General features: G+C 73.7%; 49 protein-coding genes and 1 pseudogene (1 of these 50 cut by a window edge). 14 read left to right on the top strand and 36 right to left on the bottom strand.

Translation table 11 applies throughout. The features are described from left to right. On the top strand, window positions 1–699 hold the 3' portion of the coding sequence (locus ACFV9J_RS37830) for an FAD-dependent monooxygenase (RefSeq protein ID WP_385362354.1). 561 nt of this gene lie to the left of the window's left edge; only the last 699 of its 1260 coding nucleotides appear in the window; its start codon lies beyond the left edge, outside the window; it ends in the stop codon at window positions 697–699. A gap of 12 nt (window positions 700–711) precedes the next feature. Continuing rightward, complete coding sequence (locus ACFV9J_RS37825; RefSeq protein ID WP_385362352.1) at window positions 712–1695, top strand: aldo/keto reductase; 984 nt, start codon at window positions 712–714, stop codon at window positions 1693–1695. 27 nt (window positions 1696–1722) lie between these two features. On the opposite strand, the gene ACFV9J_RS37820 is transcribed toward ACFV9J_RS37825, so the two are convergent. Next, window positions 1723–2070: a hypothetical protein gene (locus ACFV9J_RS37820; protein WP_385362350.1), complete on the bottom strand. Its 348-nt coding sequence runs from the start codon at window positions 2068–2070 to the stop codon at window positions 1723–1725. A 154-nt stretch (window positions 2071–2224) separates the two neighbouring features. Between ACFV9J_RS37820 and ACFV9J_RS37815 the strand changes: the two genes are divergently transcribed. Next, complete coding sequence (locus tag ACFV9J_RS37815) at window positions 2225–2728, top strand: DUF6328 family protein (protein WP_109028916.1); 504 nt, start codon at window positions 2225–2227, stop codon at window positions 2726–2728. 68 nt (window positions 2729–2796) lie between these two features. Here the strand turns inward: ACFV9J_RS37815 and ACFV9J_RS37810 are convergent, their stop codons facing one another. The 10 genes from ACFV9J_RS37810 to ACFV9J_RS37765 all read right to left on the bottom strand — a co-directional run bounded on the left by ACFV9J_RS37810 (window position 2797) and on the right by ACFV9J_RS37765 (window position 15723). Continuing rightward, complete coding sequence (locus tag ACFV9J_RS37810) at window positions 2797–3225, bottom strand: SsgA family sporulation/cell division regulator (protein ID WP_385362348.1); 429 nt, start codon at window positions 3223–3225, stop codon at window positions 2797–2799. A gap of 93 nt (window positions 3226–3318) precedes the next feature. Further along, complete coding sequence (locus ACFV9J_RS37805; protein WP_385362346.1) at window positions 3319–4296, bottom strand: LLM class F420-dependent oxidoreductase; 978 nt, start codon at window positions 4294–4296, stop codon at window positions 3319–3321. A 57-nt stretch (window positions 4297–4353) separates the two neighbouring features. Continuing rightward, entirely contained in the window at window positions 4354–5976 is a 1623-nt protein-coding gene (locus tag ACFV9J_RS37800) for a serine/threonine-protein kinase (RefSeq protein WP_385362344.1), read from the bottom strand. A gap of 154 nt (window positions 5977–6130) precedes the next feature. Next, window positions 6131–7090, bottom strand: a complete 960-nt coding sequence (locus ACFV9J_RS37795) for a threonine/serine dehydratase (RefSeq protein ID WP_385362342.1) — start codon at window positions 7088–7090, stop codon at window positions 6131–6133. Between the two features lie 27 nt (window positions 7091–7117). Next, entirely contained in the window at window positions 7118–7795 is a 678-nt protein-coding gene (locus ACFV9J_RS37790; protein ID WP_385362340.1) for an AIM24 family protein, read from the bottom strand. 11 nt (window positions 7796–7806) lie between these two features. Next, window positions 7807–9099: a CAP domain-containing protein gene (locus tag ACFV9J_RS37785; RefSeq protein WP_385362338.1), complete on the bottom strand. Its 1293-nt coding sequence runs from the start codon at window positions 9097–9099 to the stop codon at window positions 7807–7809. A 91-nt stretch (window positions 9100–9190) separates the two neighbouring features. Further along, on the bottom strand, window positions 9191–12157 hold the full coding sequence (locus ACFV9J_RS37780; protein WP_385362337.1) for an AAA family ATPase: 2967 nt from the start codon (window positions 12155–12157) through the stop codon (window positions 9191–9193). Window positions 12158–12224: 67 nt separating this feature from the next. Continuing rightward, on the bottom strand, window positions 12225–12578 hold the full coding sequence (locus tag ACFV9J_RS37775) for a UBP-type zinc finger domain-containing protein (RefSeq protein WP_385362335.1): 354 nt from the start codon (window positions 12576–12578) through the stop codon (window positions 12225–12227). Then, window positions 12575–14050 (bottom strand): ATP-binding protein, encoded by a 1476-nt coding sequence (locus tag ACFV9J_RS37770; protein ID WP_385362333.1) that lies wholly within the window; start codon window positions 14048–14050, stop codon window positions 12575–12577. Before ACFV9J_RS37770 ends, ACFV9J_RS37775 begins: the two co-directional genes overlap by 4 nt. After that, window positions 14047–15723: an FAD-dependent oxidoreductase gene (locus tag ACFV9J_RS37765; protein ID WP_385362331.1), complete on the bottom strand. Its 1677-nt coding sequence runs from the start codon at window positions 15721–15723 to the stop codon at window positions 14047–14049. Before ACFV9J_RS37765 ends, ACFV9J_RS37770 begins: the two co-directional genes overlap by 4 nt. Window positions 15724–15933: 210 nt before the next feature. Here ACFV9J_RS37765 and ACFV9J_RS37760 point away from each other — a divergent pair, with 210 nt between their 5' ends. Then, window positions 15934–16806 carry a universal stress protein gene (locus tag ACFV9J_RS37760; RefSeq protein ID WP_385362329.1) on the top strand — a complete coding sequence of 291 codons (873 nt, stop codon included), beginning with the start codon at window positions 15934–15936 and terminating at the stop codon, window positions 16804–16806. A 16-nt stretch (window positions 16807–16822) separates the two neighbouring features. On the opposite strand, the gene ACFV9J_RS37755 is transcribed toward ACFV9J_RS37760, so the two are convergent. From ACFV9J_RS37755 to ACFV9J_RS37745, 3 genes are all read right to left on the bottom strand, one after another. Further along, window positions 16823–18055 carry a DUF4032 domain-containing protein gene (locus tag ACFV9J_RS37755; RefSeq protein WP_385362327.1) on the bottom strand — a complete coding sequence of 411 codons (1233 nt, stop codon included), beginning with the start codon at window positions 18053–18055 and terminating at the stop codon, window positions 16823–16825. Between the two features lie 9 nt (window positions 18056–18064). Beyond that, window positions 18065–18811, bottom strand: coding sequence for an MBL fold metallo-hydrolase (locus tag ACFV9J_RS37750; RefSeq protein ID WP_385362325.1), 747 nt, complete (start codon window positions 18809–18811; stop codon window positions 18065–18067). A 78-nt stretch (window positions 18812–18889) separates the two neighbouring features. Beyond that, a complete protein-coding gene (locus ACFV9J_RS37745; protein WP_093457609.1) occupies window positions 18890–19522 on the bottom strand; it encodes an alpha-ketoglutarate-dependent dioxygenase AlkB in 633 nt (210 codons plus the stop codon). 128 nt (window positions 19523–19650) lie between these two features. Between ACFV9J_RS37745 and ACFV9J_RS37740 the strand changes: the two genes are divergently transcribed. Together ACFV9J_RS37740 and ACFV9J_RS37735 are read left to right on the top strand one after the other, a co-directional pair. Continuing rightward, window positions 19651–20274, top strand: coding sequence for a TetR/AcrR family transcriptional regulator (locus ACFV9J_RS37740; RefSeq protein ID WP_385362323.1), 624 nt, complete (start codon window positions 19651–19653; stop codon window positions 20272–20274). Window positions 20275–20312: 38 nt separating this feature from the next. Further along, window positions 20313–21986, top strand: coding sequence for an FAD-binding dehydrogenase (locus ACFV9J_RS37735; RefSeq protein ID WP_385362321.1), 1674 nt, complete (start codon window positions 20313–20315; stop codon window positions 21984–21986). A 33-nt stretch (window positions 21987–22019) separates the two neighbouring features. Here the strand turns inward: ACFV9J_RS37735 and ACFV9J_RS37730 are convergent. The 3 genes and pseudogenes from ACFV9J_RS37730 to ACFV9J_RS37720 all read right to left on the bottom strand — a co-directional run. Next, window positions 22020–22211 (bottom strand): annotated as a pseudogene (locus tag ACFV9J_RS37730) (DUF488 family protein); the annotation flags it as partial. Between the two features lie 55 nt (window positions 22212–22266). Next, window positions 22267–22518 (bottom strand): WhiB family transcriptional regulator, encoded by a 252-nt coding sequence (locus ACFV9J_RS37725; protein WP_003971835.1) that lies wholly within the window; start codon window positions 22516–22518, stop codon window positions 22267–22269. Window positions 22519–22643: 125 nt separating this feature from the next. After that, window positions 22644–23546, bottom strand: coding sequence for a LysR family transcriptional regulator ArgP (locus ACFV9J_RS37720; RefSeq protein ID WP_385362319.1), 903 nt, complete (start codon window positions 23544–23546; stop codon window positions 22644–22646). Between the two features lie 77 nt (window positions 23547–23623). Between ACFV9J_RS37720 and ACFV9J_RS37715 the strand changes: the two genes are divergently transcribed. Then, window positions 23624–24238: a LysE/ArgO family amino acid transporter gene (locus tag ACFV9J_RS37715; RefSeq protein ID WP_385362317.1), complete on the top strand. Its 615-nt coding sequence runs from the start codon at window positions 23624–23626 to the stop codon at window positions 24236–24238. 73 nt (window positions 24239–24311) lie between these two features. Next, window positions 24312–25658, top strand: coding sequence for an MFS transporter (locus ACFV9J_RS37710; RefSeq protein WP_385362315.1), 1347 nt, complete (start codon window positions 24312–24314; stop codon window positions 25656–25658). A gap of 7 nt (window positions 25659–25665) precedes the next feature. Here ACFV9J_RS37710 and ACFV9J_RS37705 read toward each other — a convergent pair whose 3' ends face one another. The 3 genes from ACFV9J_RS37705 to ACFV9J_RS37695 all read right to left on the bottom strand — a co-directional run bounded on the left by ACFV9J_RS37705 (window position 25666) and on the right by ACFV9J_RS37695 (window position 28157). Beyond that, on the bottom strand, window positions 25666–26121 hold the full coding sequence (locus ACFV9J_RS37705; protein WP_385362313.1) for a cyclic nucleotide-binding domain-containing protein: 456 nt from the start codon (window positions 26119–26121) through the stop codon (window positions 25666–25668). A 294-nt stretch (window positions 26122–26415) separates the two neighbouring features. After that, the gene (locus tag ACFV9J_RS37700) at window positions 26416–27894 is read right to left on the bottom strand and encodes an aminotransferase class I/II-fold pyridoxal phosphate-dependent enzyme (protein ID WP_385362311.1); all 1479 of its coding nucleotides are present in this window, start codon (window positions 27892–27894) and stop codon (window positions 26416–26418) included. Window positions 27895–27923: 29 nt separating this feature from the next. Next, window positions 27924–28157 (bottom strand): hypothetical protein, encoded by a 234-nt coding sequence (locus tag ACFV9J_RS37695; protein WP_109028938.1) that lies wholly within the window; start codon window positions 28155–28157, stop codon window positions 27924–27926. 160 nt (window positions 28158–28317) lie between these two features. Between ACFV9J_RS37695 and ACFV9J_RS37690 the strand changes: the two genes are divergently transcribed. The 5 genes from ACFV9J_RS37690 (at window position 28318) to ACFV9J_RS37670 (ending at window position 31505) form a co-directional block, all read left to right on the top strand. Then, window positions 28318–28764, top strand: a complete 447-nt coding sequence (locus ACFV9J_RS37690) for an ATP-binding protein (RefSeq protein ID WP_385362309.1) — start codon at window positions 28318–28320, stop codon at window positions 28762–28764. Window positions 28765–28948: 184 nt separating this feature from the next. After that, window positions 28949–29821: a SigB/SigF/SigG family RNA polymerase sigma factor gene (locus ACFV9J_RS37685; protein WP_385362307.1), complete on the top strand. Its 873-nt coding sequence runs from the start codon at window positions 28949–28951 to the stop codon at window positions 29819–29821. A 74-nt stretch (window positions 29822–29895) separates the two neighbouring features. Continuing rightward, the gene (locus ACFV9J_RS37680; protein ID WP_385362305.1) at window positions 29896–30138 is read left to right on the top strand and encodes a DUF5133 domain-containing protein; all 243 of its coding nucleotides are present in this window, start codon (window positions 29896–29898) and stop codon (window positions 30136–30138) included. 61 nt (window positions 30139–30199) lie between these two features. Then, window positions 30200–31042 (top strand): DUF1206 domain-containing protein, encoded by an 843-nt coding sequence (locus ACFV9J_RS37675; protein WP_385362303.1) that lies wholly within the window; start codon window positions 30200–30202, stop codon window positions 31040–31042. A gap of 28 nt (window positions 31043–31070) precedes the next feature. Further along, the gene (locus tag ACFV9J_RS37670) at window positions 31071–31505 is read left to right on the top strand and encodes a hypothetical protein (RefSeq protein ID WP_385362301.1); all 435 of its coding nucleotides are present in this window, start codon (window positions 31071–31073) and stop codon (window positions 31503–31505) included. A gap of 23 nt (window positions 31506–31528) precedes the next feature. Here the strand turns inward: ACFV9J_RS37670 and ACFV9J_RS37665 are convergent, their stop codons facing one another. The 12 genes from ACFV9J_RS37665 to ACFV9J_RS37610 all read right to left on the bottom strand — a co-directional run bounded on the left by ACFV9J_RS37665 (window position 31529) and on the right by ACFV9J_RS37610 (window position 49921). Beyond that, a complete protein-coding gene (locus ACFV9J_RS37665; RefSeq protein ID WP_385362299.1) occupies window positions 31529–33778 on the bottom strand; it encodes an FUSC family protein in 2250 nt (749 codons plus the stop codon). A 134-nt stretch (window positions 33779–33912) separates the two neighbouring features. Then, window positions 33913–35289 carry an NAD(P)/FAD-dependent oxidoreductase gene (locus ACFV9J_RS37660; protein WP_385362297.1) on the bottom strand — a complete coding sequence of 459 codons (1377 nt, stop codon included), beginning with the start codon at window positions 35287–35289 and terminating at the stop codon, window positions 33913–33915. A 218-nt stretch (window positions 35290–35507) separates the two neighbouring features. Beyond that, on the bottom strand, window positions 35508–37253 hold the full coding sequence (locus tag ACFV9J_RS37655; RefSeq protein ID WP_385362295.1) for a PP2C family protein-serine/threonine phosphatase: 1746 nt from the start codon (window positions 37251–37253) through the stop codon (window positions 35508–35510). Beyond that, the gene (locus tag ACFV9J_RS37650) at window positions 37250–38314 is read right to left on the bottom strand and encodes an ATP-binding SpoIIE family protein phosphatase (RefSeq protein ID WP_385362293.1); all 1065 of its coding nucleotides are present in this window, start codon (window positions 38312–38314) and stop codon (window positions 37250–37252) included. The genes ACFV9J_RS37655 and ACFV9J_RS37650 overlap by 4 nt, the downstream gene beginning before the upstream one ends. After that, a complete protein-coding gene (locus ACFV9J_RS37645; RefSeq protein ID WP_385362291.1) occupies window positions 38314–38754 on the bottom strand; it encodes an anti-sigma regulatory factor in 441 nt (146 codons plus the stop codon). The genes ACFV9J_RS37650 and ACFV9J_RS37645 overlap by 1 nt, the downstream gene beginning before the upstream one ends. Continuing rightward, window positions 38754–39185 (bottom strand): STAS domain-containing protein, encoded by a 432-nt coding sequence (locus tag ACFV9J_RS37640; RefSeq protein WP_385362289.1) that lies wholly within the window; start codon window positions 39183–39185, stop codon window positions 38754–38756. The genes ACFV9J_RS37645 and ACFV9J_RS37640 overlap by 1 nt, the downstream gene beginning before the upstream one ends. Next, window positions 39182–40081 (bottom strand): STAS domain-containing protein, encoded by a 900-nt coding sequence (locus tag ACFV9J_RS37635; RefSeq protein ID WP_385362287.1) that lies wholly within the window; start codon window positions 40079–40081, stop codon window positions 39182–39184. Before ACFV9J_RS37635 ends, ACFV9J_RS37640 begins: the two co-directional genes overlap by 4 nt. A 159-nt stretch (window positions 40082–40240) precedes the next feature. Beyond that, window positions 40241–40633 (bottom strand): STAS domain-containing protein, encoded by a 393-nt coding sequence (locus tag ACFV9J_RS37630; RefSeq protein ID WP_385362285.1) that lies wholly within the window; start codon window positions 40631–40633, stop codon window positions 40241–40243. A gap of 117 nt (window positions 40634–40750) precedes the next feature. Further along, window positions 40751–43261: a SpoIIE family protein phosphatase gene (locus ACFV9J_RS37625; protein WP_385362284.1), complete on the bottom strand. Its 2511-nt coding sequence runs from the start codon at window positions 43259–43261 to the stop codon at window positions 40751–40753. Then, on the bottom strand, window positions 43258–47253 hold the full coding sequence (locus ACFV9J_RS37620) for a HAMP domain-containing protein (protein ID WP_385362283.1): 3996 nt from the start codon (window positions 47251–47253) through the stop codon (window positions 43258–43260). The genes ACFV9J_RS37625 and ACFV9J_RS37620 overlap by 4 nt, the downstream gene beginning before the upstream one ends. Window positions 47254–47442: 189 nt before the next feature. Then, the gene (locus ACFV9J_RS37615) at window positions 47443–47877 is read right to left on the bottom strand and encodes an ATP-binding protein (RefSeq protein WP_385362281.1); all 435 of its coding nucleotides are present in this window, start codon (window positions 47875–47877) and stop codon (window positions 47443–47445) included. A gap of 130 nt (window positions 47878–48007) precedes the next feature. Continuing rightward, window positions 48008–49921 (bottom strand): AMP-dependent synthetase/ligase, encoded by a 1914-nt coding sequence (locus tag ACFV9J_RS37610; protein WP_385362279.1) that lies wholly within the window; start codon window positions 49919–49921, stop codon window positions 48008–48010. Window positions 49922–50075: 154 nt separating this feature from the next. On the opposite strand from ACFV9J_RS37610, the gene ACFV9J_RS37605 reads away from it, so the two are divergent. After that, window positions 50076–50312, top strand: a complete 237-nt coding sequence (locus ACFV9J_RS37605) for a DUF6480 family protein (protein WP_356719009.1) — start codon at window positions 50076–50078, stop codon at window positions 50310–50312. A 25-nt stretch (window positions 50313–50337) separates the two neighbouring features. On the opposite strand, the gene ACFV9J_RS37600 is transcribed toward ACFV9J_RS37605, so the two are convergent. From ACFV9J_RS37600 to treS, 4 genes are all read right to left on the bottom strand, one after another. Beyond that, window positions 50338–51429, bottom strand: coding sequence for a glutamate--cysteine ligase (locus ACFV9J_RS37600; protein ID WP_385362277.1), 1092 nt, complete (start codon window positions 51427–51429; stop codon window positions 50338–50340). Between the two features lie 72 nt (window positions 51430–51501). Further along, entirely contained in the window at window positions 51502–53727 is a 2226-nt protein-coding gene (gene glgB / locus ACFV9J_RS37595) for a 1,4-alpha-glucan branching enzyme (protein WP_385362275.1), read from the bottom strand. Window positions 53728–53730: 3 nt separating this feature from the next. Further along, window positions 53731–55092 (bottom strand): maltokinase, encoded by a 1362-nt coding sequence (locus tag ACFV9J_RS37590; protein WP_385362274.1) that lies wholly within the window; start codon window positions 55090–55092, stop codon window positions 53731–53733. Window positions 55093–55120: 28 nt separating this feature from the next. Next, on the bottom strand, window positions 55121–56521 hold a 1401-nt coding region (gene treS / locus ACFV9J_RS37585; protein ID WP_385362272.1), incomplete at its 5' end, for a maltose alpha-D-glucosyltransferase.

Below are 56521 nucleotides of genomic sequence, written 5' to 3'. Positions count from 1 at the left end.
GGCTACGGCTTCGGCCCCGAGGGCAGCACCTGCGTCGTCGAGTGCGCGCCCGGGACCTGGACCGGTCTGGGCCTGGACCGCGCCGACGAGGCGGAGGGGCTCGTCCTGCTGGAGAAGCTCTTCGCCGACGTCCTGGACGGACACCCGCTCACCGCGCGGTCCGCCGGCCGGGCCGGTGCCGCCTGGCCCGTCTTCCGCACCCTCACCAACCGCACCTGGTCCCGGGACAACCTCGTCCTGCTCGGCGACGCCGCCCACACCACGCACTACTCCATCGGCGCCGGCACCACGCTCGCCCTGGAGGACGCCATGGCCCTGGCCACCGCCCTGCGCGAGCGGGACACCCTCCCGGACGCCCTTGCCCACTACGAACGCGAACGCCGGGCAGCCCTGCTGCCGGTGCAGAGCGCGGCCCGGCTCAGCGCCCAGTGGTACGAGAACCTGCCCCGCTACATCCACCTGCCGCCGGAGCAGATGTTCGCCCTGCTCGGCCAGCGCCACTCGCCGCTGCTGCCGCACCTGCCGCCCCGGCTGTACTACCGGGTCGACCGGGCGGCCGGCCGGCTGGAGACCCTGCGCAGGGTCAAGCGCCGGCTGGGGCCCGTGATCGCGCGCACCGTCCAGGCCCGCAGACTCGCCGCAGGCGACGGACGGGCCCGCTCCGGGCGTCCCGACGCGGTGCCCGCGCACCGCGGATGACAGACTGACGCCATGGACGAGCGCACTTTCGGCAGGTCGGACCAGCACGCGTCGGTGGTCGGCCTCGGCACCTGGCAACTGGGCGCCGACTGGGGAGACGTCGACGACAAGGAAGCCCTCGCGGTGCTGGAGGCGGCGGCCGAGTCGGGGGTGACCTTCCTCGACACGGCGGACGTCTACGGCGACGGCCGCAGCGAGCAGACCATCGCGACCTTCCTGGCGAGCAGGCCCGACCTGCACGTCATGGTCGCCACCAAGATGGGCCGCCGGGCCGACCAGATCCCGCAGAACTACGTCCTGGACAACTTCCGGGAGTGGAACGACCGTTCCCGCCGCAACCTCGGCGTCGACCGCCTCGACCTGGTGCAGCTGCACTGCCCGCCGACACCCGTCTACTCCAGCGACGAGGTGTTCGACGCCCTGGACACCCTCGTCGAGGAGGAGCGCGTCGCCGCGTACGGCGTGAGCGTCGAGACCTGCGCGGAGGCACTGACCGCGATCGCCCGGCCGAACGTGGCGAGCGTCCAGATCATCCTCAACCCGTTCCGCATGAAGCCCCTGCGCGAGGTCCTGCCCGCGGCCCGCGAGGCCGGCGTCGGCATCATCGCCCGGGTGCCGCTGGCCTCCGGCCTGCTGACCGGCAAGTACACCAAGGACACCGTCTTCGCGGCCAACGACCACCGCAACTACAACCGGCACGGCGAGGCCTTCGACCAGGGCGAGACCTTCTCCGGCGTGGACTACGCCACAGGGGTGGAGGCCGCCGCCGAGTTCGCCGCGCTCGCGCCCGAGGGATACACCCCGGCCCAGCTGGCGCTGCGCTGGATCGTCCAGCAGCCCGGCGTGACGAGCGTGATCCCGGGCGCCCGTTCGCCCGAGCAGGCCCGCGCCAACACGGACGCCGCCCGGCTGCCGGAGCTGTCCGAGGACACCCTGGCCGCGATCGGCGACCTCTACGACCGGCGCGTCAAGGACCAGGTCGAGGGCCGCTGGTAGGCGGCCGACGGATGAGCGGTCCCGGCCTCACGGCACCAGGAGCAACTGCCGCTCCCGCTCCTGGTCGCCCGAGGCCGCTCCCTCGTTCCGCGCGGTGAAGGCGTGGGACAGCGTCTCGCTCGCCGCCTCCACGGCCTGCGGCGTGCCCTGAACGGTGACCGTCACCGGTGCGGACAGCGCGCCGCCCGTCGTGCGCGCCGCCGAGGAAGCGTCCGGGGCGTGCGGGGCGTCGAAGGTCGCGGTGTGCACGGTCGCCCCCTCGTCCGCGGGCCGGCCGTCGGGAGCGCCGAAGACGCCCTCCAGTGCGCGGACGATCGCCCGCGCGTCGTCGATGCCGCCGCCGTCGAGTGTCACGGTGAGCCGAGTGTCGGACATCCTGCGCCTTCCTTGTCGCGCCTGGGTCGGTCCCGGCCCGTGTAACCGTCCCCCGATCCCCCAAACCGGGCGTCACCGCCCCGGCCCGGCGCCTGAGTACCGGGATCCCGGGAACAGGGAAGAGGACGCAGGCGACGGTCATCGGGAGGACGACGTGAGGGACGCGGAAGCGGCTGAGGGCTCGGGCCGGCGCAGGGGCCGCAACGAGACCGAGGAAGAGCGGGCCGACCGGATGTGGACCGAGCTGATCCAGGAGGTCCGCGTCGCGCAGATGGGCGTGCAGATCCTGTTCGGCTTCCTGCTCACGGTCGTGTTCCAGCCGAAGTACGAGACCCTCTCGGACACCGATCAGATGATCTACCTGATCACGGTGGTCCTCGGCGCCGTGACGACCGGCGCCCTGATCGGCCCGGTGTCCCTGCACCGGCTGGTCTCCGGACGCCGGGTGAAACCCCAGGCGGTGCGGTGGGCGTCCCGGCTGACCGTGCTCGGCCTCGTGCTGCTGCTCGCCACGACCGCCTGCTCGCTCCTGCTGATCCTGCGGGTCGCGACCCACGACGGCTTCGTGCCCTACCTCGTCACTGGCGTGGTGCTCTGGTACCTGCTGTGCTGGTTCGGGATCCCGCTGTGGACCCGGCACCGTCACACGGCACGCTGAGGCGCCCGGACCCCTGGACGTCCGGATCCCAGGGCGCCCGGGCCCCCGGCCCCGCGGACCCGGGCGGTTCAGCCCTCGGCGGTCAGCTCGGCGAGGAAGTCGTCGACACGCACCTGTTCCCGCCCCGGCCGGACCACCGCGTGGGTCTCGCGCAGGAAGGCCTCGACGGCCGCGGCCCACACGAACACCACCGCGCGGTGGCGCTCCCCGTCGGCCCGGTCGTCGCCCAGCAGCTCGATGCGCAGCTCGTCCCACATGCCGCGCGACTCCGGGCGCAGCCGCACGTCGCCCACGCCCACCGGCCGGGTGAGCCCCTCGGCGACCATCTCCCGGTCCAGCGTCCAGCGGGCGAGCACCCGGCCGTCGTGGCTGAAGACCGCCGTGAGGGCGAACGGGTCCGCCGCGTCGTACGCGAGGTGCGCGAGCACCGGGAACCGGTCGGCGGTGGCGCCCGCCTGGAGCTGCACGACCAGGGTCTTGTGCACGACGGTGTTCACGGGGGCCTCCAGGAGGACGGACGTAGAGCCCTCTAGTACCCCGCCCACCGGCAAGATGCTCAGTCATCCGGGTGATTCGCCCGTCCCCGGGTTTCAGTCGCGCCCGAACGCCTCCCGCAGGGCGGGCAGCATGGTCTTCTCCGACCAGTCCAGGAAGGCGGGTTGCGACTCGCCGCCGATCTGCACCAGGGCGACCTCGGTGAACCCGGCCTCGACGTAAGGGCGTACGGCCGCCACGAAGGCGTCCGGGTCGTCGCCGCAGGGGATGGACTCGGCGACGTCGTCCGGCGTCACGAACTGGGTGGCCGCCTCGAAGGCGTCCGGGTGCGGCAGTTCGGAGTTGACCTTCCAGCCGCTGCCGAACCAGCGGAACTGGGCGTGGGCCCGCTCGATCGCGGTGTCCCGGTCGGGGTCGTAGGAGACGGGAAGCTGGCCCACCCGCGGCTTGCCCCCGCCGCCGTGCCGGTCGAAGGCCTCCAGCAGTCCCGGCTTCGGCTCGGTGGCGATCACCAGGTCGGCGAACTCGCCCGCCAGCTCGCAGGAACGCTCGCCGGAGACGGCGACGCCGATGGGCGGCGCGTCGTCCGGCAGGTCCCACATCCGGGCCGACTCCACGTCGAAGTGCGCGCCGCGGTGGTTCACATGACCGCCCTCGAACAGCGCCCGGATGATCTCCACGGCCTCCCGGAGCATCTCGTGCCGCACGTCGACGGACGGCCAGCCGCCGCCCACCACGTGTTCGTTGAGGTTCTCGCCCGAGCCGAGACCCAGCCGGAACCGGCCCTGGGACAGCAACTGCAGCGTCGCCGCCTTCTGCGCCACCACCGCCGGGTGGTAGCGGAACGTCGGACAGGTCACGTACGTCATCAGCGGGATGCGCGAGGTCGCCTGCGCCGCGGCGCCCAGCACGCTCCAGGCGTAGGGCGAGTGGCCCTGCGCGCGCAGCCAGGGGAAGTAGTGGTCCGAGGTCACCGAGAAGTCGAACCCCACCTCCTCGGCCCGCACCAGATGGCCGACGAGTTCACGCGGGCCGGCCTGCTCGGTCATCATCGTGTATCCGATGTGTGCCATGGCGGCCGGGTCCCCGCCCGGCCCGAGGGAAAACAGGTGTGAACGGGGTGGAAGGGGTCAGGCCGCATCGTCCCGGAAGGTGCCCAGGAACGCGGTGAGCGCCCGCTCGTTGGCGCCGGCGTCCCAGTCGCCGGCCGGCGTCGTCCAGCGCAGCGAGAAGCTGCGCCCGCCGCCGAGCAGGAAGCCGCGGCCGAAGGTGCGGACCCGGGTGCCGTCGTCCCGGACCAGCCACTCCATGTCGGCCGCCGCGCGCCCTCGGTAGGTGGTCGCGCGGATCTCGCCGATCCGCCGGTAGCCGTCCGAGCGCGCGAGGCCCGGCTCGACGTCGTCGCGCCAGACGGCCACCGGGTCCGCGCCCGCGCGCCTGCTGTAGGTGACGGCGAGCGTCCGGGGGTCGCCGGTCGCGCCGAAGACCACCCGGTACGCGCCACCCGGCGCGCTCGCGGTGTCCAGGCGCCGCCAGCCCTCGGGAAGGGCGACGGAGAAGCCCTCCGGCGCGTCGTAGCGGCGGAACCCGGCCGGAGCGGGGACGCCCGGCTCCGACGGCGAGGCGCTCGCGCTCGGCCGGCCGGTGGGGGAGGAGGGGGACGCGGGGGAGGCCGCGGCGGGCGCGGAGCCGGTGGGCGGGGCGGCGGTCGCCGAGGGGCGCTGCCGGGCGCCCGTGGCGGCGCCGTCGCCCCTGCCGGGCAGTCCGTCGGTGACGGCGAAGACCGCGAGGACGGCGGCCGCGACCGTCACCAGGGCCAGAGCGGCCCCGGCGGCCACGGTCCGCCGCGAACGGTCGCGGCCCGCCTTCCGGGCGGCCGCGTACACGCCGCGCAGCCCGGGCCTGGTGGTCACCTCGGCCACGGCGGTACCGGGGTCCTCGGCCAGCGCCCGGGCGAGGGCCGCGCGCACCACCGGGCGGGTCAGCCGCTCCCGGGAGTTCTTGCGCAGCAGTCCCGTCACGGCCTGGAGGAGCGGACCGGCGCGCACCGGGGTGCGCAGCGGCAGCCGGTCCACCCCTTTCAGTGTCGCCTCGGGCCGGCCACGGTCACGGAACGGCGGACGGCCCTCGACCATCGTGTAGAGGATCGCGCCCAGCGTCCACAGGTCGGCCGCGGGACCGATCCGCTCGTCGCGGGCCTGCTCGGGCGAGGCGTACGCGGGGGCGGTCAGCCGCGGGGCGAGGGTGGCGCCGGCCAGTCCGAAGCCGGTGACGAGGACCGACCCCTCCTCGCGCACGAACACCTGCCCCGGGCTCAGCTCGCCGTGCGTCACGCCGTGGGTGTGCGCCGCCTCCAGCACCGCGAGCAGTTCCAGACCGACGCGCGCGGCCCGGGCGTAGCTGAACGCGCCCCGACGGTCGAGGAGGTCACCGAGCGGTACACCGGCGACCCATTCGGTGACCGTCCACAGCATGCCGTCCGCGACCACCGCGTCCAGTACCCGGGCGATCCGCCCGGGGCACAGCGACGCCATGGTCTCGCCGGTGCGGATCACCCGGCCCGGGGCCCTGCGGGCGGCCTCGCCCGCCCGGCCCTTGGGCAGCTCGATCCGCGTCACCAGGCACGGGTGGCCGGTCGTGGCGTCCTCCCCGGACCAGCAGACCCGGTTCGTCTCGCGCTGGACGACCTCGAACAGGCGGTAGCGTCCGGCGACCAGCTCGTGTGTGGAGACGTGCGCCCTGCCCATGGCCATCCCTCGCTCGCACCGCCGGTTCTTCGCTCGACCAGAGGTACGTCCGGGGCACCGGAGTGTGTTCAGCGACCGCGCGTCCCGGCCCCGTTTCTGACCCTTCTTCAAGAACCGGGGCCCGCAGTTCCGGCCCGCCGGTTCCGGGCCCGGCCCGACGTCAGCGCAGGCCGAAACGGTCCGCCCACACCGCCATGTCGCCCACCGTGGCGTTGCCCCCGCACACCACGAGCCCGACCCGGGCTTCGTCCCCCACCCGTTCCACCACCCGCCGGGCCGCCGGGAGCAGACAGCCGGCGGCCGGCTCGGTCCACACCTTGGCGTGCTCGGCGAGCGCGAGGCAGCCCCGCACGGCCTCCCGGTCCGGCACCACGAGCACCTCGGTGACCAGCTCCGAGACATGGTCGTACGTCAGCTGCGAGACGGACGGCGCGCTGAGCGTGGTGACGACCGACGACAGGGGCACCGTGAGCGGCCCGCCCGCCGCGAGCGCCCGCGACATGGCCTCGGCGCCCTCGGTCTCCACGCCCCAGACCCGCACCCCGGGCCGCAGCGCCCGCAGTGCCGCCGCCACGCCCGCGACGAGCCCCCCGCCCCCGATGCTGACCAGCACGTCGGTGAGGTCTGAGGCGTCCTCGGCGAACTCCAGCCCCACGGTGCCCTGCCCCGCGACGACCACGGGGTCGTCGAAGGGGTGGACCAGGGTCAGCCCCTCCTCCCGGAGCCGGGTGACCAGCGCGAAGGCACTGTCCATGCCGTCGGTGAGGCGTACCAGCGCGCCCGCCTCCTCGGCGATCTCCACGGAACGGGCCGGCGCCGTACGCGGCATGACCACCGTGGCCTTCACGTCCAGGGCGGCGGCCATCACCGCCACCGCGATGCCGTGGTTGCCGCCGCTGACCGCGACGACGCCCGCGGCCCGCTCGGCCTCGGTCAGGGACAGCAGTTTCGCCGCGGCCCCGCGCGCCTTGAACGAACCGGTGCGCTGGAGCAGCTCCAGCTTCGCGGTGACCGGGACGCCGAGCAGCGCGGACAGACCCGGGCTCGGCACGGTCGGTGTGCGTACGAGATGTCCGGCGATCCGCTCGGCGGCGGCTTCGATCTCCGTGATCGCGATCAAGGCAGTCTTCCTTCCGGGGGGGCGGGCTCAGTGCTGCTGCGGCTTCTGCGGGGTCGCCTCGCTCGGCCGTACCACGACGAAGCCCTCGCCCTCGAGCACCAGTTGTACGGCCTCGCCCGAACCGCCGCGCAGCATCGAGCCGATCGACTGCGAACGGTGCAGGGAGGTCGAGAGCCCCGCGGACCATCCGACGATCGCGTCCGTGTCGACGTGGACCGGGTACTGGTGCGAGACCGGGATGACCAGCGGATTGCCCTCGCACACCAGGCCCAGCCTGCCGTGTCCGGTGAAGACGCTGTTGAACAGTCCGCCCCCGGCGATCCCCGAGCCCTTCACGGTGGAGATGCGGTACGACAACGACGCGTCGAAGCACAGGACGTTGCGGCCGTTGACCGTGAACTCGTCGCCCGGCTCCACCTCGACGACGAAGCAGTTCTGGGCCTCGTGCGCGAACCAGGCCTCGCCCTGTCCGCGCACCGCCATCAGCGGCAGTCCCTCCCCGGTGACCGCGCGCTTGAGCATGCCGCCCACGCCCTGGCCCTTGCGCTCGAACTGCAGACTGCCGCGGTAGGCGATCATCGCGCCCTGCCGGGCGAGCATCTCGCCGTTCACGGCGTAACGGATGCACTTGGAGTTCTCGACGGTCATGCCCGGCGCCGTGGCGGGCCGCACCATGTGCTCGCTGGAAAAGAGGTCACCCTTCATGGGGTCATCCTTCAGCCACCGAAGAGTTGCGTCCAGTACGTGCCCGCCCGGCCCCCGCCGGCCAGACCGACGCCGATGTGGGTGAAGCCGGCCTTGAGGATGTTGGCACGGTGTCCGGGGCTGTTCATCCAGCCCTCCACCACCTCGGCGGGGGAGCGCTGACCGCAGGCGATGTTCTCGCCGACCGTGCGCCGACGGGCACCCGCGGCGGCGGCCCGGTCCCACGGCTCGCCGCCGTCCGGATCGGTGTGGGAGTAGAAGTCGCGGGTCACCATGTCCGCGCTGTGCGCCTGTGCCGCCGCGGTCAGCCGGGCGTCGACGGCCAGGGCGGGCAGCCCGGCCCCGGCCCGCTCGCGGTTGGTGAGGCCGACGACCTCCGCCGTCGTGCGGGCCAGGCCGTCCGGGGTGAGCGGCACGGCCCACAGCGCCGTCCAGTACGTGTCGCCCGAGGGCCCGCCGGTGACGGAGGCCCACCCGGCGTGCGTGAAGGCGGTGTCGTGCAGCGTGCGCCGGCTGCGCTCGGCGCCGAGGCAGTACGCGACGAACTCGGCGGGGGTGCGCGGGCCCGACACCAGGTGCTCGCCGACCGTGAGGTACGCGAACCCGGCCGAGACGACGCGCTGGTGGACCGAGACGCCGTCCCGGGTCTCGACGCTCAGCGTGCCCGCGGCGGCCATGGCGGCGGCGTGCGCGCGGGCCGCCGAGCGGAGCCGGGGATCGGTCCGTACGGCGGGCGAACCGGCCGCGGCACGGGCGGAGTTGACCAGGTCGAGGAACCCGTCGGAGCCGGCACCGGGCGCGGGCGGTGCCGTGGCCGGCGGCGCGTCGTCGGTCACCTCCACGCCGAAGTCCCGGGCCAGACCGGCGAGTCCGTCCGCGTACCCCTGACCCAGGGCGCGCACCTTCCAGCCCTCGCCGCGCCGGTAGAACTCCACGAGCAGCAGCACGGTCTCCCGCCCGGGGCGCGCGGGGGTGAACCGGGCGACGGCCCGGCCGCGGGCGTCGGTGACGCGGACCGTGGGGGAGGGGAGCGCGCCGAGCGGGGTGCCGGGCTCCGACGGGCCGACCGCCACCGTCACGCGGGCGGCGCCCGGCCGCAGCCGCGCCGGATCGACGGTGAGCGTGTCGTCCCGCAGCCTCGCGCCGGGTGCCTCCGGCTGGTTGTAGAAGACGAAGTCCGCGTCGCCGCCGACCTTGCCGCCGTCGTCCGTGACGAGCGCCGACACGTCGAAGCCGCCGGGCACCCGTACGCTCACGGGGCCGCCCGGCAGGGGGACGTTGCCCCCGGGGACCAAGTCGCTCATCGTGCCGTCCTGTGTCGTGGTGCGCGCTTCGGGCGTGGATGCCGGTGCCGGGTCAACGTCCGCCGGGCGGTCCGGGTTCCCCGGGCCCGCCTCAGTGCGACGACGTGGGCTCCGGGGCGATCAGGCCCTGCCGGTGGGCGACCGCGACCGCCTCCGTACGGCTGGCCGCGTTCAGCTTGGCGAGGATGTTGGACACGTGGACGCTGGCCGTCTTGGCGCTGATGAACAGCTCCTCCCCGATCCGGCGGTTGCTGTGCCCCAGCGCGAGCAGCCGCAGGACGTCCTGCTCGCGGGCGGTCAGCACCGCGGCGCCCGCCCCGGCCCGGGCCGTGCCCGCGAGCCGCCCGCGGCGGACCAGGTCGTCGACCCGCTCGCGCAGCACCGTCGCGCCGAGCCGGTCGGCCTCCCGGCGAACGCTGCCCGCCTCGTCGGCCGCCTCCTCGCGGCGGTCGGCCGCCAGCAGGGCGTCGGCCAGCCGCAGCCTGCACCGCGCCCGTTCGTAGGCGTCGCCGTACGTGAAGGCGGCCACCGCCCTCTCCCAGGCCGCCGGGTCCGGCGCCGGTCCGGCGACCCGGGACCACTCGGCCTCCGCGCGCGCCAGCCAGGCCTGCCCCTCCGGGCCCTGCGGCGTGTCGTCGTAGCCGTGCCCGGCGGACCAGCGGGCGTCGGCCAGCAGCTCGGCCGCCGTGTCCGACCAGCGGGCCACCCCGGCGTCGTCCCCGCCCCGGCGCAACTCGGTCACCGTGTCGGCGACGGCGGACAGCGCGAGGGTGGCCAGCCGCAGGGTCACGGTGGGCCGGGTGCCCGCCTCGGTGAGCGTCTCGACGCTGGAGCGCATCCACCGCACGGCGTCCTCCGCGTCCCCGCGCAGCGCCGCCGCGTCGGTCAGCACGACGCCCGCGACCATGCGCGCCATCCAGTCGAACGGCCCGTTCAGCAGGGCCCGCGCCCGGTCGGCCACCCCCGAGTCGCCGCGTGCCAGCGCCACGTACAGCCCCGGCCCGAGGGCGTGACCGTCCACGGCCGCGCGCTCCCCGGCGTGCTCGGCGGACTCGCGCAGCACCTCGTCCCAGTGGCCCAGCGTGTACTGCACGAGCAGCCGCAGATACCGCATCTCCCGCGGGTACGGCGAGGACAGCAGCCCGGAACGGCGGGCCCGGTCCAGTCCCTCGGACGCCCAGGGCAGGCAGTCCTCCAGGTCGCCGGACTCGAAGCAGCCGATGGCGAGGTTGAACAGCGCCCGCAGCTCCACGGGAGCGTTGCCCGCCCGCCGCGCCAGCTCGCGTGCCTCCAGGAGCCGCTCCCGGCCCGCCGAGGTGGAGCGGTTGCCGCCCTCCAGGCTCGTGAGTGAGATCAGCAGATCGGCGCGGGCGTCGGTGACCGCCAGCTCCTCGGCGGCCCGCAGCGCCCGGCGGGCCACCCGCAGCGCCGTCTCGTTCTCCCCGACCTGGCGGGCCGCCGTCACATGTGTGGCCGCCGCCCACACCCACGTCGACGAGGGTGGTTCGGCGGGGATCAGGCCCAGCGCCTCGCTGCTGTAGGCGTACGCGGACTCCAGGTTGTCGACGCTCAGCAGATTGCCGGCCAGGGTGTAGCGGACGCGGGCGGCCAGCTCCAGGTCCGCGTCCTGGCCGAGGCCGGCCAGCGCGGAGCGGGTGAGGGAGACCGCGCGGTGCAGCTCACCGGCGTGCACGGCGGCCGCGGAGGCGCGCAGCGTGAGCGTCACCGCGTCGGGTCCGGCGGGCCGCGCGGTGGTGTCGACCGCCGTCCACAGGTCGAGCGCCGTCTCGACGTGCCGCAGCTCCTCGGCGGGCGCGCCGACCCGCTGGGCGTGGTCGGCGGCCTCCAGGGAGGCGGCGAGCGCCTCGGGCAGGTCGTGGCTCTCGCGGTAGTGGTGCGCACGCTCGGCCGCGCCGGCGGACCGGCGGTCGGGACCGGCCAGCAGCCGGGCGAACGCGCCGTGCAGCCGGGCCCGTTCACCGGGCAGCAGGTCCGCGTAGACCGCCTCCCGGGCGAGGGCGTGCCGGAAGGAGTAGGTGTCCCCGTCGCCGGAGACCAGCAACTGCCGCTCCACCGCCTCGCGCAGCGCCGACTCCAGCTCCTCCTCGGGCAGCCCGACGGCGTCCCGCAGCAGGTCGTGGCCCACCCGGCGGCCCGCCACGGCGGCGGTGCGCAGCACCTGCTGAGCGGTCTCGGACAGCTGCTCGAACCGGATGAGCAGGACGTCGGCCAGCCCGCTGGGGACGCCCCCGGCCGGCGCGTCCGTGGCGGCGACCAGTTCCTCGGCGTAGAAGGCGTTGCCCTCGGCCCGCTCCACGATCCGGCGCACGGTGCTGTCCGGCAGCCGCCGCCGGCGCAGCGCGCGCACCAGCCGGGCCACGTCGGCGTCCGGCAGCGGCCGCAGCTCCAGCCGCTCCACGCCGGGCAGGCGCACCAGCTCGGCCAGCAGCGGGCGCAGCGGATGGCGGCGGTGCAGGTCGTCCGCCCGGTACGAGGCGAACAGCGCGAGCCGGTGTCCCGGAGCCCCGCCCGCCGGGCGCTGGAGAACCCCCCGGCCGAGCAGGAACCTCAGCAGGTCCCGGGAGGACTGGTCGGCCCAGTGCAGGTCCTCCAGGACCAGCAGCAGCGGTGCGACGTCCGCCAGGTCCCTCAGGAGGGCGGCCACGCCCTCGAAGAGCCTGAGGCGCGAGGGCGCGGCGTCGGCCGCGTCGTCCGGCCCGCCGCCGAGCAGCCGGTCGGCCACCGGATGCCCGGCCAGCACGGCGGCGAACCGCTCGTCGGCGGCGAGCAGGCCCAGGATCTCGGTGAACGGCAGATACGGCAGGCCCACGTCGCCCAGGTCCACGCAGTGACCGGTGAGCACGGTCGTCCCGGCCGCGGCGGCCCGCCCGGCGGCCTCGTCCAGGGTCCTGGTCTTGCCGACCCCGGCGTCCCCCGCGACGAGGACCGCGCGGGCCTCACCGGCGCGGGCGCGTTCCAGTACGCCGGTGAGACGCGCGAGTTCGTCCTCGCGGCCGACGAGCGGGCTGGTGAGTGAGGTCTGCGGCACGCCGCCCATCCTGACACGCGGGTCCGACAGCGGGCTTCCCGATTCCGGGGGCCCGGCCGCCGGCCCGCCGCCGGCGTCAGCGGTGCAGCGTGCTCGCCCAGTCGGCCGGGACCCGGCCCGCCGGGCCCGGGGACGGCTGGTCGGCCGGGTGGCTGCCGGGCGGGGCGAGGTCCGGGCCCGACTCGCGCACCTCGCTGCTCGCGTAGTCCCAGTACCACTCCTCGCCCGGCTCGAAGCTCTGCACCACCGGGTGCCCGGTGGACCGGTAGTGGCCGGTCGCGTGCTGTCCCGGCGAGCTGTCGCAGCAGCCGACGTGGCCGCAGCTCGCACAGCGCCGCAGGTGGAACCACCAGCCGCCGGCCGCGTCGCACTCGGCGCACCCGGTGCCGCTCGGCGGGATGGTGGGATCGATTCCGGTGTCGCTGGTCATACCGGCTCCTCGCTCGGTTCGGCTGTGTCCGTCTGATCGGTCTCCGCGGCGGTGAGCGGCAGCAGCACCTGGAAGCGGGTGTCCCCCGGCACGGACTCGACCTGGAGGCTGCCGTGGTGCTTGTCGACCACGATCCGCCAGGAGATGTCCAGCCCGAGCCCGGTGCCCTCGCCCACCGGCTTGGTGGTGAAGAACGGGTCGAAGATGCGCTCCCGGATCTCCGGGTCGATCCCGGTGCCGGTGTCGCGGAACTCCACCAGCAGCCGGTCGTGGTGCAGCGCCGTCCGCACGGTCAGCGTCCCCTCGCCGCCCGCGTCGTTCACCGCGGCGACGGCGTTGTCGATCAGGTTGGTCCACACCTGGTTCAGCTCCGCCGGATAGGCCGGGACCCGCGGCACCGTGCGTTCGTACTCCTTGACGACCTCGATCCGCGGGCCGATCTTCCCGGAGAGCATCAGCAGGGTGCTGTCGAGGAGTTCGTGGACGTCGACCGTCCGGTAGGGCGCCCGGTCCAGCTGCGCGTACTGCTTGGCCGCGTCCACCAGGTGGGAGATGCGGGCGGTGGAGTCCGCGATCTCGTTCATCAGCAGCTCGGTCTCGACCGTGTAGTTGAGCCAGCCGACCGCTCCCGGCAGGATCTCCTCGTCCACGGCCGCCGCGACCTGCTCCAGCCACTCGGTGTCCAGACCGGCCTGCACGAAGGTCGGCGCGAGCTGCCAGCCGTGCTCGATGCCGTGGTCCGCCAGCCAGTCGCCGAGGTCGTCCTCCCGGTCGGCGGCCTCCAGCGGGCTGAGCGAGGGCGCCTTGGCCACCCGCTCCGCCGTGCGCTCCTGGATCTCGATGAGCCCCGCGAGCGCCTCGCGGGAGAACGGGCCCTCGGCGATCACGGCGAGCTTGTGCCGCATCTTCGCCACCCGCTCCCGCAGTGTCGAGGTGGCCCGCACCGCGGCCGCCGCCGGGTTGTTCAGCTCGTGCGTGAGACCGGCGGACAGCGACCCCAGCGCCAGCAGCCGTTCGCGCTGGCCGATGGCGCGCTGGGTGTTCTTGGACCCGAAGAACAGCCCCTCCAGCAGGTGCACGGCCATGGGGAACCACTCCCGCATGACGGCCGCGAAGGTGTCCGCCGGGAGCACGAAGAACCGCGTCGGCTCGGTGACCCGCATCGAGTTGTTGTAGACCTGCGGCACCCGGTCGCCGACGTACGCCTGCATCGCGCCCGCGTACACCCCGGGCTGTGAGGTGCGGTTGGTTTCCACGTCGTCCGCGCCGACCCGGCGGGACAGCACGACCGTCCCCGCCAGCATCACGTAGAAGCAGGTGGCGTCCTCGCCCTCCGCGTACACCGGGCCCGGGTCGAACAGCTCCACCCGGCCCTCGGCGCACAGCCGGCCCAGCTGCTCGGGCGTCAGCTTCTCGAAGAGGAACAGCTTTCCGATCTCCTCGGGGCTGCACGGCATCGGCCGCCCGCTCACGACTGCTCCAGGTACCGGTGGACGAGCATCACGGCCATGGCTCCCTCTCCTACGGCGGACGCGACCCGCTTGGCGGACTCCGCGCGGGCGTCGCCCGCCACGAAGACGCCCGGGACGCTGGTCTCCAGGTGGTACGGCGGCCGGTCCAGCTCCCAGTCGCCCGGCGGCCGCCCGTCGGGGGTCAGATCGGGCCCGGCGAGGATGAAGCCCCGCTCGTCCCGCAGCACCGTGCCGTCCAGCCAGTCGGTCAGCGGGGCCGCGCCGATGAACACGAACAGCCACTGCGCGTCGACGAGTTCGGTGGCGCCGCTGACCGCGTCGCGCAGCGTCAGCCGCTCCAGGTGACCGTCGCCGTGCGCGCCCTCGACGAGGGTGGAGCAGCGCACCCGGATGTTGGGCGTCTCCTCGATCTGCTGGATCAGGTAGTACGACATCGACGCCTCCAGGGAGCCGCCGCGCACCAGCAGGGTCACCGACTTGGCGCCCCGGGCCAGGTACATCGCCGCCTGTCCGGCCGAGTTGGCGCCGCCCACGATGTACACGTCGTGGCCCTGGCAGGAGGCCGCCTCGGTCAGCGCCGAGCCGTAGAACACCCCGCAGCCGGCCAGGTCCTCGGTGCCCGGCGCGGTCAGCTGCCGGTAGGACACGCCGGTCGCCAGGATGACGCTGTGCGCGGCGATCGCCGAGCCGTCCGAGAACCGGACGACGCGCGCCGCGCCGTTCGCCTCCAGGCCGGTCACCTCGCGCGCGGTGAGGATCTCGGCGCCGAACCTCGCCGCCTGCCGCCGGGCCCGGTCGGTCAGCTGCCCGCCGGACACGCCGTCGGGGAAGCCCAGGTAGTTCTCGATGCGGGAGCTCTGCCCGGCCTGCCCGCCGGTCGCCGACCGTTCCACCAGCACCGTGCGCAGCCCCTCCGAGGCCCCGTACACGGCCGCGCCGAGCCCGGCCGGGCCGCCGCCGATCACCACCAGGTCGTAGAAGTCGGCCGTCGGCGTGGTCGCCAGGCCCACCCGGGCCGCCAGCTCGGGCGCCTCCGGCTCCACCAGCGGGGTCCCGTCCGGCGTGATCACCACCGGCAGCCGCTGCCCGTCCTGCCCGGCCGCCGACAGCAGCCGCCGCCCCTCCGGCTCGTCGGCGGAGTACCAGCGGTAGGGCACCTGGTTGCGGGCCAGGAACTCCCGTACCTCCGAGGACCCCGCCGACCAGCGGTGCCCGACGACCTTGGTGCTGGGCACCGGACGGTGGTCGCCGGCGCGCCAGGCCTGGAGCAGGTCGTCCAGGACCGGGTAGAGCTTCTCCTCGGGCGGGTCCCACGGTTTGAGCAGGTAGTGGTCCAGGTCCACGACGTTGATCGCGTCGATCGCCGCGTTGGTGTCCGCGTACGCCGTCAGCAGCACCCGCCGGGCGCCCGGGTAGACGTCCAGGGCCTGTTCGAGGAACTCGATGCCGTTCATCTGCGGCATCCGGTAGTCGGCGAGGATCACGGCCACCAGGTCGCCGCGGAGTTTCAGTTCCCGCAGCGCGTCGAGGGCCGACTCGCCGGACTCCGCGCGCACGATCCGGTACGTGGCGCCGTAGCGCCGCCGCAGGTCGCGGGCGACGGCGCGGGACACCCCCGGATCGTCGTCCACGGTCATGATGACGGTCCGTGTCTCCGCGTCGGCCTGTGCCATACGTCCCCCACGTCGAGCGGCCGGGTTCACGGCACGGCGTCCCCGTCACCGCACCGGCCTGCGGCCATCGTATGTTCGATCGAGGGTCCTCGCTCGGGCGGCGGGGGCAGGCCGCCGGTGTCCGTCCGCTCCCCCCGCGCGGCCGTGCGGGGGGCTTGGGGAAGACTGGGCTACGAGAACGACGTTCCCGCGACCCAGGGAGGGACCCGCATGACGCGCCCGATCACGGCAGGCTCGGACGGTTCACAGGAGAGCCTGGCCGCACTGGCCTGGGCGGCGAGGGAGGCGGTGCGCCGCGGCGCACCGCTGCACGTCGTGCACGCCTGGCGGTTCCAGGGGGAGGGGGTGGCCGGCGCGGTGGACCGGGAGACGCAGGAAGGGTGGGCGCGGGACGCCCTCGCCCGGGCGGTCGGCACCGTCGCCGAGCGGCATCCCGGTCTCACGGTGACCACCGACGTCCGCGAGGGCGACGCCGTCGCGGCCCTGCTCGCCGCCGCGGCCGACGCCGAGACGCTGGTCCTCGGCTCGCGCGGCCACGGCGCGGTCGTCGGCTTCCTGCTCGGCTCGGTCGGTCAGCAGGTGATCGCCGAGGCGACCCGGCCCGTCGTCCTCGTCCGGGCCGGTGACGAGGCCGCCGCCGAGGCCGGGGGCCGCGAGGTCGTCGTGGGCCAGCAGGGCGAGCCGGAGGACAGCGCCGACGTCATCGGGTTCGCGTTCGAGGCGGCCGCCGCGCGAGGCGCCACCGTGCGCGCCGTGCGGGCCTGGGCCCTGCCGACGGTCTTCACCTACAGCCCCGGCTCGATGGCACTCGCGGACGAGGCCGGGGGCCTGGAGCAGTACGAGCGCAAGGCGCTCGGCGAGGCGCTCGCACCGTGGCGCGAGCGCTTTCCCGACGTCCCGGTGGTGGAGCACGTGGAGATGGGCAGCGCGGGCCAGGTGCTGCTGACGGTGGCGGCGAACGCCCAGCTGATGGTCGTCGGCCGCCGCGCCCGCCGTACGGCCGTCGGCGCCCGGATCGGCTCCGTGGCGCACGGCGTGCTGCACCACGCGGAGTGCCCGGTGGCGGTGGTACCGCACACGTGAGCGGCCGCCGTGCCGCTCAGTCGGCCGTGGGCCGCAGGGTCTCCCGGGCCCTGGGCAGGATGTTGACGAGGTAGTCCTCGACGGCCGTGTCCAGGCCGATGTCGTGCTGGGCCCGCTCGGAGAGGTACCAGCGGTGCTCCAGCAGCTCGTGGTAGATCTCCGCCGGGTCCATCGCGCCGCGCAGCTCCACCGGCACGGCGCGCACGGTGGGCCGGAAGACCTCGCGCACCCAGCGGTGGGCGAGGACCTCCGGGCGGGCGCCGAGGGGGTCGCCCGGGGCGTAGTCGTCCTGGGTGGCCATCCAGCTCTCCAGGTCGTTGAGCAGCCGCCTGGCCTGGTTCTCCTCGGCGTCCAGGCCGGTCAGGCGCAGCAGCTGGCGCTGGTGGTGGCCGGCGTCGACGACCTTGGGCACGAAGGTGACCGTGTCGCCGTTGGAAGCGTGCTCGATCTGCATCTCGGCCACGTCGAAGCCGAGGTCGTTCAGACGCCGGATGCGGCGCTCGATGTAGTGGTACTTGCCCGCCGGATACACGGAGGTACGGGTCAGCTCCTGCCACAGGCTCCGGTAGCGGGCGCAGATCTCGGTGCCGAACTCGACCGGGTCGACGGAGGGGTGCAGCGCCCCCGAGGCCTCCAGGTCGAGCAGTTCGCCGCTGATGTTCACCCGGGCGAGGTCGAGGTCGTAGTCGCGCTGCCCGTCGCTGAGCCGGGGGTGCAGGTCGCCGGTCTCGGCGTCGACCAGGTAGGCGGCGTAGGCGCCCGCGTCGCGCCGGAAGAGCGTGTTGGACAGCGAGCAGTCCCCCCAGGCGAACCCGGCCAGGTGCAGCCGGACCAGCAGCACCGCGAGGGCGTCCATCAGACGGTGCATGGTCGCCGGGCGCAGCGTCGTCTCGAACATCGACCGGTACGGCAGCGAGCCGCCCAGATGCCGGGTGACCAGCACCGGTTCCAGCGCCTCACCGGCGGCGTCGGAGCGGCCGGTGACCACGGCCAGCGCGTCCACCGCCGGGATGGCGAGCCGGTCCAGGTCGCGCAGCAGCTGGTACTCGCGCAGCGCGGGCCGCTCGGCCAGCTCCTTGACGGCGATCACCTCGTCCCCGGCACGCGCGTAGCGGACCACGTGCCGGGAGATGCCGCGGGGCAGCGGCACGAGGTACTCCTCGGGCCACTGCTCCAGCGGCAGCTGCCAGGGCAGTTCGAGCAGGAGCGCGGGATGCTCCGGATTGGTGGCGCTGATCTGCAAGGCCATGCCCCGACTCTAGAACGCCCGTTCCCGGGCCAGGTCCGCGGCGTCCTTCACCGGCCCCCGGTGGACCGGACCGTGGCCCGGCAGCAGCACGTCGCCCGCCAGACCGGCGATGAGGTCGAGCGAGGCGACCGCGCCCGCCCGGTCGTGGTGGAACAGGTCGGGCAGCAGCTGCGGTCCCTCGATCCGGGAGATGGCGTGGCCGCTCACCAGCGCGTCGCCGGAGATCACCACCCCGGCGTCCGGGAGGTGGTAGACGCAGTGTCCGTCGGTGTGCCCGGGGGTGTGCACGGGTACGGGACGGCCGGGCAGGTCGAGTGCGCCGTCCGCCGGGAAGGCCGCGGGCGCGGTCACCGGGTGCTGCTCGGTGCCGCCGGTGCGCAGTACGTGCCTCATCCAGGGCAGTACGCCGGGGCGCCAGGCGTTGCGCAGCACCGTGCCCACCGACACCTGCTGGAGGAAGTCGCGCCGGGCGTGCGGCACCTCGGCCTCGTGCAGCAGGACGGGGGTGCCGTGGGCGGCGCGCAGGTACTCCGCCGAGCCCAGGTGGTCGTTGTGGGCGTGGGTGATCAGCACGGCCGCCACCGCCTCGGGCGAACTCCCGACGGCGGTAAGGGAGTCGAGCAGCGCCCGGCGGTCGCCGGGGTATCCGGTGTCGACGAGGGTCACCGCGTCGCCGTCGGTGAGGACGACCCAGTTGGTGTTGCCGCCGTGCACCAGGTAGGTGCCGTCGGCCACTTGCCGTACGTCCGCGCTCATGGTCTCCCGCGTTCCAGGTCGGTGGTCCCCCGCGCGGGACAGCCAACCAGAAACCGGGCGCGGGTGGTTGCCCGGCCCTCAGCGCACGCCGTGCGGGCGGAACTGGACGCTGATGCGGGGCCCGGCGGCGCGGGTGCTCTTGGGGACGCAGTGCTCCCAGGTGCGCTGGCAGGAGCCGCCCATCACGATCAGGTCGCCGTGGCCCAGCGGGCGGCGCACGGTCTCGCCGCCCCCGCCCGCCGGGCGCAGCAGCAGGTCGCGGGGTGCGCCCACCGAGAGGATGGCGACCATCGTGTCCTGGCGCGCGCCGCGGCCGATCCGGTCGCCGTGCCAGGCGACGCTGTCCCGGCCGTCGCGGTAGTGGCACAGGCCCGCGGTCGTGAACGGCTCGCCCAGCTCCTCGGCGTAGTGGGCCGACAGGGCGTCGCGCGCCTCGGCCAGCAGCGGGTGCGGGAGGGCGTCGCCCGCGCCGTAGAACGCCAGCAGCCGGGGTACGTCGACGACGCGCTCGTACATCTCGCGCCGTTCCGCGCGCCAGGGGACCTCGGCGGCCAGCCGCTCGAACAGCGCGTCGGCGCCGCTCAGCCACCCGGGGAGCAGGTCGATCCAGGCTCCCGGGCCGAGGCGGGTGCGGCGCAGACCGTCGAGCGGGCCCAGCCGGACCTCGTCGGTCTGGTCGAAGAGCGAGCCCTGGAGGTGGTGCGTGGTCATGGGACCAGCGTACTCCTCATTCGAAAATGTGTTCTATCGATGGCGTTGTCGACGGTCCGCGACCGTCTCTTTCGATACGCCGGTGTATCCGATACATTCCCGTATCGAACCGAGCGAAGGGTCCGGACATGACGGCGAAGGCGACCACCGGGCGGGTGACCAGGCGGCGCGTGCGCACCCGCGCGAACCTCCTGGACGCCGCGTTCGCGGTGTTCGCCGCCAAGGGCTTCGGACGGGTGTCGATCGAGGAGGTCTGCGAGGCCGCCGGGTACAGCCGGGGTGCCTTCTACTCCAACTTCGGCAGTCTCGACGAGCTGTTCTTCGCCCTCTACGAGCAACGGGCCGACCTGATCGCCGAACAGGTGACCACCGCACTCGCCGCCGACGGCCCCGGCCTGGACGTGCCCGCCGCCGTGGAGCGCGTCACCGAGGTGCTGCTCCTGGACCGGGACTGGCTCCTGGTGAAGACCGACTTCCTGGTGCACGCCGCCCGCGACCCCGAGGTCGCCCGGACCCTGCTGGAGCACCGGGCCCGCCTCAGGCGGGTGATCGCCGACCGGCTCGCCCGGGCCCGTGGACACACCGCCCCGCCCGCCGTGCCCGGCGACGCCGAGGAGGCCGCGCCCGCGGTGGTCGCCGCGTACGACGGGGTCACCGTCCAACTGCTCCTGGACCGGGACGTCGCGGGCGCCCGGGTCTGGCTGGGACAGCTGCTCACCGCGCTGCTCACCGACGGCAGCACGCGTCACTGACCACAGGGTCACCGACACAACAGGAAGGGACGGTCGCCATGGATGCCGACGTCATCGTGGTCGGAGCGGGTCTGGCGGGCCTGGTCGCGGCCCACGAGCTGACCAGCCGGGGCAGGAGGGTCGCCCTGGTGGACCAGGAGAACGCGGCCAACCTCGGCGGGCAGGCCTTCTGGTCCTTCGGCGGCCTCTTCCTCGTCGGCTCCCCGGAGCAGCGGCGGCTCGGCGTCAAGGACTCCCTCGACCTGGCCTGGAACGACTGGCAGGGCAGCGCCGGATTCGACCGGACCGAGGACGAGGACTCCTGGGCGGTGCGCTGGGCACGGGCGTACGTCGAGTGGGCGGCGGGGGAGAAGCGGTCCTGGCTGGCCGGGCACGGCATCACCTTCCTGCCCACCGTCGGCTGGGCCGAGCGCGGCGACCTGAGGGCGGGCGGCCACGGCAACTCCGTACCCCGCTTCCACATCGCCTGGGGCACCGGCACGGGGGTCGTCGAGCCCTTCGTGCGGTACGCGAAGCAGGCCGCGCGCGACGGACTGCTCACCTTCCACCACCGCCACCGCGTCGACCACCTGGTCGTCGGGGACGGCACGGTGCGCGGGGTGCGCGGCACGGTCCTCGCCCCGGACGACTCACCGCGCGGCGTCGCCTCCAACCGCGACGCGGCCGGAGAGTTCGCACTCACCGCACAGGCCGTGATCGTCACCTCCGGCGGCATCGGCGCCGACCACGACATCGTCCGCCGCCACTGGCCCGAGCGCCTGGGCACCCCGCCCGCCGAGATGGTCACCGGGGTCCCCGCCTACGTCGACGGACGGATGCTCGGTATCAGCGCCGAGGCGGGCGCGCGTCTGGTCAACCGGGACCGGATGTGGCACTACACCGAGGGCGTGCGCAACTGGGACCCGGTCTGGCCCGGCCACGGCATCCGCATCCTGCCGGGCCCGTCCTCGATGTGGTTCGACGCGCTGGGCCGCCGGCTGCCCGAGCCGTACCTGCCGGGCTACGACACCCTCGGCACCCTGCGCCACCTGCGCACGGCCGAGGGTCTCGCGGAACACGACCACTCGTGGTTCGTCCTCACCCAGAAGATCATCGAGAAGGAGTTCGCGCTCTCCGGCTCCGAGCAGAACCCCGACATCACCGCCAAGGACCGCGCCGGCTTCCTGCGCGAACGCTTGCTGGGCAAGGGAGCCCCGGGCCCGGTGGACGCCTTCCTGCGGCGCGGCGCCGACTTCGTGACCGCGCCGGACCTGGAGCAACTGGTGCAGAAGATGAACAGGTTGACCGACAAGCCACTCCTGGACGCCGCCGCGCTCCGGCGCCAGATCGAGGCCCGCGACTCGCAGCTGGCCAACCCGTACGCCAAGGACGCCCAGGTGCAGGGCATCCGCAACGCCCGCCGCTACATCGGTGACCGTCTCGGCCGGGTCGCCACCCCGCACCGCATCCTCGATCCCGCGGCGGGTCCGCTGATCGGCGTCAAGCTGCACATCCTCACCCGCAAGACCCTCGGCGGCATCCAGACCGACCTCGACTCCCGCGCCCTGGACGCCGACGGCGCCCCCGTCGAGGGCCTGTACGCGGCCGGTGAGGTGGCCGGCTTCGGCGGGGGCGGGGTGCACGGGTACAACGCGCTGGAGGGCACCTTCCTCGGCGGCTGCCTGTTCTCCGGACGGGCGGCGGGCCGGGCCGCGGCACGGCAGACCGCCTGAGCGGCCGACCCGCCGGCCGACGGCTCCGCGCCCTCACACCTCGTCGAGGAGACGGAGCAGCACGGCGGCGTGGCTCTCGCCGGGGGACCCGGCCGCGGTCGGCAGCGTGACGTCGCCCGCCGCGGCCGACTTCCGTACCCGGTCGAGGAGTTCGCTCGCCTCCGGCGCGCTCAGCTCCGCCTCGTACCCGCGCGCGAACCCCTCGTACGAGCCCTCGCCCCCGGTCCTCCGACGGCCGACGGTGCCCGCGCCAGGCTGTCTCCGGCTCGGGCGGCGAGGGTCAGCCGGACCTCCGGCGCGCGGCCTCGCGCCGCTTGAGCGCCCGGCGTTCCAGCTCGCTGGTACCGCCCCAGACGCCGAGGGTCTGCCCGGTGTCGAGCGCCCAGCGCAGACACTGCTCCTGAACCGGACAGGTCCGGCAGACCGCCTTGGCCTGCTCGGTCTGCAGAGCGGCCGGACCGGTGGTGCCGATCGGGAAGAAGAGGTCGGGGTCCTCCGTCCGGCATGCGGCGTGCTCGCGCCAGTTGTCCATCAAAGTCACCTGCGATCGGTAGCGTTCGCGCCCTCGTGCATGGCTTACTCCGTTGCGGGTGACCTGTCGACCGCGGGGCGAAACCGGCGTGCCGCTCGTGAGTTGCCGTGTCCGTCGCCGTGCGCCTACTGGCTCAGCGCGTCCGCGGCCGCCGTCGCCACCGCGTCCGCCACCGTGGCCAGCGCCGGGGAGTCGAGCTTCCACTGCTGCCAGTACAGAGTGACGTCCACCGCGAGGTCCGGCGCGAAGGTGACGAGCCGGCCGGTGCGCAGCAGGGGGTCGGCCTGCGGCTGCGGGACCATGCCCCAGCCCAGCCCGGCGGCGACCGCCTCGACGAAGCCCTCCGAGGTCGGCACGTAGTGCCGTGCGGCGCTTGCGCCACCGTGACCGAGCCGGCGCGCGAAGGAGTCCTGGAAGTCGTCCCGCCGGTCGAAGACCACCACCGGGGCGTCGGCGACCGCCTCCCGCGGCGGCGCGTCCAGATGCCGGGCGGCGAACTCGGGGGCGGCGCAGGGGAGATAGCGCATCCGGCCCAGCGTCCGGACCGTGCAGCCCGGCACCGGTTCCGGCGACGACGTCACCGCCGCCATCACCACGCCCTCCCGCAGCAGCGTCGCCGTGTGGCCCTCGTCCTCCCGGCGCAGTTCGAAGCAGAGGGCGGGCTCCCGGGGGATGCGGGTGAGGGCGGGCAGGAACCAGGTCGCCAGCGAGTCGGCGTTCACCGCCACCGTCACCCGGGTCGGCTCGCCCTCCTCCCGCAGGCCCAGCTCGGCCGAGGCGTCCCGCTCCAGCCGCGCCACCTGGCGGGCCAGCCGCACCAGCACGGCTCCGGAGTCGGTCGCCCGCACCGGCTTGGTGCGCAGCAGCAGCACCCGGCCGGTGCGCTGCTCCAGTGCCTTCACCCGCTGGCTGACCGCGGACGGCGTCACGTGCAGCGCGGCGGCGGCCGCGTCGAAGGTGCCCTCGTCCACGACGGCCAGCAGGGTGCGCACCTGGTCCAGCGGCAGATCCGCGAGGGTCGGCGTCATGTCGTCATCACACTGGCTAATGGTACGTAAGAATCTTTAGCTGTACGTCCGGTGATCGTCCACTTAGCGTCGAGGGCATGAACAGCGCCCTCACGGCGGCCGCCGCCGGCTTCGGCACCGGCCTCTCGCTCATCGTCGCCATCGGCGCCCAGAACGCCTTCGTCCTGCGTCAGGGGGCCCGCCGCGACGCGGTGCTCGCCGTGGTCGGCATCTGCGCACTGTCCGACGCCGTGCTCATCGCCCTGGGTGTCGGCGGGGTCGGCGCCGTGGTGGTGGCCTGGCCGGGCGCGCTGACCGCAGTCGGCTGGATCGGCGGCGCCTTCCTGCTCTGCTACGGCGCCCTGGCCGCCCGGCGGGTGTTCCGGCCGTCCGGGGCGCTGCGGGCGGACGGCGACGCCGCGGGCTCGCGCCGCCGGGCCGTGCTCACCTGCCTGGCGCTGACCTGGCTCAACCCGCACGTCTACCTGGACACCGTGTTCCTGCTGGGCTCCGTCGCCGCCGACCGGGGGCCGCTGCGCTGGACCTTCGGCCTCGGAGCCGCCGCCGCCAGCCTGGTCTGGTTCGCCGCGCTCGGCTTCGGCGCCCGCTACCTGGGCCGCTTCCTGTCCCGGCCCGCGGCCTGGCGGGTCCTCGACGGACTGGTGGCCGCCACCATGATCGTCCTCGGTGTCTCCCTCGTCGCCGGGGCCTGAGCGGGCCGGATCCGGCCGCACGCGTCCCGATGGGCTCGAACGAAGCTGCGATAGTGATCCCCGCAACCGAAAGATGTACCGAGCATGTAGGAAGCGCGTGGACACCAGCGAGAGCAGCAGCGAGAGCAGCAGCGACAGCGGCACCGGACCGGACGCGAAGGCCACGGCGCCGGACGGGACGCGGCAGCGCGGATGGCGCCGCTGGGCCATGGACACCCGGCCCCTGCGCCGCCCGGCCTACCGCAGGCTGTGGTCCTCGACCATCGTCACGGCCGTCGGCAGCCAGCTCACCGCGGTCGCCGTGCCCAAGCAGATCTACGACATCACCGGCTCCTCGGCCTGGGTCGGCGCCGCGAGCCTCGCCGGGCTGCTGCCGCTCATCGTCTTCGCCCTGTGGGGCGGCGCGGTGGCCGACACCGTGGACCGCCGCAAGCTGCTGCTGATCACCAACACCGGCATCGCGGTGACCTCGCTGCTCTTCTGGATACAGGCGGTCACCGGCATGGCGTCGGTGGCAGCGCTGATGCTGCTGCTCGCGCTGCAACAGGCCTTCTGGGGCCTCAACGCCCCGGCCCGCAACGCCTCCATCGCCCGCCTGGTGCCCGAGGACGAACTGCCCGCCGCCAACGCCCTCGGCTCGACCGTCATGCAGACCGGGCAGGTGGTCGGTCCGCTGCTCGCCGGTGCGCTGATCCCGGTGATCGGACTGCCCGAGCTGTACCTGATCGACGCGCTGGCCCTGTGCGTCACGGTGTGGGCGGTCTACAAACTCCCCGCGCTGCCGCCGCTGGCGGGCACGGCGGTCCGGCGCGCGGGCGTGCGCGAGGTGGTGGCCGGGTTCCGCTACATCGCCCGGCACAAGGTGCTGCTGCTGTCCTTCCTGGCCGACATCGTCGCCATGGTGTTCGGCATGCCCCGCGCCCTGTTCCCGCAGCTCGCCGCCGAGACGTACGCCCCGTACGGCGAAGGGCTCGCGCTCGGTCTGCTGTTCGCGGCGATCCCCATCGGCGCGGTGGCCGGGGGGCTGTTCTCCGGCACCTTCTCGCGGGCCCGCCGACACGGCTGGATGGTGATCGGCGCGGTCGTCGTCTGGGGGGCCGCCATCACCGGCTTCGGGCTCAGCGGCAGTCTGTGGCTCGCGGTCGCCTTCCTGGTCGTGGCCGGTGTCGCCGACATGGTCTCCATGGTGTTCCGCGGGGCGATCCTGCTGTCCGCCGCCACCGACGAGATGCGCGGGCGCATGCAGGGTGTGTTCACCGTCGTCGTGGCGGGCGGCCCGCGGCTGGCCGACGTCCTGCACGGCGGCGCGGGCTCCGCCGCCGGTGCCCGGGAGGCCGTGGCCGGCGGCGGCCTGCTCGTCGTGGCCGTGATGCTGACCCTGGCCGTCGCGATGCCCGCGCTGCGCCGCTACCGCGTCTGAGGGCGGCTCACAGGGAGCCGCGCCCGTGCAGGGCGTAGTGCTCCATGAGCCGGCCCCGGGTGGACTCCAGCCGGTGCGCGAGGATCTCCGCGACCGACCGCACGAGCACGATGCCCAGCTCGGGATCGCGTTCGCACAGGTCGAGCACGGAGGCCGCCTGGAACTCGTAGGCGCGCACCGGGCTGAACGCCTCGGCGCCGAAGTCCCACTCGTAGGGCGGGAACAGCCAGGACCAGCCGAGCAGGTCGCCCACACCGAGGCTGGCGACCGTGACCCGTTGCACGGAGGTCACCTGCTGGGTCAGGGAGACCGCGCCGGAGCGGATGACCCAGAAGCGGTCCGCCCTGCCACCTGCTTCGAAGATCCGGTCGTCCTCCGGGAAGGAGACCTCCTGGGCCAGCTCCATGAGCCGCGCGCGCTGGGGGAGGGGGAGGGCGTTCAGCAGTTTGATCGCTTTGGTCATGGCACGGGGCTCCTCGCCGGCGATTCGGTTCCGGGGCTTTCCCTATGCCCATTTCAGTCTCTGTCGCCGCGCTGAGCACCTCGGCGGACGGCGGGATCCCGTACGGATTCCGTGCCGGAACCGGGGACGGGCGCGCGAGGGCGTGAAAAAGCCCTGGCCGGACGGGGGAGGCCGGCCAGGGCCGTAAGCGGTGACCGCGGAGGACATTTCGATCGACTCCGTCGCCACGTATGGATGAACGCTAAACCATCTCTGGGCGTTCCGTGAAACCGGCACCGCGACACGTGACCCGTTTCACTCGCGGTGCTCCGCGACGACCCTGACCGTCTCCAGCGCCGGATCGGTCGGGTCGGGGAGGTACATCCCCGCCTCCAGGCCGCTGCGCAGATAGCGCAGGACCGGCTCGGCCAGCCGCTCACCCGGCAGCACCGCCGGGATGCCGGGCGGATACGGAGTGATCATCTCCGCCGCGACCCGGCCGGCCGCCCGGTCCAGGGACACGTCCTCGGTGGGGCCGAAGAACGCGTCCCGGGGCAAGCACACCTGAGGCATCCGCAGCTCGGCCGGCGACGGCACCTCGACGCGCGGAGCGGACCCCAGGCCCGGGGCGGCGCGGGCGAGGTCCTTGAGGGCGGTGAGCAGCTCGCCGGCGGTCCCCCGGTCGTCGCCGTGGGTGATCTGCGCGCCGATGCGGCGGTGGTCGGTGAGGTGGGCGACCACACCGCGGTGCTCCCGCAGCCAGTCCGCCGCCCGGAAGCCCGAGACACCGAGCCCGTCGAGGTCGATGACGACCGGCAGCGGATCGAAACCGTGGGCCGACCCAGGCCCGCAGAAGTCCTCGCGGTCGTTGACGTGCATGCCGTCGATCTCCTCGACGGCCGCCCGGACACCGGCCGCCAGCTCCAGCGCGCCGCTCATCAGCTCCTGCCCGCCGAGCGCCATCTGGCGGCGCCACCCGTCGAGACCGGCGAAGATCAGCACCGACGGGCTGGTGGTGCTCAGCAGGTCGGCGCGCATGCCGAGCAGCTTGGGCGGCACCAGATCGCCGCGCAGGTGGAACACCGAGCCCTGTTCGAGACCGCTGCCCATCTTGTGGATGCTGGTCACGCAGATGTCCGCGCCCGCGTCCATCGCCCAGGACGGCAGATCCGGGTGGAAGGGCAGATGCGCCCCCCACGCCTCGTCGACGATCAGCGGCAGCGAGCGCCCGTGGCAGACCTCGGCGACGGCCCGCAGATCGGCGCTCGCACCGTACGGCGTCGGGCTGGTGATCAGGGCACCCTTGGCGTCGGGATGCGCCGTGAACGCCTCCTCGAACGACTCGGCGGACGGCGGATGGGCCAGATGCCGTTCCGCGTCCCAGCGCGGTTCGACCCACACCGGCTCGACGCCGGACAGGATCAGCCCCGAGACCACGGACTTGTGGGCGTCCCGGCCGATCAGCAGTTTCTCGTGCGGACCCGCCACCGCCAGCATCGCCGCCTTCACCGACAGGGAACTCCCGCACGTCGAGAAGAACGTGTGATCGGCGTGCACGGCGTCCGCCATCAGCTCCTGGGCGCGCTGCAGCACCCGTCCCCGGGTGAGCCGGTCGTCGAGTCCGGCCGTGGCCAGCACATCCCCGTGGAACACGGCGTCACCCAGCACCTCGCGCACCGCGGGGTCCGCCCCGCGCGCCTGCTTGTGCCCGGGCGGCGTGAACGACAGCCGTCCCGCACGGCGGTATTCGACGAGGGCTTCCAGGACCGGTGCTCGGCGGTGGTCGACTGTCATGCCGACCCGGTTTCCCGTCCGGCGCCGCGTCAATCCGCCGGGGACCGCCGGTCCGCGTTGCGGCCCGGAGTCAGCACCTCGTCCAGCACCCGCAGCACCGCCTCGTACGCCACCGTCCGTACGGCGGCCTCCCGGGAACCCTCCGGGTCGGTCGACCGCAGCGCCTCGCTGCGCGCCCGCCAGCTCCGCCCCTCCTCCAGCGCGCAGGCCCTCGCGCGGTGCATCCGGCGCAGTAGTTCGTCCGCGTCCACAACATCCGTCATGCACTCCGCGTACCCCCGCAGGGCGACCGGATGGCCCGTGGGCCGCACGGAGGACCGGAGGTTTGCCCCCACCGGCAGAGGTCAGCCGAAAGTGACGGGCCGCGGGGCGCGCGCAGCGCCGGACCGGACCGTCCGACCGACCAGGGAGCGGAGCTGACCGATGTGTGACAGGGACACGATTCAACCCGTCGTCGAGCAGCGCGACAGGGACACGGGCCGCCGGTACCGGCCGTGCCGGCCCGCCGACGCGCGAGCGGCGGTGGAACGCGCCGTCACCGAGTGCCGCGGTGCCGGCGGGCGGCCCTCGTGCGACCCGTGTGCCCTGTCGGACGCCGTGCTCGTCGCCTCGGAGCTGACCACCAACGCCATCCTGCACGGCGGCGGCATCACCGACTTCCAGGTCGACGTCGTGGGGCCGGGCGTGCGCCTGTCGGTGTGCGACCGCAGCCACGACCTGCCGGTGGCGGTGCCGGCCACGGACGACCGGGGCCATCGACGCCTCGGCGGCCGGGGCTGGCCGATCGTCTGCCGGCTGGCCCGCGAGGTGCGGGTGGCAGATCTTCCCTCGGGCGGCAAGTGCATCACGGTGGTCGTTCCGCTGTCCTGATGACTTTTCGAAAAGCGGAGTTTGTTCCACCGGGCCGGGGGCAGTCGCAGATTCGTGCTTCGGACCGGAGGCGCAGCAGCGGGAGCGGTAGGGCTGCTTCGGTGCCCCGGCTGTGCCGGGGACGACCCGGACAGTGCCATTCCCGCGGAAAGTCCCTGAGACCACCGTTCAGGAGCGGATCCGCATGCTCATAGAAACGCCCACCAGCCGTCCCGGTACCACCCAGTCCACCCAGCCCGCCCACCCCTCGGCCGCCCCCGCACGCCGCCGCCACGACGACGCCCCCGACACCATGGTCCTCTTCGGCCGCCTGGCCGGACTGGCGGACGGACCCGAACGCGACGCCGTCCGCGACGAACTCGTCACGGCATGGCTGCCCATGGCCCACCGCATCGCCGGTCGGTTCCGGGACCGCGGGGAGTCCATCGAGGACCTCCGCCAGGTCGCGGCGCTCGGCCTGGTCAAGGCCATCGACCGCTTCGACCCCGAACGGGGGGCCTTCGAGAGCTACGCCGTGCCCACCATCACCGGCGAGGTCAAGCGCCACTTCCGCGACCGGATGTGGGCCCTGAGGGTGCCCCGCCGGGTCCAGGAACTGCGCAACAAGGTGCGCGTCGCCCGCCGGGAACTCGCCCAGAGCCCGGGCAGTCCCGAACCCTCGGTGGCCGCCCTCGCCGCCCACACCGGGCTGAGCGAGGACGAGGTCGGCGCCGGGATGGAGGCGCTGGAGAGCTTCAGCACCCTCTCGCTGGACGCCGAGCTGTCTGCGGGCGACGACGGCTACAGCCTCGCGGACACCCTCGGCGCCGCCGACGCCTCGTACGACACGGTGATCGACCGCGAGTCCGCCAAGGAGGGCCTGCGCAGACTGCCCGAACGGGAGCGCGCCATCCTCTACATGCGCTTCTTCGAGGACATGACGCAGAGCCGGATCGCCGACTGCCTGGGCATCTCGCAGATGCACGTCTCGCGGCTCATCAGCCGCAGCTGCGCCCGCGTCCGCGACGAGGCGATGGGGCAGCGCACGGTCCGCCCCGGCCACCCGGCGCGCACCTGATGACGGACACAGGGGCCACTGGGGCCACTGGGGCCACCAGGGACACGGGGAGGGACAGGGAGGGGACGGGACGGATGCTGATGCCACACCCCGCGGTGCTGCGCAGACTCCTCGCGGAGTACGAGGCCGCCGCGGTGGACGAGCCCGCCGACGCGGCGGGCGAACCGGGCCCGCGGGCCCGGGACCTTGCATACACGCTCTGCGTGTCGACCGGCACGCGTGACGTACGGCGGGCCCTGGAGACGGCCCGGCGCCACCTCGCGGACGCGCCGGAGCCGGTGCCGGATGCCGCCGCCCACGCGGGCGTGGCGGACTGAGACGGGAAACAGCCGGGCGCACGACGGCACCACCGCGTGCGCAGTCGGGGAGGGGATCCACATGAACGCAGGCGTCACGGGCAACCTGGCACGTACCGGGCGGGGCCGCGCCCGGCGGGCGGCGAACGGATCGGCGGCCGAGGGGGCGGCCCGGGCGGGACTGGCCGCCCGCGGGGTCATCTACCTGCTGGTCGGCATCCTGGCCCTGCAGATCGCCTTCGGCGGCGGGAACCGGCAGGCGGACCGGGGCGGCGCCCTGGCTGAGCTGTCGGACCGGCCCTTCGGCGCGGTGCTGCTGTGGGCGTTGGGCGCCGGACTCGTCGGCATGGCCCTGTGGCGGCTGTCCGAGGCGGCCTTCGGAGTCACCGGCAAGGACGGGCACAAGGCGAAGAAGCGCCTGCCCGCCGCCGCCCGCTGCGTCTTCTACGCGTTCGTCGCCTACTCCGTCCTGGCCTTCGCGGCCGGAGCGGGCGGCGGCGGCTCCAGCGACCGGCAGTCCCGGGACGTCACGGCCAGGGTGATGGAGATGCCCGCCGGCCGGTGGCTCGTGGGCGCCGCGGGTGTCGCGATCGTCGTCGCCGGGGTGGTGATCGGCGTACAGGCGCTGCGCCGCACCTACCGCAAGAAGATGAAGCTCGGCGGACTGAGCCCCCGGGCCCGGCTGCTGGTCGACGTCACCGGCGTCGGCGGCGGCACGGCCCGAGGCATCGTGTTCGCCGCGGCGGGCGCCTTCGCCGTACGGGCCGCCGTCGCCTACGAACCCGACCGGGCGAAGGGACTGGACGACACCCTCCGTTCCTTCGCCCGCACCCCGCTCGGGCCCTGGCTCCTGGCCCTGGTCGCCGCGGGGCTGGTGCTGTTCGGCGTCTTCTCGTTCGTCCTCGCCCGCCGGCGGAGGGTCTGAGCCGCCCGGCACGGGGAACACGGGGCGAATGAACGAACACGAGATTCCTCCGCCGGACGGACGTCCCGTGGACGTCTACCTCGACCTGCTGCGCGTGCGCATGGCCAGCGACGACTACCAGCTGCTGCTCAGCGTGGTGGAACCGGTCCTCCAGGCGATCGACGAGCAGCAGATGCCGACCATCGACTTCTCGCTGGACGGGGACAGCACCGAGGCGCTGCCCCAGGAGATCAGGGACGAGGCCGCACTGGTCATCGCCACCGCAGTCACCGGACGCCTCGACAACGAGGTCGTCGAGATCAGCACCGACGAGACCGGCCCGGTCCGGGTCGTCACCGACGCGACCACCGCCTCCGACCCCGAACGACTCGGTGAGATCGCCGACTACCTCAAGGAACGCCACCAGCAGAACGAGGAGCTGCGCGGCATCGCCGAGGCGAGCGGTCTGCCCAGCGACTTCTGACCCTCACCACCCGGGCGGGACCGTCACCGCTGCGGCGCCCTGACGGACACGCCCAGCGGCCGGGCGAGGCCGACCACGGCCTCGTCCAGTCGCTCCAGGTGCCGCAGCACCCGGCCCGTGATGCGGCCGTACCGGGGGATGCCCGCCGCGGTGTCCGGCTCCAGCAGCGAGGCGATGCTCGGCCCGGTCTCCACCTGCGTCCCGGCGTTCTCGTCCGCGACGTGGGCGGCGATCGCCTCGATGTTGCGCACCGTGCGCCGCACCGCGCCGCGCAGCCGCGGGTCGGCCGCGATCGACGGATGGGTGGGCAGCAGCTCGGCCGTCGCCGCCAGCGACCGCGCGTGATAGGCACAGGTCTCCAGCAGCGCCACCACGTACTGGGCGGTGTCCCGCCGGGCCCGCAGCGGCGTGATCGGATGGGTCAGCGGCTGGGTGGCGGCCCGCAGGTCGCCCAGCGCCTGGTCCAGCTCCCGCGCGGTGTCCAGCAGGTCCGCCTCGGGCCCGCCGCTGAGCTGGTCGACGGCCCCCTCCGTGACGTCGGTGAGCCGCTCCAGCACCGTGCCGAGGAGGTCGTTCGTCCGCCGGTCGGTGCGTATCGGCAGCACCAGCGCCGCCGCCACGATCCCGCAGGCCGCGCCGAGCGCCGTCTCCTCCACCCGCAGCAGCAGCACCGACATGCTGTACGTGTGCAGCAGTGTGTACAGCAGCCCGAGCATCGCGGTGACGAAGAACGACATCAGCGTGTAGGACAGCGGCGCCGTGTAGAACATCGCGAAGATCAGCACCAGCACCAGGCCGAACGCGGTCCAGGTGTGGTTGCCCACCAGACCGGCCAGCACGATGCCCGCCACCACGCCCAGCACCGTACCGAGCAGCCGGCGGTAGCCCTTGACCAGGATCTCGCCGGTCGACGCGGTGTTGATGAAGACGATCCAGCAGGTGAGCACCGCCCAGTACCAGCGCTGCGAGGACAGGAACTCGCCGCCGACGATCGCCAGCGAGGACCCCACGGCCACCTGTACCGCGGCGCGGGTGGTGGGCCGCCGCAGCCCGGTCGGCTCCTCCTCCTCGGCCGCCTCCTCACCGGCGTCGATGGCCGCGTCCTCGGCGTCCAGCTCCTCCCGGGAACGTGCGGTGGCCGGCGAGTCGTCGGACTCGTCCTGCGGCCCGTCCAGCGCGATCCTCAGGCCCATGACCGCGCGCGCCGTCTCACCGACGCCGCGGAACACGTCCTGGACGGCCGCGGTCGCCTCGGGCAGGTTCTCCTCGTCGCGGTAGCCGAGCAGCCGGTTGCGCAGGTGGGACAGGGCCGTGCCGCGCGCCTCCGCGGGCGGCCGCAGCACCAGGGTGCGCAGCGCCGTGAGATCACGGCGCAGCAGCTCGGTGGCCTCGCCCGGTGCGGGTGAGTGGCCCACCGCGGGAGCGGGCGCACCCGGCAGATGCAGCGTGAGGGTGTCGGCCCGCTCGGCGCTGCGCGCGGTCAGCAGCAGCAGACCGAGGCGCTCGGCGGCGATCTCCGCGTCCGCGATGCGCCGCTGGACCAGGCGTGCCGTGGACGCGTCGGGTGTGCCCTCGTCCAGCCGGGACTGGATCATCAGGGCCGTCTCGTGCAGGCGCGCGGTGCCCTCGCGCAGGCGCTCCAGCGTCTTGTCGATGTCGTCGGGACCGGCGTCCAGCAACTCGATCTGCGTGGCGATCAGCTGGGCCAGCCGGGCCCGGAAGGCCTGCCGCAGCAGACCGAGGATACGCGCGGGCGTCGCCGGGACCACCCCGAAGCGCACCACCGCGCTGGACGCGAACGCCACGGCGACGGCGGCCCACAGCCCGGGCAGCCCGGACACCTTGCCGCCGACGAACAGCGACACGAAGTAGACCTGGAAGCCGATCAGCCCGAGCGCGGTGCCCCGGTCGCCGAACCGGCGGACGAAGACCGCCGAGAAGATCAGGACGACGAAGAAGGCGTCGCCGACGACGACCCACGAAGTGAGCAGCGTGCTCAGCGAGACCGAGGCCAGGGCGACGGGCAGCCCCAGCGCCAGCGTGACCGCCTGCGGGCCCGGTTCCTTCTCCCGGATGGCGAAGGTCGCGACCATCGCCGCCATGGCGCCCGCGACCAGATGCTTGACGTCCACGCCGAACACGGCGAGCACGCCCAGCGTCAGCGCGATGGCGCCCACCGTCCGCAAACCCGCCGTCAGCCGCAACAGACCCGGGTCGGACGCGGCGACGCGGTCGCGCAGCCGTGTCCGCGCCGAGCGTCCCGCTGCCTTCACGCCGCCGTACACTCTCCCGATTCACAGCCGGCCCTCACAGCCGGTTCCAGCCACGTCCCGGCGGGTTCACGCCGAGATCCACTTCTCAGCATGTCATGCCCCGGTCCGTCACGGGAGGTGGGGGCGGGCGGGGGTCACGGCTTCGCCCGGTCCGCCTCCGCGACCCGGTCCCGCACCTGTTCCGGTGTCAGATACGCGTCGGTGTACTCGAAGTCCTTCAGCTTGGCGGGCTTGCGGGCCTGGAAACCGGTGCGGACGAAATCGTCGCCGGCGACCGCGTTGAGCGCCCAGTTGGCCGCCACCCGTGCCTTGGCCACCCCCGTGCGCAGCGCCGACCAGTGGTAGCCGCGGGCCACCGCCTGCGCGGGCAGGCCCGTCAGCTCCACCCCGAGCGGCTTGGAGACCGCGTCGGTGCCGCCGAGGTCGACGACGAGGCCCAGGTCCTTGTGGACGTACGGCCGCATCGGCTGGTCGCGCAGCGTGGCGATGAGGTTCTCGGCGACGTGCCGCCCCTGCCGCATCGCGTGCTGGGCGGTGGGCGGGCAGACGGCACCCTCCTGGCCCTTGGCGAGGTCGGGCACGGCCGCGGAGTCGCCCAGCGCGAACACCCCGTCGTGGTTCGGCAGGCACATCTCGGCGGTGACCGCGAGCCGCCCCTTGACCGTCTCCGCGCCCAGCGTCGCGATCAGCGGGCTCGCCACCACGCCCGCCGTCCAGATGAGCGTGCGGGTGGGCACCACCCGGCCGTCCGTGAAGGTGACCTCCTCGGGCGCCGCCTTGGCGATGGACACGCCCAGGGAGATGTCGATGCCGCGCCGGGTCAGGATCCGCTGCGCGTCGCGGCCGAGCTTCTCGCCCAGCTCCGGCATCAGCTTCGGCGCGATGTCGATCAGGTGCCACTTGATCAGCGCCGGGTCCAGCCGGGTGTAGCGCTTGACGGCCGCGTGCGTCAGCCGCTGCAGGCACGCCGCGGTCTCGGTGCCGGCGTAACCGCCGCCCACCACCACGAACTGCAGCCGGGAGGCCCGCTCCACGGGGTCCTGGCTCGCGTCGGCGAGGTCCAGCTGGGAGATGACGTGGTCGCGGACGTACGCGGCCTCCGCCAGGGTCTTCATGCCGAACGCGTTGTCGGTCAGCCCCGGGATGTCGAAGGTGCGGGTGATGCTGCCGGGCGCCAGCACGATGTAGTCGTAGGGCTCGTTGACGATCCGGTCGGTGATGGTGCGCACCACGCAGACCTTCGCCTCGAGATCCACCCCGATGGCGCCGCCCGGAATGATGCGGGTCCGGTAACGGCTGCTGCGGCGCAGGGACAGCGCGATCGACTGGGGGGTGAGCACCCCGGCGGCGACGTGCGGCAGCAGCGGCAGGTAGAGCTGGTAGGAGAACGGCGTCACCAGGGTGACGTCGGCCTCTTCGGGGGAGAGCCGCCGCTCCAGACGACGGACGCACTCCACGCCGGCGAAACCTGCGCCGACCACCAGGATCCTGGGTCGTGTCACGGTGTTCATCCCTTTCTGCGGCTCCGGGGCGGTCTGCCGCGAACGCCATTCGCCTGCCCGTGGATCGCCGCTTCGCACCTCGTCCATGCCACCGCGCCCGCACCGCTTCGGCCAGCCGGGTGCGGCAGGCAGGCGACACGTCCTGATCACCACCATGCCCCGCCCGGGCCCGCGGCGCACCGGGCGGGAGCGAACCGCTCGGAACTTTTCCCGGGGATCAGCCTCGATCAGCCCGTAGCGCGCAGGTGACACAGCAGCAGACACACGTCGTCGTCCCGTTCGGAGTCGCTGAGCATCGGACGCAGGATCCCGTCGGCCGAGCCCTCCAGGTCCGTGTCCAGCTCCGCCGGACCGAACGACCCGAGCGCGTCCGCCAGCCGCGCGATGCCCGGGTCTATGCCGCGGGCGCGGCGCTCCACCAGCCCGTCCGTGTACAGCGCGAGTGTCGAACCGGGCGCCATCGGCACCGTGTGGTCCGCGATCTCCTGGCGCATCGGGATGCCGAGCATCGCACCGGGTTTGGCGTCCAGGGTGCGAACCCCTCCGTCCGGGGTACGCAGCACCGGCGGCGGATGCCCTGCGGCCGCCCACGTCACCGTCGGGTCGTCGGGGTGGAAGCGGGCGATGACCGCGGTGGCGAACAGGTCGGGCTGCAGGTGGTGCAGGAAGGTGTGCAGCCGGGTCAGCAGCTGCCCGGGGCTGCCCCCGTCGACCGCGTACGCGCGCAGGGCGGTGCGCAGTTGGCTCATCATCACGGCCGCCCGCAGCCCGTGCCCCGTGACGTCCCCCACCACGGCGATGACACCGCCGTCGGGCTGCCGGAAGGCGTCGTACCAGTCGCCGCCGATGTTCAGCCCGTGGGTGGCCGGAAGATAGCGCGCGGCCAGGGCGAGCCCGGGCGGGGCCGGCAGCTCGGTCAGCAGAGCCCGCTGAAGCGTCTCGGCGATGTCGCGGTTGTGCTGGTAGCGCTGGGCGTGGTCGATCGCGATGCTGGCCCGCCGGGTCAGCTCCACCAGCATCACGGCGTCGTCCGGATCCCAGCGGTCCCCGGGCGGGGACGACAGGGTCACCACGCCCAGCGGCGCCTGCCGCGTCGGCAGCGGAATGCACAGCAGCGGCCGGTCCGGGGCCGGCGCCGACGGCGGCTGGTCCTCGACGCCGGGCAGGCCGCCGGGATGCGCGGCGGCGTACTGCGGGCGGCCGGTGCGGGCGGCGACCACCGCGGCGGCCGCGTTGGCGGGGCCCGTGTGGTCGCCGTCCTGGTCGAACAGCCAGATGTCCACACCGGCCGCGTACTCCGGCACCAGCAGCTCCGGCAGCCTGCGCACGATCTCGTGATGGTCGAGCGACGCCGTCAGCACCGCGCTCGCGTCCGCGAGGAACGTCAGCCTGCGCCGGGCGTGCTCCGCCTCCGTACGCGCCTTGCGCTCGGCGGCGAACGCCTCGCGCTGGGCCCGCCCGGCGGCGTCCAGTTCGGCGTGCAGCGCCACCACGCCCTGGTTCGTCTGCTGCAGCTCCTCCCGGTGGAAGTCGACCAGGCCCTCCTGCTCGGTGAGCCGCTCCAGGACCAGCGCCGTGTCCTCGTCGGCACCCAGCAGGGCCTGAGCCAGCTCCGCCGGGTCCTCCGCCACGGCGCCCGCGCCCGCGTCGGCGACGGCGTCGTCCGCCTCGGGGCACGGCACCGTCACCCGCCACGGCGGCTGACCGGCGGCAGCGGCCTCGGGCGACGGCGTCACCACGGCGTGCAGCACGCGCTCCGCGGCCTGCGGAGCGGTGCGGGAGACCGTGCCCGTCTCCAGGGCGAGCCGCCAGGTGCCGCCCTTGGCCAGGCACAGCAGCAGCTGCGCCCCGAGGGAGGCCGTCAGCCGCGCGCGTTCCACGGGCGGCACGCCGAAGGCCGTCGCCAGACGTGCGGCCGCGACGCGTGCCACCGCCGCGTCGGCGACGTCGCTGATCTGCCAGGTACGGGTCATGGGCCATCCGGCGGGGTCGGGGCCAGCACGGCCACGGCGGTGTCGTCCCGCACGGGCCGCGCCGAGCTGCTGGCGTCACGGATCGTGACGGCGGCGGTCACCGCCGGGTCGGTCGTGGTGCGGCAGGTGTCGGACGTCGGCGCCCACCGGCTCGGCAGACCGTCGCTGTGCAGGACCAGCACCCGGTCGTCCGCCCAGGCCGTCTCCTCCTCGCGCAGCGTGGCGGGCCGGTGGGTGCCGACGATGCCGGGCCGCGACACCAGGTGCCGCCAGGTACCGCCTTCGCACAGCCGCGCCCCGATGTTGCCGACGCCGGTGAACCGGAGCACCGAGGCCCGCGTGTCGACCTGGGCCACCGCGACGGCGGCGCCGCGGGTGCCGGACAGCGCCCGGTCCAGTCGCCGCACCGCCTCGCCGGGCGGCAGGTGGGCCGAGACGCGCAGTGCCTCGACGGCGGCGGTCGAGGCGCGGGCGGCCTCCGGGCCGTGGCCCAGACCGTCGGCCAGCATCAGCGTGACGAGGCCCTTGTCCCGGACCCAGGCCCAGGCGTCGCCCGAGTACTCCGCACCGCCGAACGGGACGTTCACCGCGCCGGCCCGCAACCGCGCCGCCGGCCCGGAGTCGGCGGCGCGTGCCTCGGACACGCCGATCCGGGCGACCACCACCGTGCCCCGGCCGGGTGCACTGTGCAGGTCGAAGTCGTCGGCGACGCGCGCGCAGGTGCCGAGGCCCGCACCGAGGGAGCCCGCGGTGGTGGTGAAACCGTCGCGCAGCGCGGCGGACACGTCGGCGATCCCCGGGCCGTGGTCGACCGTCGCGACCTGTACGCGGGGCCTCGGCTCCCCGTCGGCCGTGAGGACGGGAGGGGCGACCACGTCGACGACGACCCGGCCGCCCGCGGCGTGCTTGAGCAGGTTGGTGGCCAGCTCGGTCGCCACCAGCGCCGCCGCCGACGTCCGCTGCTCGTCCAGACCGGCCACGGCCGCCGCGTGCTCGGCGGCCACCCGGGCGTCCCGCACCCGGGTCGAGTCGTGCACCGGGACGTCCCACACACGGGGCATCAGGACTCCTCGCGCGGGCGTGGCGGCCGGCCCACCCAGGACGTCACCCGCACGGCCGTTCCGGAGCCCGGCGCGCTCTCGATCGCGAACTCGTGCACCAGGCGCCGCGCGCCGCCCAGCCCCATGCCGAGCCCGCCGCCGGACGTGAACCCGTCGCTGAGCGCCTGCTCCACGTCCGGGATGCCGGGCCCCTCGTCGCTGAAGGTCAGCCGCAGCCCGTGCGTGGTCCCCTCCACGATCGACTCCATCTCCATGGTGCCGCCACCGCCGTACACGAGCGTGTTGCGGGCCAGCTCACTGGCCGCCGTGACCAGCTTGGTCTGGTCCACCAGGCCGAAGCCGAGCTGGGCGGCGGCCTGGCGCACATGCTGTCGCACCCATACCAGATCCATGTCCGAACGGATCGGCAGGCGGGCCTGGGAGCCCGCGGCGGTGTGCATCACTGACTCTCCTGGCGCAGGCCGCCGAAGCGGGAGGACGGGGCCTGCTGCCTGAGGAGCTCCATGGCCACCTCGGTACTGAGCGCGGTGTGTACGCCCGGCAGCGTCAGCCCCAGCTCCACCAGGGTGATGGCCACCGCGGGCCGCATCCCGACCAGCACCGTCCGCGCCGCCAGCAGACCGGTCTGCCCGGCGATCTCGGCCAGGATCCGGCCGAGGAAGGAGTCGACGATCTCCACGCCGGAGACGTCGATGACCACGCCGGTGGCGCCGCTGCGCACGATGGTCTCGGCGAGATCCTCCTGGAGCTGCTGCGCCGTGCTGTCGTGCAGGTCCCCCTGAAGGGTGACCAGCAGGACCTCACCGAGCCGGAGCACCGGTACATGCCCTGTCACCGGAGCCCCGTGGGGCCCGGGAATCGCCTGGCTCACCGCTCGACCGCACCGTTCGTGCCGGGCGTCACGATGCCGACCCCGAGCTGGTGCAGCACATACCCCAGCGCGTCGGCGAGGCTCGCCCGGGTGACCACCGTACCGAGATCCAGACCGAGGTGGACCATGGTCTGCGCGATCGCGGGCCGGATGCCGGAGACGATGCACTCGGCGCCCATGAGCCGGGCCGCCGCGACCGTCTTCATCAGGTGCTGCGCCACCAGCGAGTCGACGGTCGGCACGCCGGTGATGTCCAGGATCGCGTAGCGGGCCTGCTGCTCCACGATGGACTCCAGCAGGGTCTCCATCACCACCTGGCTGCGCGCGCTGTCCAGCGTGCCGATCAGCGGAACGGCCACGATGCCGTCCCACAGCTTGATGACCGGCGTGGCCACCTCCAGCAACTGCAGCCGCTGGCGGTCGATGAGCGCCTGCCCCTCGCTGAGCGCCGTCTGCATCACCACCACCCGCAGGGTGCCCATCAGTACGTTCAGGCCGGTGACACAGTCCCGGACGTGCTCGACCGGGGCCTGCTCGGACAGGGCGGCCACCAGCAGGTTCTCGACGGGCGGACGCAGTGCGGCCAGCTCGCTCGACACCTGCGCGGTGCTCAGCCCGGCGCGCGAGCGGGCCGCGCTCATCCGGGCCAACTGCTCGCGCACCGCCGTGAATCCGGCGGCGTCCGGGTCCTCGACCCGCGCCGCGTCCGCGACTTGGGCCAGCGCGTCCACGACGGCCTTGGCCGCCTCGACCGCCTCGTCGCGCGAGACGGTGAACACGGCCCGGAACAAGGGCTCGTCCGCCCATCGCTGGGCGATCTGCTCACGGTGGCGCCGCAGAAAGTCCCTGACCTCGCGCGTCGGCGCTCCCGCCGTTCCCTCCGCCTGTTCCGGCACCTGTCCCACTCCTCATCCGCGTTGCGCCGAACCCCACCCCGACCGGGACGGTGTGCCGGCGGCGTGACCAGCCGGTCGACAACTCTAACCACCCGCCGACCTGGCGCGTCACCCGCTTCCGCAGGACCGGTACGGGGCGGGACGCGGACGCGCTTCGGCTCAGGCGTCGGGGACCTGCGGACCCTCCGGCTGGGCGTCCACACGGGCGAGGGCCTGGTCGAGGCTCTCCGAGACCGGCACCGTGATGCTCACCCCCGTCAGGTCCAGGACGCGCAGCACCGCCGGGGCCGGCGAGATGATGTGCACGCTGCCCGGCAGCTCGCGGGCCTCCTGGTAGACCCGCAGGATGATGTTCATGCCGGACGAGTCCATGAACGGGACCGCCGAAAGATCCAGCAGGAAGTGCCTGCGGCCGTGGTGGAGCTGGTTGGCCAGATGGTGCTGGAACTCGGTTGCCGTGTCGACGTCCAGGTAACCCTCCACCTTGAGCAGCGCGACATCCTCCCGCGGCAGCGTCACCTCGACGGACAGCGGGTTCTGGGCTATGGGCACGTGTACCTCCAACAACGCGGCGGCGCGGCGGACCGTCGGGTGGCCCACCGCGCCGGGCGGTTACCCCCGAATCCCGGCTCCACACCTGCCGGCCGGACCCGTTCGCCCCGCCGTGCCTCACCCCACCCGGATGCCCACCAGACACGTGTCGTCGTCCGTGTCCGACCTGCTGTAGGTGAGCAGCCGGTCCAGATGCTGGTCCAGGGTGTTCGGCGTCGGGCGCACCGTGCTCAGCAGCTGGGCCAGCGCCTCCTCCACCGGCCGGTCGCGGCGTTCGATCAGACCGTCGGTGTACATCAGCAGCGTGTCCCCGGCGGCCAGCTCCGCCTCGGCCTCCTCGTACGCCGTCTCCGCCACCGCCCCCAGCAGCATCCCCCGGACCAGCGGCAGCGGCTCCGCCCCCGGGCCCCGCACCAGCACCGGCGGCAGATGGCCCGCCCTGGCCCAGCGCAGCGTGCGCCGGGCCGGGTCGTACAGGCCGCACACCGCCGTGGCGGTGACCCCGCCCGTCAGGTGGTGCGCCACGATGTTCAGCCAGGACAGCAGCTGTCCGGGACCGGCCCCGGTCACGGCGAGACCGCGCAGCGCGTTGCGCAGGACCACCATGCTGGTCGCCGCCTCTATCCCGTGCCCGGCGACGTCCCCCACGCACAGCAGCACAAGACCGCTCGGCAGCATCACCGCGTCGTACCAGTCGCCGCCCACGAGCTGCTCCGTCTCCGCGGGCCGGTACCGGACGGCCACCTGGAGGTCCGGCACCCGCAGCGGGGTCTGGGCGGGCGGCATGATGGCGTGCTGCAACTGCAGGGTGAGCCGGGCGCGTTCGACGGCCTGCTGCTCGGTGTGGGCCAGCTGGTCGCGGGTCGCGGCGAGCGCCACCTCCGTCCAGTGCTGGGCCGAGATGTCCTGGCAGGCGCCCCGGACCAGGAGCAGCCGGTCGTCGGTGTCCAGGACCGGCTCGGCCACCACCCGTACGTGCCGGGTCACCCCGTCGGGCCGCCGCAGCCGGAACGCCGCCGACGCCGGCCGCCGGTGGTGCAGCAGCGTGCGCAGGAACCGCCCGATGGCCACGGCGTCGTCCGGGTGCGCGTGGGCGGCCAGCTCCTCCAGCGGCACCGGCGTGCTCGTGTGCGGGCGCCCGTACAGGTCGAACAGCTGCCCGTTCCAGGTGATCTCGCCGGTCAGCAGGTTCTCCTCGAAACCGCCGATGCGGCCGAGCCGCTGGGCGTGCTGCAGGAGGCTGGCCAGCCGGGCCGTCTCGTCCTCGATGCGCCAGATGAGCAGCACGGCGTTGCCGTGCCGGCTGATGCTGATGTCCGCGACCGCCGCCAGCGGCACCTGGTCCACCAGCGCGGTCAGGTTCAGATGCCGGGCGCGGAACGGCTCGCCCGTGGCGTACACGCGCTCCACGTTCTGGAACAGCTCGCTGTCCCCGGCGGCCATCGGATAGGCCTCTAGCAGCAGCGCCCCGCCCACGACGGCACGCGGCCGTCCGGCCGGATCCATGAAGCGCTTGTTCACGTGCTGGATGCGGAAGTCCGCCAGCTGCCCCGCCGCGTCCAGGTGCGGCACCAGCACCAGCGCGGGGTCGTGCAGCCCGTCGGCCAGGTCCATCAGCTCCACCGCGTCCGGGATGACCCGCGGCTCCTGCCCGGGCTCACGCGGCGGCGTGTACGACTCCAGGGTGTGCGCGCACAGCTCCGCCAGGGCCTCCACCTGACGGACCACCTGCGGGGGCTGCGGGGCCAGCGGCACCGGCCAGGCGATCTCCAGCACGCCGTGGATGCGCCCCCCGGTGCCGGCGGGCACGGCGACCCTGCCGCCCTGCGGGTACTGGTGCCGGCCCACGCTGGGCAGCCCCGTCCCGGCGAGGGACGCGAACCACTGCCCCGAGCGCTCGGTCAGTCCGCACCGGGCCACCGTCGCCACGTCCGGCGGCACGTACCGCCAGCGGGCCGCCTCGGCGGGCGGGAACCCGGCGCTGCCCACCAGGGTGAGGGCCCCGTCGTACCCGGCCGACCAGATGGCCACCGCGACCGCGCCGAGCGGGCGCAGCGCCTGCTCCAGCAGCGCGTCGGCGACGGCCTGGGTGTCGTCCGCGGCCAGTGCGCCGCTCTCGGCCGCCCGCAGGCGTACGGCGGCGGACTCGGCCACCGTCCCGTCCCGCTCCCCGGCGCCCGTGCCGTGCGGGTCCTGCGGGCCGTGCGGGTCGTCCGGGTCGCCTTCGAGGGTGGTGGCCCGCACCGCCGCGGTGGCCGCGAGGAACGCGTCCGTCACCTCCGACACGCGGTCCCGGGCGGCCTGGTTGATGACGTCGACCGCGAACTCCAGCGGCGTCGCCCGGGACTGCTCGGCCAGCTCGGCGAGCTGCCGGGCGGCCTCGGCCGGGCCGCAGCCGAGCCGCGCGACCAGGACGCCCTTGGCCAGCTCGATCAGCGCCCGGCCCTCGGCCTCCGCCTGGGCCGCCCGCACCTCGCGGCTCAGCCGGTCCACCGTGGCCGCCAGCCTGCCCACGGGCGACAGCGGCGTCATGCCGACCGGGTCGGACAGGTCCCGTCGGACACCGTCTCCCGGCTCGCCCGGCTCGCCCGGCTCGCCCGGCTCGCCGGGCCGCTCGGACACGCTCATGCGGGCAGCCACCGGCGGACACAGGCGATCAGGTCCTGGGTGTCGACGGGTTTGGTGACGTAGTCGCTGGCCCCCGAGGCCAGGCTCTTCTCCCGGTCGCCGGGCATGGCCTTCGCCGTGACCGCGATGATCGGCAGCTCGGCGTACCGCGGGATGCGGCGGATCTCGGCCGTCGCCGCGTACCCGTCCATCTCCGGCATCATCACGTCCATCAGGACCAGCGCGACCTCCGGGTGGTCCACCAGCGCCTCGATGCCCCGGCGGCCGTTCTCCGCGTGCAGCACCCGGAACCCGTGCAGCTCCAGGATCCCGCTGAGCGCGAACAGGTTGCGCGCGTCGTCGTCGACGACGAGGACGGTGCGCCCGGCGGGCGGCCCCTGACCGGCCCGCGGGTCCGGACGCGGCGGCTCCTCCGGCCGCACCAGGGACAGCACGTCCCCGGGTTCCTCGGCGGCCAGATGCAGTGCGATGCGCTCGCGCAGCTCGTCGAGGCCGGCCAGGAACTCCAGGGTCCCGCCGGCCGCGCGCGAGCGCAGGTCCTCCTCCACGGCGGCGTCCGCCCGGTGACCGCTGTGCACGAGCACCGGCACGCTCGCCAGCGCCGAGTCGCCCCGCAACGCCCGCAGGAAGCGGGACGCCTCGTCGTCCGGCATGCCCAGCTCCAGGACGACGCAGTGGCACGGCTCGGCGGCCAGCGCTCCGGCGGCCTCCTCGGCGCCCACCGCCGTGATGACGTCGAGCGGGGGCCGGTCGCCCGCGTCGTCCCGCCCGTGCGTCAGGTCGGCGACCACGCTCTCCGCGACGAGGGTCAGCAGACCGCGCGGACGCTCCTCCACGACGAGCAGGCGCCGGGGCCGCCGGCGGTGGCCGCCGGTCAGCTCGGCCACCGGTGCCGGACGGTCGAGGACGTCCAAGGACGCGTCGGCCGGGAGGTGCTCGGGGGCACGGGCCAGCAGGTCCTCGAAGTCGGGCCGGGCCACCGGCAGGTAGAGCGTGAAGGTGCTGCCCCGGTCGGGCGTGCTGTCCACCGTGACGGCGCCGCCGAGGAGCTGGGCGATCTCCCGCGTGATGGACAGGCCGAGCCCGGTGCCGCCGTACTTGCGGCTCGTCGTGCCGTCCGCCTGCTGGAAGGCGCCGAAGATCGACTCCAGGTTCTGCTCGGGGATGCCGATACCCGTGTCCCTGACCCGGAAGGCCACCACGGGACCGCCCCGCACCACGCCCCCGGGCACCTCGTCGTCCGGTGCCGGTTCGACGGCCAGCTCCACGCCGCCCCGCTCGGTGAACTTCACCGCGTTCGACAGCAGGTTGCGCAGCACCTGCCGCAGCCGGGAGTCGTCGGTCAGCAGGTCCGCCGGTGCCCCGGGGGCCGTCGCGACCGTGAACTCCAGGCCCTTCTGGCTCGTCATGGGCCGGAAGGTGGCCTCGACGTACTCGATGAGCTGGCGCAGCGTCACACGCTCGGGGGAGACGTCCATCTTCCCCGCCTCGACCTTCGACAGGTCCAGGATGTCGTTGATCAGCTGCAGCAGGTCCGAGCCCGCCGAGTGGATGATGCCCGCGTACTCGACCTGCTTCGGGGTGAGGTTGCGCGAGGGGTTCTGGGCGAGCAACTGGGCCAGGATGAGCAGGCTGTTGAGCGGGGTGCGCAGCTCGTGGCTCATGTTGGCCAGGAACTCCGACTTGTACTTCGAGGCCAGCGACAGCTGCTGGGCGCGGGCCTCCAGCTCCTGCCTGGCCTGCTCGATCTGCAGGTTCTTCGCCTCGATGTCCCGGTTCTGCGCCGCGAGCAGGGACGCCTTGTCCTCCAGCTCCGCGTTGGAGTGCTGCAGCTCCTCCTGCTGGGTCTGCAGCTCCGCGGAGCGGGCCTGGAGTTCGCCGGTCAGGCGCTGCGACTCGGCGAGGAGTTCGTCGGTACGGGCGTTGGCCACGATCGTGTTGACGTTGACGCCGATGGTCTCCATCAGCATTTCCAGGAAGTCCTGGTTGATCTGGCTGAAGGCGGCGACCGAGGCCAGCTCGATGACCCCGAGAACCTGGCCCTCGACGACGATGGGCAGCAGCACCAGCGCGGCCGGGACGACTTCGCCGAGCCCCGAGGAGACGGTCAGGTAGCCCGGCGGAAGCTCGTTCACCATGATGGTGCGCCGGCTGCGCGCGGCCTGGCCGACCAGGGTGCGGCCGAAGGCGATACGGGTGGGTCTGGCCGTGTCCTGCGGGTAGCCGTAGGAGCCGACGAGCCGCAGCTCCGGACCGTCGTCCCCGTCCTCGGCCAGGTAGAAGGCGCCGTACTGGGCCGACACCAGCGGCACCAGCTCGTCCATGATCAGCTCGGCGACGACCGGCAGGTCCCGGTGCCCCTGCATCAGGCCGGAGATGCGGGCGAGGTTGGTCTTGAGCCAGTCCTGCTCCTGGTTGGCCCGCGTGGTCTCGCGCAGGGACTCCACCATGGCGTTGATGTTGTCCCCCAGCTCGGCGACCTCGCCGGAGGCCTCCACGGTGACCGAGCGGGTCAGGTCGCCCTCGGCGACGGCGGAGGTGACCTCGGCGATCGCGCGGACCTGGCGGGTGAGGTTGCCGGCCAGTTCGTTGACGTTCTCCGTGAGGCGCTTCCAGGTGCCGGAGACGCCCTCCACCTCGGCCTGGCCGCCGAGCCGGCCCTCGGTGCCGACCTCGCGGGCGACGCGGGTGACCTCGTCGGCGAAGGCGGAGAGCTGGTCGACCATGGTGTTGATGGTCGTCTTGAGTTCGAGGATCTCGCCGCGGGCGTCGACGTCGATCTTCTTGGACAGGTCGCCCCGGGCCACCGCGGTCGTCACCAGGGCGATGTTGCGCACCTGGTTGGTGAGGTTGTTGGCCATCGAGTTGACGTTGTCGGTGAGGTCCTTCCAGGTCCCGGCGACGTTCGGCACGTTCGCCTGGCCGCCGAGCCGCCCGTCGGTGCCGACCTCGCGGGCGACCCGGGTGACCTCGTCGGCGAACGCCGACAGCGTGTCGACCATGGTGTTGATCACGTCGGCCAGCGCCGCGACCTCGCCCTCGGCGTCCACGGTGATCCGCTGCGACAGGTCGCCCCGGGCCACGGCGGTGGCCACCTGGGCGATGGAGCGGACCTGACCGGTCAGGTTCGACGCCATCACGTTGACGTTGTCGGTGAGGTCCTTCCAGGTCCCCGACACGCCGCGCACCCGGGCCTGCCCGCCCAGGTTCCCGGCCGTGCCGACCTCGCGGGCGACGCGGGTGACCTCGTCGGCGAAGGCGGAGAGCTGGTCGACCATGGTGTTGATGGTGTTCTTGAGTTCCAGGATCTCGCCGCGGGCGTCCACGGTGATCTTCTGGGAGAGGTCGCCCTTGGCCACGGCGGTGGCCACCTGGGCGACGTTGCGGACCTGGTTGGTCAGGTTGCCCGCCATGAAGTTCACCGAGTCGGTGAGGTCGCGCCAGGTGCCCCGGACGCCCTGGACGTCGGCCTGGCCGCCGAGCCGGCCGTCGGTGCCGACCTCGCGGGCGACGCGGGTGACCTCGTCGGCGAAGGCGGAGAGCTGGTCGACCATGGTGTTGATGGTGTTCTTGAGTTCCAGGATCTCGCCGCGGGCGTCCACGTCGATCTTCTGGGAGAGATCCCCCCTGGCGACCGCCGTGGCCACCTGGGCGATGTCACGGACCTGGGTGGTGAGGTTGCCCGCCATGGCGTTGACCGAGTCCGTCAGGTCCGCCCAGGTGCCCGAGACCCCCGGCACCCGCGCCTGCCCGCCGAGGGCGCCCTCCGTGCCGACCTCGCGGGAGACCCGGGTGACCTCGGAGGTGAACACGGACAACTGGTCCACCATGCCGTTGAAGACCTTGGCGATGTCGCCCATCAGCCCGTCCGCGTCGTCCGGCAGACGGGTGCCGAAGTCGCCGTCCCGCACGGCCGTCAGGCCCGCCAGGAGGCGGCGCAACTCCTGGTCGCCCGGAACCGCGTCGACGGATCCGGTGCTGTCGCTGGTCATGCGTACCCTCGTTCCGCTCCCCGGGGGTCCTCGCGGCGAGGACCCACCACCCCCTGCCGGACCGTTCGTGCGGTCCGGCCTCCCGTGCCCGCGTTGGCGCAGTTCACGGATTCGCACCCGGCAGAAAAATATCAGCGCGACGCTACCGCCGCGCGCCCCGCACTCCCCGTGATCCCCGGCGGCCGCCCGTCACCAGGGCAGGAAGACGTGGATGTCCTTGCCCCGCTCCCCGGTGACGACGCTCACCTGGTCGGACAGGGTGTGGATCAGGTGCCAGCCGATGCCGCCGCCGCCCTTGCTCGGATGGAAGGGGCGCGGCGCGGGCTCCGTTGTGTTGGTGTCGTGCATCACCACGTGCACGCCGTCGAAGGTCCGCCGCAGCCGCAGTTGGAACGGTCCCGGAGCGTACTGCACGGCGTTGGCCGCCAGCTCCGTGACGACGAGGAGGATGTCGTCCCAGTGCTCGGGCGCCGCGGGCGGCGCCGCACGGGCGAGGTCGTGGAGGAACTCCTCCGCGACCAGCCGCGCACCGGTCACATTGTGCAGCTCCCCGGTGAAGCTGGCGGTGCGGTTCGTGATCTCCTCGGAAGCCAGTGTCCTGTCCCAACGCGGTTCGGCTGCCATTGCGCCTTCCCGGCCCGGCACGGGCCGGGCATCGTTCCTTCTCCTTCGCTTCCCCTTCGTCTGTAAGTTCCCGTGCAGGCCGAACCTAGTCGCGCCGGTGTGCCGGGCCGGGGACGGGCCGGGCGCCGGTTCAGCGGAGGAACACGTTGTCCGCGTCCTCCCAGCCGGCCGGCTCCTGGGGCGGCGGCGGCGTCGTCGGCCGGCGGTGGGACCGCGCCTCGTACATGGCGTCGATCTCCAGGGAGTAGGTCCGTACGATCTCGTCCCGCCGGAGCTTCATCGACGGGGTGAGCAGTCCGCCCGCCACGTCGAAGGGGTGGGCAAGGACCCGGAAGACCCGGATGGACTCCGAGCGCGACACCGCGCTGTTGGCCGCGGCCACGGCCCGCGCGACCTCCTCCCGCAGCGCGTTCTCCTCCCGTGCCTCCCGGGCCGGAGCGTCGCCGGGCAGGGCCAGGGACGCCCGCCAGTGCGTCAGGAACTCCGGGTCGAGCGTGATCAGCGCACCGACGCAGGGCCGGTTGTCGCCGACCAGCACCGCCTGGTGGACCAGGGGGTGCATCCGCAGCCGCTGCTCCAGGGCGGCCGGGGCCACGCTCTTGCCGCCGCTGGTGATGATCACGTCCTTCTTGCGGCCGGTGATCGCCAGGTAGTTCTCGTCGTCCAGGTGCCCGAGGTCGCCGGTGGCCAGCCAGCCGCCGCGCAGCACCTCGCGGGTGGCACTCCCGTCGCCGACGTACCCCTGGAACAGGGACGGCCCGCGCACCAGGATCTCCCCGTCGTCGGCCACCCGGATCTCCATGCCGGGCAGCGACTGCCCGACGGTGCCGGACTTCTCCCGGCCCAGCGGCTGCATCGTCAGCCCGCCGCTGGTCTCGGTCAGCCCGTAGCCGTCGTGGACGTGGACGCCGATGCCCTCGTAGAAGAGGGCGAGCTCGCGGCTGAGCGGCGAACCGCCCGACGTGGCCCGGGTCACCCGGCCGCCCAGCTCGGCGCGCAGCCGCCGGTAGACCGTCCGCTCGTACAGGGCGTGCTGGAGGCGCAGGTCGAATCCGGGCCCGGTCCCCCTGCCCAGACGCCGGCGCTCCAGCGCCGTGGCGAAGTCGCGCGCCGTGGCCGCGGCCCGCTCGAACAGGGCACCGTGTCCCGCCTGCTGGGCCGTGCGCAGGAAGTTCTTGTAGATCTTCTCCAGGACCGACGGGACGGCGTACAGATACGTCGGCCGGAAGGAACGCAGGGCCGAGGAGAGCGCCTCCCCGGTCAGCACCGGCTCGTGTCCCATCAGGAACCCGCCGCGGACGCAGAGGTTCTGGATCATCAGCCCGTACACGTGCGAGAAGGGCAGGTAGGCGAGGACCGCGCCCTGCTCTCCCGGCGGCGCCGCCGTGTGACCCCAGCCGGCGAGCAGCGTGTCGCACGGGGCGGCCAGGCCGCGGTGGCTCAGCGCACAGCCCAGCGCGCGGCCGGAGGTGCCCGAGGTGTAGGCCACCACGGCCGTGGCGTCCGGCAGCACGATGCGGCGCATGGAGTCGACCGTCGCGGACGGGAGGAACGCGCCGCGCGCCACCAGCGTGTCCAGCGCGCCCGCGTCCAGCTGCCAGACGTGGCGCAGCGCGGGCAGCGACGCGCACACCGAGCCGACCGTCATCACGTTCTGCTCGTCCTCCACCAGCACGCCCACGCAGCCCGCGTCCCGCAGGATCCACTCGACCTGGTCGCGCGAGGAGGTCGGGTAGATCGGCACCACCTCGGCGCCCACCGTCCACAGGGCGTAGCTGAAGACCGTCCACTCGTACCGGGTGCGGGCCAGGATCGCCACCCGGTCGCCCGGCGTGATCCCGCTCGCGATCAGGCCCTTGGCCAGGTCGACCACCTCGTCGCGGAACTCCACCGCGGTCACCTCGTCCCACGCCGTGGAGCCGGGGCCGCGGCGCCGGGCGAGCATCGGCAGGGTCGGCGTGCGGGCGGCCGTCTCGAAGAGGCTGTCGGCGAGAGAGCCGGTCAGCGGCGGGACGGTCCGGGGAGCGAGTGCGGGGTCGTGCATGCGCCGGCTCCTGACGTGTACGGACGGTGACGTCGCCGACGAACACCGTGGTCGACGGTGCTCGGAGGCTAGCCCAGCCGCGGGCGGCGGGGGACCCGGACGGCAGAAGTGTTCCCACCCGGTGATCTCGGCCCGATCGGGGGACTCGGGGGCCATGAGCTATGTGAATCCGGATCCCGAACCCCGACTCAGCACCGGCCTGGAGCCGGGCGGCGGCGTGCCGCCCGGGGAGACCCCGCCGGCGGAGAGCAGCATGCCCGAGGCAGGCCCGCAGGACCTGCTCAGCAATCCGGCCAAGGGCTGGGCCAAGGGTCCGATGGCCCTGATCCTCGCGGTCGTGCTGATCTTCGCGGTGGGCCTGCTGGGCTACGCCCTCGCCCTGATCTACTGATGTCCCGGACCGCCCCAGTACGGGCTCAGACCGCCTGAGTACGGCGCACGCACGCGGCGACGACCTCCCGCAGGCTCCCCGTGCGCGCCAGCAGCTCGCGCTGGAGCCGGGCGCCGTTGCCGTGCCGCAGCAGCACCTCGACACCCTCGCGCACCCGCTCCAGGTCGCCCGCGGCCGCGAGGGCCTCCCCGGCATGCTCCAGCAGGTCCCGTACGACCGTCCCGGCCGGCATCCGCCGCATCGTCGCCGGGTGCAGCAGCTCACTCGTCAGCCCGGACCGGGCGGCCCGCCAGGCCGCGAGGCGGAGCAGGCTCACACTGTGCTCGGCCGGTTCCGCGCCCGCGCGCCACTCCCGCGCGGCCGTGTCGACCAGCGCGCGGGCGAGCGCGGCCAGGACGACCGCGGTGGAGGCGTCCAGGCAGACGTCCGCGACCCGGAACTCGACGGTCGGATACCGCTGGGAGAGCCGGACGTCGAAGTAGACCATCCCGTCGTCCAGGATCGTCCCGGTGGCGAGCATGTCCGCGACCCTGCGGTGGTAGCGCTCCGCCGAGCCGAACAGCTCCGTGGGACCGGCCGACGGCCAGCGCTGCCACACCCGGCTGCGATAGCTGCTGTACGAGGAGTCCCGGCCCTGCCAGAACGGCGAGTTCGCACTCAGCGCGGCCAGCACCGGCAGCCAGGGCCGCACCCGGTCGATCACCGCGACGCCCTCCTCGTCGGAGTCGACCGAGACGTGCACGTGACACCCCAGGACCAGCTGCTCGTGGACCACGACCCCGTACTGCTCGGCCATCCACTCGTAGCGCCGGTTCACGCCGATGGAGGGCGTCACCGGCAGCGGTGAGCTGGCGAGCGCGGCGACGGCACACCCGATCCCGCCGGCGTGCCGTCCGGCCTCCTCGCGGCAGCGGACGATCTCCGCGTGCAGCCGCTCCATGTCCGCCTGCGGATGCGTGGCGAACTCGAGCATCTGCTCGTGCAGCTCCTTCTCGAACACGTCCTGCCCGGAACCGTCGAGGAACGCCCGGGCGAGTACGGCGGCGGACAGCGCCCGCGGTTCACCGGTCGCGGGATCGACCAGGAGGAGTTCCTCCTCCACTCCGACGGTGCGCACGTGGTGCCGCCTCTCTGCGGGCCGGTGTCACCGACCGACTGCCCCGGACAGCCGGTCGGACACCTGGGCGGCTCACCGCGCGTACGGCATCAGCCACACCGTCGCCAGCGGGGGCAGCGTGATCCGGATGCTCCCGTCCTCCGGCTTCACCGGGTCCGGGTTGGCCACGCCGCCGCCGCCGTACTCCTCGGCGTCGGTGTTGAGCACCTCCTGCCACGCGTCGGCCTCGTCGCCGACGGCGAGCCCGTACGCGTGCCGCACGACCGGCGAGAAGTTCGACACCGCCAGCAGCGGACTGCCGTCCGTGCCGTACCGCAGGAACGCGAAGACGTTGTCCTCGGCCGCGTCCACCGAGACCCACCGGAAGCCGGCCGGGTCGGTGTCGCGCTGCCACAGGGCGGGCGTGCGCGCGTAGCGGGTGTTCAGCTCGCGGACCAGGTCCTGGATCCCGCGGTGGTCGAACGCCGAGTGGTACCCCTCGTCCAGCAGCCACCACTCCGGCCCCTGCTTCTCCGACCACTCCGCGCCCTGCGCGAACTCCTGGCCCATGAACAGCAGCTGCTTGCCGGGGTGGGCCCACATGAAGCCCAGGTAGGCGCGGACGTTGGCCCGCCGCTGCCACCAGTCGCCCGGCATCTTCGACACCAGCGCCTGCTTGCCGTGCACCACCTCGTCGTGGGAGATCGGCAGCACGTAGTTCTCGCTGTACGCGTACACCATCGAGAACGTCATCTCGTGGTGGTGGTACTTGCGGTGCACCGGCTCGTGGGCGACGTACTCCAGCGAGTCGTGCATCCAGCCCATGTTCCACTTCAGGCCGAAGCCGAGCCCGCCGGTGTCGGTCGGCCGGGTCACCCCGCCCCAGGCGGTCGACTCCTCGGCGATGGTGATCACGCCGGGGCAGCGCCGGTAGACGGTCGCGTTCATCTCCTGGAGGAAGGCCATGGCCGCCAGGTCCTCGCGGCCGCCGTACTGGTTGGGCTCCCACTGCCCGGAGTCGCGCGAGTAGTCCAGGTACAGCATCGAGGCGACGGCGTCCACGCGCAGCCCGTCGATGTGGAACTCCTCGCACCAGTACACGGCGTTGGCCACCAGGAAGTTGCGCACCTCGGTCCGCGCGAAGTCGAAGGTGTACGTCCCCCAGTCCGGGTGGGTCGCCCGCCGGTCGTCCCCGGGCTCGTACAGCGGGTCCCCGTTGAAGCGACCCAGCGCCCAGTCGTCCTTCGGGAAGTGCGCCGGCACCCAGTCCATGATCACGCCGATCCCGGCCCGGTGCAGCGCGTCCACCAGGAAGCGGAAGTCGTCCGGCGAACCGAGACGTGCGGTCGGCGCGTAGAAGCCGGTGACCTGGTAGCCCCAGGACGGCCCGTAGGGGTGCTCCGCGACCGGCATCAGCTCGACGTGGGTGAAGCCCAGGTCCGCGACGTAGGCGGGCAGCTCCTCGGCCAGCTCGCGGTAGGTCAGGCCCGGCCGCCAGGACGGCAGGTGCACCTCGTACACCGAGAACGGCGCCTCGTGCACAGGCCGGTCGGCGCGGGTCCGCATCCACCGGGCGTCGCCCCACTCGTAGCGCGAGGCGGTCACCACGGACGCGGTGTTCGGCGGCTCCTCGGCCGCGCGGGCCATCGGGTCGGCCTTCAGGAACCGGTGCCCGTACCGCGAGTGGATCTCGAACTTGTACCGGGTGCCCTCGCCGACGCCCGGCAGGAACAGCTCCCACACCCCGGACGAACCCAGCGAGCGCATCGGGAACGCGGTGCCGTCCCAGTGCGTGAAGTCGGTGGCGACCCGCACCCCCTGGGCGTTCGGCGCCCACACCGTGAACCGGGTGCCGGCGACGCCCTCGTGCGTCATCGGCTCCGCGCCGAGCGCCTGCCACAGCTGCTCGTGCCGGCCCTCGGTGATCAGATGCAGGTCCAGCTCGCCGAGGGCGGGCAGGAAGCGGTACGGGTCGTGCGTCTCCTGCGGCTCGCCCTGCTCGTAGGCCACCACCAGCGTGTACGCCGGGATCGCGGCGAGCGGCAGCACACCGGAGAACAGGCCGTCCCCCTCCGACCCGAGGGCGTGGCGCTCGCCGTCCACGACCACGCCCACCTCGCGGGCGAAGGGGCGCAGCACCCGCAAGGCGATGCCGCCGGGCACCGGGTGGGCGCCCAGCAGGGCGTGCGGGTCGTGGTGGGCGCCCGCCAGCAGGCGCCCCCGGTCGGTGGGGTCCAGGGGCGGCGCGGTCGCGCACGCACCGGGTGCGGGCGCGACGGGACCGGACGGCTCGGGGATCGAGGTGTCGCGGAGGGCCACGGGTCAGTCTCCTCTCACGGCGAGTCGTTCGATCGCCGCCATGGGTACGGGAAGCCAGTCGGGGCGGTGCCGGGCCTCGTACAGCACCTCGTACACGGCACGGTCGGTCTCGTAGGCGCGCAGCAGGCCGTGCTTCTTGCGGGGGTCCCACCCGGCGCGGGCGGCGTAGCCCGCGCAGAACGCCTCCCGGCAGCGGCGCGCCCACTCCGGGCGCCACGGCCGGCGCTGCCGGGCGGCGTAGTCGAAGGACCGCAGCATCCCAGCGATGTCCCGCACGGGGGAGTGGGCGCTGCGTCGCTCGGCCAGCGGGCGCGAGGGCTCGCCCTCGAAGTCGATGACGAACCAGTCGCGGCCGGCCCGCAGCACCTGACCCAGGTGCAGGTCGCCGTGGATGCGCTGGGCGGGCGGCCCCCAGTCGCAGGTCGACAGTGCCGCGAAGGCCGCCCGCAGACCCGGGACGAAGGGCTGCAGCGCGGGTACGCAGTGCGCCGCCGCGGTCAGCCGCTCGGTCATCCCCGCCGCCGTGCGGCCGTTCTCGCCGGGCGCGCCGACCGGGAAGGCCGAGGCCAGCGCGAGGTGCACGTCGCCCATCGCCTGCCCCAGCTCGTGGGCCTGCACGGTGAACTCGTCCCCGGCGGCGAGCGCGTTGAGGGCCAGGGTCCAGCCGTCGGAGGCGCCGTGCAGGAACGGCTGGAGCACGCCGAGCGTCGCCCCGTACGGGTGGGTCGTGCGCATCCAGGCCACCGGCGCCGGTACCCGGCCGCAGCCCTGCCGGGCCAGCGCGTCCGGCACCTCCAGGTCGGGGTTGACGCCGGGCTGGACGCGGCGGAACAGCTTCAGGATGAACTCGTCGCCGTAGATCAGCGAGGAGTTGGACTGCTCGGCGTCCAGCAGTCGCGGCGCGAGACCGCCGGGCACCGGCCGCGCGGGGTCGGCCTCGAAGCGCAGCGGGCCCGCCTTCCCCGGGTGCCGGAGCCGTTCCAGGAGCAGCTGGGCGGTCCGGGGGTCGTGCAGCGCGTCGTAGACCGTCCGCCCGGCCAGCGGCCCGTCCTGCACCTGCCCGATGACGGCCCGGCCCAGCCGCGGCGCGGGCTGCTCGCGCACACCGAGGAGCAGCTGGTAGCAGTCCCCGGCCGGGGGAGCGCCGCCCGGGGAGGGCACGGAGCCCTGCCCGGTGTGCACCAGGAGGTGCAGACAGCCCGGGAACAGCTCGGTCATCGACAGCAGACCCAGCTCGGCCACGGGCCGGTCCTTGCCCGCGAACCAGCGCTGGCGCGGCAGCCACTGGCGCAGCAACTCGCCGAGCGACGCCATCGGCTCGGCGAGCTGCCTGCGTCTGGGGCGCAGGGGTGCGGTCTTCGGCATGGTGACGCGTCCTTTCCTCGGCCCACGCTCAAGCGCGGCGGCCGATGCGGGATGCGACTCGGGTGAGCCGGAACCAGTAGAATCCGTGGCCCCCGAGGGTCAGCAGGTACGGCAGTTCGCCGATGGCGGGGAAGCGGACCCCGCCGAACAGCTCGACCGGATGGCGTCCGGCGAACTCGCGCAGGTCCAGCTCGGTGGGCTGGGCGAACCGCGCGAAGTTGTTCACGCACAGCACCAGGTCGTCCTCGTACTCCCGCAGGAAGGCCAGGACAGCGGGGTTCGAAGAGGGCAGTTCGGTGTAGGTGCCGAGGCCGAAGGCGGGGTTCTGCTTGCGGATCTCGATCATGCGCCGGGTCCAGTGCAGCAGGGACGAGGGCGAGGCCATGGACGCCTCGACGTTCGTCACCTGGTAGCCGTAGACCGGGTCCATGATCGCGGGCAGGTAGAGGCGGCCCGGGTCGCAGGTCGAGAAGCCGGCGTTGCGGTCGGGCGTCCACTGCATGGGGGTGCGCACGGCGTCGCGGTCGCCGAGCCAGATGTTGTCGCCCATGCCGATCTCGTCGCCGTAGTAGAGGATCGGGGATCCCGGGAGGGCGAGCAGCAGGGCGGTGAACAGCTCGATCTGGTCGCGGTCGTTGTCCAGCAGGGTGGCCAGGCGCCGGCGGATGCCGATGTTGGCGCGCATCCGCGGGTCCTTGGCGTACTCCGCGTACATGTAGTCGCGTTCCTCGTCGGTGACCATTTCCAGGGTCAGCTCGTCGTGGTTGCGCAGGAAGATGCCCCACTGGCAGCCCGACGGGATGGCCGGGGTCTTGGCGAGGATTTCCGAGACCGGGTAGCGGGACTCCCTTCTGACCGCCATGAAGATCCGGGGCATGACGGGGAAGTGGAAGGCCATGTGGCACTCGTCGCCGCCCTTGGAGTAGTCGCCGAAGTAGTCGACCACGTCCTCCGGCCACTGGTTGGCCTCGGCCAGCAGCACGGTGTCCGGGTACTGCGCGTCGATCTCGCGGCGCACCCGCTTGAGGAACGCGTGGGAGGCGGGCAGGTTCTCGCAGTTGGTGCCCTCCTCGGCGTACAGGTAGGGCACGGCGTCGAGACGGTAGCCGTCCACGCCCAGGTCCAGCCAGAACTTCAGGGCGGCGAGCATCTCCTCCTGCACGGCCGGGTTCTCGTAGTTGAGGTCCGGCTGGTGGGAGAAGAACCGGTGCCAGTAGTACTGGCCGCGGACCGGGTCGTAGGTCCAGTTGGAGGCCTCGGTGTCGACGAAGATGATCCGGGCGTCGGCGTACTGGGTGTCGTCGTCGGCCCAGACGTAGTAGTCGCCGTACGGGCCGTCCGGGTTCTTGCGGGACTCCTGGAACCACGGGTGCTGGTCGCTGGTGTGGTTCATGACGAAGTCGATGATCACGCGCATGCCGCGCTGGTG

It is taken from the genome of Streptomyces sp. NPDC059906 (genome assembly GCF_042730645.1).
In the GTDB taxonomy this organism is placed as follows: domain Bacteria; phylum Actinomycetota; class Actinomycetes; order Streptomycetales; family Streptomycetaceae; genus Streptomyces; species Streptomyces rubrogriseus.
This window is presented reverse-complemented; position numbering and strand designations above follow the sequence as displayed.

Excerpts from the sequence above, each read along its gene's own strand:
- ACFV9J_RS37825 (WP_385362352.1), top strand. The coding sequence starts at position 712 with ATGGACGAGCGCACTTTCGGCAGGTCGGACCAGCACGCGTCGGTGGTC.
- ACFV9J_RS37820 (WP_385362350.1), bottom strand. The coding sequence starts at position 2,070 with ATGTCCGACACTCGGCTCACCGTGACACTCGACGGCGGCGGCATCGAC.
- ACFV9J_RS37805 (WP_385362346.1), bottom strand. The coding sequence starts at position 4,296 with ATGGCACACATCGGATACACGATGATGACCGAGCAGGCCGGCCCGCGT.
- ACFV9J_RS37800 (WP_385362344.1), bottom strand. The coding sequence starts at position 5,976 with ATGGCCATGGGCAGGGCGCACGTCTCCACACACGAGCTGGTCGCCGGA.
- ACFV9J_RS37790 (WP_385362340.1), bottom strand. The coding sequence starts at position 7,795 with ATGAAGGGTGACCTCTTTTCCAGCGAGCACATGGTGCGGCCCGCCACG.
- ACFV9J_RS37785 (WP_385362338.1), bottom strand. The coding sequence starts at position 9,099 with ATGAGCGACTTGGTCCCCGGGGGCAACGTCCCCCTGCCGGGCGGCCCC.
- ACFV9J_RS37780 (WP_385362337.1), bottom strand. The coding sequence starts at position 12,157 with ATGGGCGGCGTGCCGCAGACCTCACTCACCAGCCCGCTCGTCGGCCGC.
- ACFV9J_RS37775 (WP_385362335.1), bottom strand. The coding sequence starts at position 12,578 with ATGACCAGCGACACCGGAATCGATCCCACCATCCCGCCGAGCGGCACC.
- ACFV9J_RS37765 (WP_385362331.1), bottom strand. The coding sequence starts at position 15,723 with ATGGCACAGGCCGACGCGGAGACACGGACCGTCATCATGACCGTGGAC.
- ACFV9J_RS37760 (WP_385362329.1), top strand. The coding sequence starts at position 15,934 with ATGACGCGCCCGATCACGGCAGGCTCGGACGGTTCACAGGAGAGCCTG.
- ACFV9J_RS37755 (WP_385362327.1), bottom strand. The coding sequence starts at position 18,055 with ATGGCCTTGCAGATCAGCGCCACCAATCCGGAGCATCCCGCGCTCCTG.
- ACFV9J_RS37750 (WP_385362325.1), bottom strand. The coding sequence starts at position 18,811 with ATGAGCGCGGACGTACGGCAAGTGGCCGACGGCACCTACCTGGTGCAC.
- ACFV9J_RS37745 (WP_093457609.1), bottom strand. The coding sequence starts at position 19,522 with ATGACCACGCACCACCTCCAGGGCTCGCTCTTCGACCAGACCGACGAG.
- ACFV9J_RS37740 (WP_385362323.1), top strand. The coding sequence starts at position 19,651 with ATGACGGCGAAGGCGACCACCGGGCGGGTGACCAGGCGGCGCGTGCGC.
- ACFV9J_RS37735 (WP_385362321.1), top strand. The coding sequence starts at position 20,313 with ATGGATGCCGACGTCATCGTGGTCGGAGCGGGTCTGGCGGGCCTGGTC.
- ACFV9J_RS37725 (WP_003971835.1), bottom strand. The coding sequence starts at position 22,518 with ATGGACAACTGGCGCGAGCACGCCGCATGCCGGACGGAGGACCCCGAC.
- ACFV9J_RS37720 (WP_385362319.1), bottom strand. The coding sequence starts at position 23,546 with ATGACGCCGACCCTCGCGGATCTGCCGCTGGACCAGGTGCGCACCCTG.
- ACFV9J_RS37715 (WP_385362317.1), top strand. The coding sequence starts at position 23,624 with ATGAACAGCGCCCTCACGGCGGCCGCCGCCGGCTTCGGCACCGGCCTC.
- ACFV9J_RS37710 (WP_385362315.1), top strand. The coding sequence starts at position 24,312 with ATGTACCGAGCATGTAGGAAGCGCGTGGACACCAGCGAGAGCAGCAGC.
- ACFV9J_RS37705 (WP_385362313.1), bottom strand. The coding sequence starts at position 26,121 with ATGACCAAAGCGATCAAACTGCTGAACGCCCTCCCCCTCCCCCAGCGC.
- ACFV9J_RS37700 (WP_385362311.1), bottom strand. The coding sequence starts at position 27,894 with ATGACAGTCGACCACCGCCGAGCACCGGTCCTGGAAGCCCTCGTCGAA.
- ACFV9J_RS37695 (WP_109028938.1), bottom strand. The coding sequence starts at position 28,157 with ATGACGGATGTTGTGGACGCGGACGAACTACTGCGCCGGATGCACCGC.
- ACFV9J_RS37690 (WP_385362309.1), top strand. The coding sequence starts at position 28,318 with ATGTGTGACAGGGACACGATTCAACCCGTCGTCGAGCAGCGCGACAGG.
- ACFV9J_RS37685 (WP_385362307.1), top strand. The coding sequence starts at position 28,949 with ATGCTCATAGAAACGCCCACCAGCCGTCCCGGTACCACCCAGTCCACC.
- ACFV9J_RS37680 (WP_385362305.1), top strand. The coding sequence starts at position 29,896 with ATGCTGATGCCACACCCCGCGGTGCTGCGCAGACTCCTCGCGGAGTAC.
- ACFV9J_RS37675 (WP_385362303.1), top strand. The coding sequence starts at position 30,200 with ATGAACGCAGGCGTCACGGGCAACCTGGCACGTACCGGGCGGGGCCGC.
- ACFV9J_RS37670 (WP_385362301.1), top strand. The coding sequence starts at position 31,071 with ATGAACGAACACGAGATTCCTCCGCCGGACGGACGTCCCGTGGACGTC.
- ACFV9J_RS37660 (WP_385362297.1), bottom strand. The coding sequence starts at position 35,289 with ATGAACACCGTGACACGACCCAGGATCCTGGTGGTCGGCGCAGGTTTC.
- ACFV9J_RS37655 (WP_385362295.1), bottom strand. The coding sequence starts at position 37,253 with ATGACCCGTACCTGGCAGATCAGCGACGTCGCCGACGCGGCGGTGGCA.
- ACFV9J_RS37650 (WP_385362293.1), bottom strand. The coding sequence starts at position 38,314 with ATGCCCCGTGTGTGGGACGTCCCGGTGCACGACTCGACCCGGGTGCGG.
- ACFV9J_RS37645 (WP_385362291.1), bottom strand. The coding sequence starts at position 38,754 with ATGCACACCGCCGCGGGCTCCCAGGCCCGCCTGCCGATCCGTTCGGAC.
- ACFV9J_RS37625 (WP_385362284.1), bottom strand. The coding sequence starts at position 43,261 with ATGAGCGTGTCCGAGCGGCCCGGCGAGCCGGGCGAGCCGGGCGAGCCG.
- ACFV9J_RS37620 (WP_385362283.1), bottom strand. The coding sequence starts at position 47,253 with ATGACCAGCGACAGCACCGGATCCGTCGACGCGGTTCCGGGCGACCAG.
- ACFV9J_RS37615 (WP_385362281.1), bottom strand. The coding sequence starts at position 47,877 with ATGGCAGCCGAACCGCGTTGGGACAGGACACTGGCTTCCGAGGAGATC.
- ACFV9J_RS37610 (WP_385362279.1), bottom strand. The coding sequence starts at position 49,921 with ATGCACGACCCCGCACTCGCTCCCCGGACCGTCCCGCCGCTGACCGGC.
- ACFV9J_RS37605 (WP_356719009.1), top strand. The coding sequence starts at position 50,076 with ATGAGCTATGTGAATCCGGATCCCGAACCCCGACTCAGCACCGGCCTG.
- ACFV9J_RS37590 (WP_385362274.1), bottom strand. The coding sequence starts at position 55,092 with ATGCCGAAGACCGCACCCCTGCGCCCCAGACGCAGGCAGCTCGCCGAG.